The sequence below is a fragment of the Paenibacillus sp. MABNR03 genome, assembly GCF_050455445.1.
GTDB classification, from domain to species: Bacteria; Bacillota; Bacilli; order Paenibacillales; family Paenibacillaceae; genus Paenibacillus; species Paenibacillus xylanilyticus.
This window is the reverse complement of record NZ_JBCIYR010000001.1, coordinates 692,056-749,726: the sequence shown is the minus strand read 5'-3', so window position 1 is coordinate 749,726 and position 57,671 is coordinate 692,056. Positions and strand designations below refer to the sequence as shown.

Genomic DNA, 57,671 nt, shown 5'->3' with positions numbered 1-57,671 from the left:
TGCGTTGGCGTTTCGTTGCCGCGGATGTTTTGGCTAATATCCGTAAAAGTGACTTCTTTCCGTACCTTGGCGACTTCTTCCTTTTGACCAGCCTCATCGGTTTCATTTTTGCTGCTGCAAGCCGCAGTCCCCAGCACAAGCACAGACACCATGAAGATGCCAAAAAACCGTTTAGTGAATTTAGCCATGTTCATCCCCCCGCTTTTAAATTTGAGAAGCACTTTTCCCCTCTGTCTGATCCATTGACTGATTTGTTATTTTCTGTATTTCACTCAAAGTATAGTTTCATAATTATTGTATGTCAACGCTTACAATTCAATTTATTGTAATAAAATACACTCAATGCTTTATCCACTCAGTTATTCATAATATAGATGTTAATCGATAAATATTTGTATAACTACCCTATATATAAGGGTTTATCTTAACTGAATGGTTTGTTCCGAAGCTACACTTCACACATCCCCTGTTTTCTCTGTCCAATTTAATTACGGAATTATTGTAACTAAAAGCCTATCTATACATTAGCTCTGTCTCCTTCGACGTTACTCTCCGGATGGTCTCTGAAGGCCAAGGTAATCACTGACCGGCACCCCAAAATCAGGTGTGCCATTCGTGTTCCATTGAAATCGCTGGATGCGTGTTGACCTTAAACTGGTGTCAGCCCCCGGAGCGGGAAGCCCATGGTAGACAATCCAGTCCTCCAAGCCGTCCGGGGACATTGTAAAACTGTTGTGCCCTGTGGCATATACGCCGTTTTCCGGGCATTTGCGGAATACCGGCTGCGGGGACTTATTCCATGATGAAGCTTGCATCGGATCGCTCTGTTCATTCATGGTCAACATACCCAAAGCGTAGTCTTCGGACCAGGTTGTGCTTGCAGAATATATCAAAAAGATTCGTCCATTTCGGTGGAGCGTCACGGGTCCCTCGTTGATCGCCATACCGCCTTTCTTTTCCCAGGCTAGGGTTGGTGCAGAGAGAAGCACATGATCTCCGGCCACGATGGATGGGTCAGACATTCGCATAATATATATGGCCGATCCATAATCGGGAAAATGTCCATAGCCTGCATATAGAAAATAAAGCTGGTCGTTAAGCTTCATCACGGTACCATCCAAACCGGGCACTGGTGTATCCAGTGCTCCCTTCCAGACCCATTCCCCTGCAAAGGGATCCGCGCTTTCATTTTCCAGTACACAGATTCGCCGGGTATCATCTCCACCTCCATCATTGGCCGTGTAGTATACGTACCATCTTTCATTCAGGAAATGAATCTCAGGTGCCCACAAATGATGGCTGTAAGGACCGCCAGGCTCGGGTGACCAGATGATTTTACGGTCTCCTTCCCCGATTTCCGTTAGTCGGACCGATCGAACGAGTTCAACCTGGTCTGAACGTGTTCGCATGAAGTAATAATAGCCATCCGTATGTCTGTAAACCCAAGGGTCGGCGGATTGAGCTGCCACAGGATTGTGAAAGGTTCTTTTGTCGGACATTGCTTCTACTCCTCTCAAGTCGTTCTGTCTTCTATTATCTGGCAGGGTTGGTTCACACACAATTATGAAACCGCTTCAAAGTGATCTCAAAAAAAGACAACCTTCAATCGATTTCGTCGGTCGAAAAAAAACCGCCCATCGGCGGTTATGTGATGGATTATTCAATTCGTGTTATGCATCCGCCATTCCAGCGGCGTTACACCGGTAATTTTGACAAAATAATCATAAAATCTGCTGGAGGACGTAAATCCCACTTGTGATGAAATCATCTCGATCGCTTTATTGGTTTGCTGCAGCAATCGTTTTGCTTCCATTAAGCGAAGGTTAATGATGTATTGTTTCGGAGAAACACCTACAGCTTCCGTAAATTTTTTGCGCAGATTACTTTCAGACAAAAAGTGGCGGGATGCGAGCTCGCTGACCGTGATCGGGGTATGGTAAGAGGAATGAATGTCTTTCAGCACTTCCTGAATGAAAACTTGACCGGTCGCATTAGCCGGGTAAGGCGATTCCAATGCATGACTTCGCTGAAACAATAGCAGTGTTGTCTCCATTGCGAGACACATGAGTTGATGTGAAACAGAATCATGCCCGGCAGATCCCCACTCCTTTTCCAACTGGGATAAACTGATGTTTGCCCAAGCCAATTGGTCATCGGAAAGATGAGTGCTATAGATTCGATCCAGCCCGCGTCCAGGCCCATGGAAGAGATAACGGCAATGCACAGGCAGCTGATCATGATAAAAATGGACCGAAATTCCCTGCCATGACTCTGTGCACACATAACCGTGATGAAGCTCTGGAGGAATGAGTACCAGGTCACCTGCTGACACTTTAATGTTTTGTTCAGGAGAACTATAGTACCCTTCTCCTTCCAGGATCAACGTCAATTCGTCATATGCATGTGAATGTGACATGAAGTAGCCTTCACCATGCTCCAGTTTAAGCGCATGGGGCTTGAAGCGCTCAATGCTGACGATAAACGGCATGTCCTTATTTTCCATCTTTACCAACCTCGACGTCCGGATTCAGCGAGTACTTCACACGCATCACGATATGCTGCCCATGATCACCGAACTGACTTCCGAATAGATTCATCCCCCCATGGTGTTGGGCATCCGGGTCAACGCCAATACGCAAGCGTACTTTGGGTTTGTCGCCCAAATCCAGATCGTACAATGAAATATCCGAGATTTTCTCCATATCCAATGTAGTCCTGGCTTGATCTACAAGCCAAGTCTTGAGGATTCCATACTGCGTGGAACCGTCATACCACCAATCCGGGTTCAATTTGCCACGCCTGTCGCCGAGATCTCCTGGGCTTGTCCACATTCCGATCTTGATGCCGTTCACCCAAACGGAAATATCCGAAGGCCAATCATTGTTATAGGTAGGCACTTCAGAGCACATTTCCATCGATAATTCCAAAGATTCAATCGTTGCGCCAAACGGAATATCCATGGGCAGCAAATATTCCAGGTACCCTTCTCTCAACCAGATAATTTGAGCCTCTACGTGCGCGGGATGAAAAAAGCTTGCCGGATCATCCTCTTTCAGAATCATGCTCTCTGCGCTGGCCATCCCACACGTTGGCGTCACCTCACAGTCACTGTAATGACCAATAGGCATCTGGACCTCATATATATTCGTGGCACGCTTGGAAGCTGGCCTCATCTGATCCAAAACAATATGTATATCATCATAATTGCGACTGCACAATTTCATGGCTCCCCGGGATGCGGGAAGCATCTCTGTGTGTATTAAATTGGCGGCTTCAAGCACTTTGATATGATTGGCCACTGTTGAAATGGGGAGATTCAGCGCCTCAGCAATTTCAATAATATTCAACTTGCTCACTTGTAACAGCTGGAGAATGTCAATCCGGGAACGGGTTGACAGGGCATGGGTAACACTTACCAGTTTTTCCGGGTCATTGAAACTGAGTTCCAGCACGTATCCGCTCTCCTTTGGGAACATATAAATTAAAATTATTTTACTGAATAACAGGAGCAAACACAATCAAATCTCCTGCTCTATCCCATAACGGAATGGTTGCCCTATTCAGTGACCAAGACAGCTTTGCGATCATATGTGCTGTCATTCCCCTGCTTAAGCAAAAAATCTGCCAGATTGGCACGTGACAGCTTCAGCTTGCGGGATGGGTCCTGGTGTATCTCTGCTTCATGCACATACTTTCCATTATAATCACCCATGGTGAGCACAGGCGGTTGAACCAAAATCCAATTGAGCTTGCTTTGGGTGACAAGCGCATCTTTGTCCCGGTGATCGCGAAGCAAATTGGTCATGATGTTGGGAATCACGTATTTATATAAGAAACCGAGTTTACCGGCGTCTCGATGAGCACCAATAAACGACACATGGATCAGCTTACCTACGTCGCTTTCCTCCATCGCCTGAATGATGTTCTTCAAGGCATCGATTAGAAACATATCCCTTTTGAACATGCTCTTCGCACCAAGAACAGAATAGACTGCATCAACTTTTTCTTTTTTTAAGACAGTATCGATATCGATATAGCGGGTAACTTCTCCTTGCTCAACTTTTAAGTTTGGATGAGAAATGCCAAGTTTGGTTGGGTTCCTGACGAATGCGGTTACAGTATGCCCCTCACTTAGCGCACGCCGCAGCAGTTCACTCCCTGTTCTTCCGGTCGCTCCAAATATAATGATATTCATGGGTTCCACTCACACTCTCTATTTGTTTTTTACTACATTAATCCCTTATACGAATACGAGCGAATCAAAGAAAACTGTTTGGCCAGAAAATGTGGTGCATAAGGCATATCATTGCGAAGCCAGGCCACAATGGTACCGATGAGGGCTGAGGAGCTGTACCAAATCGCAATCTCCTTGTGGATGCCTGCCTGGGCAAAGACGCTCTCGATCTCCAATCGCTCGATTTTTTCGGTCACAAGTCTGGTTAACAATTTCATAAGCCGTTCTGTGAAAATGGGGGTTCGCTTGGAAGCGAGAACGACACGATAGAATTTGGGATGCTCGGCAAAATGCTCAAGCACTTTCACGAGAACCGGCCAAGCCTCCTCTGTTTCAGGGTTGTCGAACCGGTGATATTCATCAACAATCCGTTCAATATGTTCATTCATCTCATCCGCCATCTTCTCCATCATATCTGTAATATCACGATAATGAAGATAGAAGGTCACGCGGTTGATGGTGGCACGTTCAGCAATCCGGTTCACCGTTAATTTCTCGATATCCACTTCCTGCAGCAAATCTACAAAAGCTTCACGTATTAATTGCCTGGTACGGAGTATTCGCGGATCGATAGCGGACTTGTTATCGTTTTTCATGCTCATGCACTCCTTCAATTTTAGAAAATTACAATTTTAAATAATGAGTCGTTTATTTTCGTAATAAACTACATATTTTATATTTTTGTAAAATAAGCAACAGATATTCCCCAAAGTGTAAATTGTATTTTGCGGGAATATGTATATAATTCAATAGATACAATGTAAACTATACAACACGTTGTAAATTTAGTCACGTGTAGATTGAAAGGATGGAATGGATTGAGTCAGGCTAGATTATATGATGAGAAAAACATCAAAAAGGGTCCCATACTGTTTGTCATGATTTTGGGTGCGTTTCTTGCCACATTGAATCAAACCCTAATGAGTGTTGCCACGCCGGAGTTGATGATCGATTTTAATATCACCGCTGCAACGGCACAATGGTTTACGACCGGCTACATGCTGGTGAATGGAGTACTTATTCCCATTACAGCGTATTTCATGCAGCGCTTTTCAACAAGGCAGCTCTTTCAGGCTTCCATGCTCATTTTCCTGATTGGTACGATTGTATCAGCACTTGCCACCAACTTCGGTACACTGCTCACAGGTCGTATGATTCAGGCTGCAGGGGCTGGTATTATTATGCCGCTGTTGATGCATGTCATTTTGACATTGTTCTCCCCTGAAAAACGAGGAGCCGCCATGGGTATGGTCGGTTTCGCGGTCATTTTCGCCCCGGCGATCGGACCTACCCTTGCTGGATATGTTCTGGAGAACTATTCGTGGCAAACGATGTTTTACGGAATGATCCCATTGACAGTCATTGTTATCGGATGTGCGTTTGTATATCTGAAAAATGTATCGGAGCGCATAGATACGAAGTTCGATACGCTTAGTGTAGCATTATCAACAATTGGATTTGGCGCATTATTGTATGGCTTCAGCCGTGCGGGAAGTCTGGGATGGTCCAGTGCTGAAGTACTCATTTGCCTCGCGGCAGGCATTATCGCTCTGGCCTTGTTCACATGGCGCCAGCTGGTTTCTGCAAGTCCACTGCTCGACCTTCGTGCGTTCAAGTACAATATGTTCTCCTTGACCACGATCATTAATATTGCGATTACGATGATCATGTATGCAGATATGATGCTGCTGCCTCTGTACCTTCAAAATGCACGTGGTTACACTGCACTGGAGTCCGGTCTATTGCTGCTCCCAGGTGCTCTTGTCATGGGATTCCTGATGCCGGTAACTGGACGTTTGTTTGACCGCTTTGGAGCAAAGTGGCTCGCCATTATTGGTATGGTTATTACGATCGTAACGACGATTGGCTTTATCGATCTCACGGATTCGACCAGCTACACTTATCTGGTTCTGATGTCCACGGGCCGCCGAATCGGGATGGCTCTGCTCATGATGCCGATTCAAACGGCAGGCCTGAATCAGCTGCCACCAAGACTCGGTCCGCATGGTACAGCAATCTCCAATACAGTAAGACAAGTCGCTGGTGCTGTTGGTACTTCATTGCTCGTAAGTGTAATGACCAGTCGTACAACAACGCATGTGCAGGATATGATTGCGAGCGGAGCAGCAAGCGGCTTATCTCAGAAGCAATTGGCGATGGAGTCCATGATCCAGGGAATCAACGATGCTTACGTGGTTATTATCGGTATTGCAGTCGTTGGTCTCGCACTCTCCTTCTTCATTAAACGTACCAAGCAGGCAGCTGAGGAAGAAGTCAAAATGCCTGTCAGACAGAACGTTTCCATGAATTCGAATTAATTCGTTAGTTATATAAAAAGCGGCAGACAGGACATGAAGATCGTCCTGATCTGCCGCTTTTCTATATGTTTTATTGCTGTGGCTTTCCCTATTCGATGATCGTGAGAGGTAAGTGTGTCAAGGACTGTCCTGGCGCAGAAGTCGAAAGATTATGCTCCAGCTCAAAGGAATCAACCGCTTCAACCCGGGCAACCCTTTCCACAAAAGCCGTTAGTACTAGTGTGAGTTCCATCCTGGCCAGCGGTGCCCCCAGACAAAAGTGCGGACCGTTACCAAAGGTAAGGTGTTTCTTATTGTTGAGACGGTGAATATCGATTTTAAACGGGTTTTCAAACATCCGCTCGTCCATATTTGCTGCACTCATCCAGGAGATGACCACATCCCCTTTTTTCAAATCGACACCAAGCAATTGGTTGTCCTTCTTGACGGTTCGATGCCTTTTCGCATTATGGAATCGGTACCGAAGCATTTCTTCTACGGCAAGCGGAACCAGTTCTGGATTCTCTCTTAGCTGACCATATAAATCTCCTTCATCATACAAAAAAGAATAAAACGTGCTCGAAACCATATGGCTCGTAGTTTCAATGCCGGCACCGAGCAGAAGCATCGTTGTTCGTACAACTTCATCTTCCGTGAATTTCTCTCCCTCAACGTCGACATTCAACAAATCGGTAATGATATCATCCCCGGGATTTGTCCGTTTGTTAACTACGAGTGGATATAGAAATTGATAGTACTCCTGGGCTGCTGCCTGTTTTTTCAATTCGATTTCTTCTGCGTTCTCCAGAGTGGCAGGTTGGAACAGGATATCTACCCAGCTTTTAAACCGATGGCTGTCCGTGAGCGGGATCCCCAGCAAATCCGCCATGACCATGGCAGGCAGTGGAGCAGCAAGCTTTTCAACGATATCAATCGTTGTATTGAATTCCAGGTCTGCCACCAGCTGCTTCGCAATGTTGCGAATTCGGGGTTCCCAATTTTTTAGACTACGAGGGGTAAAAGCAGCGGATAACAATGAACGGCTTTTTTGATGTCTTGGCGGGTCTATGCTTGAAATGTTTAATTTGTCCGGAGGTGTGCCTTCCTTGTTCTTCGCCCCTACAGCTATGGTGGTTCGGGTTCCCTCAGCTGAAAAATATTCATGATTGCTTAGGACCTGTTTGACATCATCATACCTGAACACGTTCCAGGTGTCGGTATCTTCATGATAATGCACAGGATTTTCGGACAACATTTTCTGATACCACTCCATGGGGAAAAACTCTTCGGACTTGGACTGGAATCTGGTTATATCCTCAACTCGAATCACTTCTTTGTACATGTGGATGCTACCTCCCAGAATAGTTTCATGTTTGGTTGCTGTAGATTAAAGGGTTTTGGTACATGAATTGACAGTTCAGCACCTTATTAAATTTTATACGAATCGTATAATTTTAGATATAAACCTTTTGAACCAAATTAAAAACCCTCTTTTTATAAGAGGGTTCTAAGTATACGATTCGTACAATTTACATTTCCATTTGCTGTTCACCATTTTCGATCGGTCCATTCAGCTCAATAAACCACCAGCATGCCTGGGCGATCTTATTTGCCTGCAACTGTGCGTGTCCGGATACAAAAGCAGCCTGAAAAGCGGATAACGTAATCTTCAGCATCGACATATTGAGCGTATCTTCCCGGAACAAGGACCATAGTCCCTGGCTTAATTCTTTCGCCTGAATGGACCCTTGCGAGTTCTGAACAGAGTGGTTGAACTTTTCCAGCTCGGCCAGCAGGTAGGTTTTATCCGGTACAGTCCGCTTTATACCAGGATCGATGACAGCCAGACTCGCGGCATCAATGATATGTTCTTGTTTATTCACCATGGCTCGCAGCAAAACTTCAATATAGTTCAGAACTTTTGGTACAAGAGACTTCCAGTTAGGTTGATTCAAGTGAAAGTTCCTCCACGTATTCGATATCTGGTGAACCATGCCAAAACAAAAAATGGCTCCTTCACACGCATATGGTTTAACCTCTTCACCAAATAACTGAACAAGCCGTCCAGAAAGCCAGTTTAACTGAATTCGTGTAAGATGTTCGACATCAAATTCTCCGGAATAGAAGCCTGTCCAGAACAACTCGACAACTCGCTGTTTGTCTGGCGATATCATCGGAACCACGATCTGGTCCACCAGCAAATCAAACTCAGAAGCATAACCCTGCATTTCCAAATCTTGGCGAATCATCATATCTTCCTGAATCCGCTGCTCGAGAATGGCCAGAATACAATCATCCTTGGAACTGAAAAATTTATAAAATGTACCTTTCGATACGCCTGAATGATCGAGGATCATTTGAATCGTTGTATTGGCCACACCATTTTTGTCGAAAAGCATAAGTGCTGTGTCCAGAAGCTGTTGTTTGCGTTTATTCATAAGGACCTCTCAATCTGCCAGCTTTTCCAATTCATCCTGCAGTTGAACAAGCCGGGTGCGGATCGTTACCATTCGAGTCTGTACTTCGGCTAATTGATGCACCAGATTTTGCTCCTTCGCAGCGTCCCTGAACGAATTCGCATGATCCATTAAGGATGATCTTAGCTGAGTCAGTTCGGATTCGTAACTTATACGATCCCCATCCGCTTGTTTCAATTCTTCCTCTACAGCACCGATCTGGTACTCCAGATAAGCTATATCTGATGCGCTCGCTTGCGTTAGTCGCTGTGAATACGTCATGCTTCACCTCATATTCGATTCATTATCATTCGTCCATTGCTTTGGCAACATTATAAGGAAGGATATCGATATCCAGCTCCTGATTGAGAGCGAGCTTCGCCAACTGACTGCCAATAAAAGGGCCCATGGTTAATCCCGAAGCACCAAGCCCATTGGCTGTGATCAGTCCCGTCCATCCCGGAACAGCCCCCATTACCGGAAGAAAGCCTGGCGTAAACGGCCGGAAGCCAACCCTTACTTCCTGAAAAGTGCTATCCGCCAAATCCGGTGCCAACTCCAACCCTTTATTCAGGATCTCCTGCATTCCACCCGGCGTTATTCGAGTATCATAACCTTCGATCTCATTTTCATGAGTTGCGCCTATAACGATCTTGTGTTGGTCAAAAGCCAATAGATATTGGTCAGAAGGAGGCATAACGACTGGCCAGCTGCCCGTATCGTTCTGCTCCGGGACCTGTAAATGCATAATTTGTGCTTTTTGGAAATGAACCTTAAAATGAATGCCCAATGGTTTCAGAATTGAGTTGGCCCACGCGCCGGCACATACAATAACTTCGTCAGCCAGGAAGCTTTCTGTTGCGACAGTCACTCCTGTTACACGGCAGGAATCAAATTGAAGCTTGGCATCGCCATGTACCAGGACAGCTCCATTTCGCCGGGCCGATCGTATCAAGGCATCACGCAGGGCACGGCCATCTATGCGGGCTGCGCCGCTAATGTAAACGGAATGATAACGCTCGTCCAACAATGGAAACCGCTCATGCGTTTCCTCTACGTTAAGCCGTATTATATCCCCAACTTCCGGTGCATCCGCTCTACGGTGATGAGCGCGCTCCTCCATCTTTCCGATTTTCTCTATATCCGGATGAATACTCAGGGCCCCCACTCGGGCATATCCGGTTTCCGTTTCTCCCTCACGTTTGAGTTCTTCAATCAATTCAGGGTAGAAGCGAGCACCCGCCTTCGCAAGCTGGTACCAATCCTGATTACGCCGCTGCGACAACCATGGGCAGATAATACCCGCCGCAGCATCCGTAGCCTGTCCTATATCGTTGCGGTCCACAATGATAACCTTAGCACCCCGTTTTGCTAACTGATAGGCTGTCGATGCCCCCAGTATTCCTGATCCTACTACGATGACTTTCTTCATGCTTGCATCCCTTTCCTCCATCACGATATCCATTATAGCGTATACTGTTTCGCATCATATTAGCAAGGCAAACGTCCCTTGCGATTTCTCTTGCTAAAAGGTTTTCGCATTTGGCATCACCGTTTCCGACAGCACTATTTAAAATAATGTCATTTATGTAATATAATTCAAATTAGGTTTCTTTTAACGCTGTATCCGCGCCACTTACGTACACGATCCTTTAACGAAAAGAGGAATAACACGACGATGCCGAAACCTAGCATGGAGAATCCGCTGGATGCCGATATGCCACTCATGATTACAGGGCAGATCCAGATGAATGCAGATGAATTCATGCATTGGAGCGACCATTCACGGGATTACACCATTGTGCAATGCATCGGAGGAACTGGGCGAATCGCAGCCAAAAATCATGAATTCTCAATCCGTGAAGGAACCGCTCTTATTATGTTTCCTGAAGTTACCTATCGTTATCACAATCTCAGTGATTCATTATTGTTCGATTGTCTGACGTTCAATGGCTATTTATTGCCCCGCTTCCTCCATACCTTGCAGATCGGGGAGCTGCGCGCCTTCAAGCCGGATGGAATGCTTCATATCCTGCTGCATGAAATAACACTGGCGCTGCAGTCCCGGCACAAGGATCAGATCTGGCACGTATCCGCATTACTCTACATGCTTCTGGTCAGATTGACGATTGAAGGAGAACGTTATGGTGCTTACGAACGCACCGATGCCCGATTAAAGCTGGCCGGACTCGTTACTTTTATCAAACAAAATTATCATGAGGATATCTCGCTCTCCATGTTGGCTCAGCAGATGGACGTTACCGAACAGCACTTGAACCGGATATTCAAAAAAGAATTCCAAATGACACCGCTCGAATATCTGACACGTTATCGGCTGCTGAAAGCGAAGGAAATGCTCATCCAGGATGAAGCCACCACTGCCCATGACATCGCCAAAGCTGTCGGGTTCAATAGTGCCAGTTACTTTGGTTCCGTCTTCAAGAAATACGAAGGAGTCTCTCCCATCGAGTTACGCAAGCAATATCTAAGTTAGAGGATCTCCATATTTATCTCGGCCAGCGAGGATAACCGCAGATCATGCATCTTGAACTCCAGATCGCGTGTTACCTCGTTCGGCACAATAACACAGCGAATCCCCGCTGCCTTGGCTGCCTTCAGTCCGTTTGGCGAATCTTCGAAAACAACAGCCTCAGATGCTTCAACTCCGAGACTGTTCAGAGCCAAAAGGTACAGCTCGGGATCCGGTTTAACCCGCTTCACGTCCTCTGCCGTATGAATGACAGCAAATTGTTCGAATATGCCCAGCTTGTGCAGGTAACCATGAACCCAATCGCGCGTGGAGCTGGAAGCAACAGCAAGCTGAATCCCCTTTTCCCTGGCCGACTGGAGCAATTCACGCACTCCTGGAAGTATGGCGGCCTGCCCCAGGTATGATGTATATTTCTGTTCGGATAACAACTTGATATGTTCATGGTCAATCGGTTTTTGCAGGGCTTGTTCCAGATACATAAAAGGATGAAATTCTTCAAAATCAGTCCCTACATTTTTGGACCACAGCTCCAGCCCCAGTTCAAGCCCGTGTTCCTTGTAAATATCGCGAAAGGCATAGTACCACGGAGTCTCCGTGTCCAAAATTAATCCATCAAAATCCAAAATAAAGGCTTTTACCATGAAGTTATTCTCCCTCCAATGATCGGCAGGGGGACGGCTCAGAAACGGGCAGTCAAGTCCGGTCTCGTAACCTCCAAGGACAGGAAACGACAGGTACATCCTGTTCCGGTTGGTGACTGTGCAACGACTCCAGCCTGGATATCCCCCTGAATCGGCATGCCGAAGTACCGAATTAGCTTCCACTCACCCCCATCGGGTGAATAAAAAAATGAAATGCAGTCGTCTACTTTGCGGATACGGAGATATGGATCAGGTACGGGGACTTCAACCGAGTTGCAATCGTCAGATGAGCCGTCCCGCGTGACCACAGACACAATGATAGCTGCCTTTCCATCATATTCAAAACAAAGCTTGCACCAGTTGCGTTCATCTGCCATAACCATCAGACATCCGGAATCATACTGATTTTTCATGTCCACCGTTAATTGGGTTGTCAGTTCGAAATCACTCGGCACAGGCATGGACAGAAAGGGTGCGGATGCACGGATGTTTTTGCCCGCAGGGTCCTGGAAAAAGTCTGTATCTGCCTGAGCCTCCACAGTAAGAACCCCCTGTTCTGAGTAAGACCAGATTTCCGGTTCATTCATCCAGTTCATTTGGCTCCGTGTTTCTGTTGAAAATACGTTCGTCATCTCTTAACCTCCCAAGTTCGTTTTCTGTATTACATATTCTTCCTATATACAGAAAACCCCTTCTCCTACATATTTTTGTAAGATTCGATCACTTGGGAGTGTTTCTGCGGGTCAGGCAGGAATAACATAATGACCATCAGAACGATGTACAGTGCAAGAATGACGCTGAACAAAAGCACCGGATGATGATGGTACAGCAGACCTGTAAGGTAACCCGAAGGAATCGCCGTCAGTGTCATGACTGTCTGTACCGCTGAAAACATATCGGCTTTTTCATGTGTACCCAGCCTGTTCATCAGAAGGGTATCCCGGTACGTTTGCAGGATGAAATTGCCGGCTGCAAGCACAATCAGTGTCAGAAACAGCATCGCTATATTTCCGGCAGGAATCAACAGAAACAGCACTGCACCGACTGTACTCAGGACGATGGAAAATCCAACATACTTCTCCTCTGATCGCTGCTTCAGTCGGGGAATAATGACCAGATACAGCAGCATGACCGTTAATGCAGTCACAACCGGGATAAACGAGATCACACGATCATCGAACTTTAACTGCTCCTTGAAAAATATCACCTGAAAGAAATTCAGCTGCAGGATCAGATTCGAAAGTACTGTAATCAATATAATCGGGAACAGTCTTCGCTTGTAGAATGATCTCCCGAACAGCCGCAAACTGGAGGCAAGGCTCTGGATTACCCTCGTTTGGCTGTGCATCCCCATCAGCTCTTTCCCAACCTCGGTTTCATCGGTGTATCGGTTACGAATGAAAAACATGGCCGTCATGAGAATTCCGCCGATAAAATAAATACTGGCCAGTGTAGGCACAATGCCGAAATCAGCAATCACGACTCCGGCAATCGGTGTCAGTACACCCGCCGCTGTGATGATCATATTCAGAATTCCGAATACCTTGGACCGTTTGTGTTCCTCCACATCCTCAATGATTAGACAATTGAAGGAGACCGTTACAAATTTGGACGTGGCATTCAGCAAGTAGGCGATCAGGAACAGCCAGAAATTCTGTGAAAACGCCCAGATGAACATCGGAATACTCCAGGCAATCAGATCAAAAATGAGTGTGGTTCGCTTGCGACCCAGTTTGTTCGTAATTGAACCGGCAAATAACTGAAATATAAAGGCAAAATAAAGATTTACCGAATTGATTAAACCGATTTCGATGTCCGAAAGTCCGGCTTCCTTCATATATAAAGGAGCATAAAACAGGACAATCGTGCCCGGGATGGCCCACACCGGTTCGAGTAAAATGGAATACCGCGGATTTCTCGGCAAATCCTGAAGCAGCTTCAATCCATATCCCCCTCTTTCTGCGGATCTTGCCGCTGCGAATGGTTACCTGTCGCAGCGGCGATACCACAAGCGCCTATACGCCTATAAGATTAAAGCTGTTTTAACCGAATTCATGGGCAGTGGTTCTCCAGTCCGCAGATGATATCCAACTGTACCGTTGAACGCTTCTTCATAATCACTCAGGAATTCCTTGGCTGTAACCATTTGTTCGAGTTCCGGGATGCTTTGTGCAAACTTCAGTGCTGTGCTGATCATCGAGTGATTAGCCACCGCACCTATGATACTAATTCCGTCATTAATTACGTGTGTCGACTTGAACGTCACTTCATAGCTGTCGTCATAGCCCATAGGAATGATTCTGCCGCCTTTGGCAATCAGCTCAAATCCCACATGAAGCTGGTTTCCGACAGCATCCACCACGATATCAAATTTTTTATTGTTATTGATCTCGTATACTTTATCCAGCGTCAGTTCCTGAGGATAGAAAACATGGTCGGCAATGCCTACAGCAAACTCTTTGCGGTATGGATCGACTTCTGTTCCTACCGTAAGCCGTGCTAATCGTTTACTCACAAGCTGACATAGCGAACCAATGGCACCGGAACCCAGGACGAGGACAGAATCACTTGGCTTGACTCCTGCTTTCATAAACGTCTGTAGAACACAACCGAGCGGTTCAATCATCATGGCTGTCTCCCAGCTCATGGAATCCGGAATGGGATAGACATACTTCTCATCTCCGACATAATATTCTGCAAATGTGCCATGGGTGGTCATGCCTACTTGGTAGTCATCGAAGTTTTCGCAATAGATGAATAACCCTTCACGGCAATACGAGCAGGTTCCACAGGATTGGGTTGGGTCAATCAAAACCCGGTCCCCTACCTTGAATCCACGGACCTCAGAACCTACCTCCACGACAGTACCTACGCCTTCATGACCGATAATCGTCCCTTTGTTCGCCGGAACTTTACCTTTGACAATATTCAGATCCGTACCGCAGATGCCTGAGCCATAAATTTTGATTTTGACCTGGTTTGGCTTTTGAATGTCCGGCTGTTCAACATCCAGCAGCGCCACCTGTTTGTGATCCTGATATACGAGTGCTTTCATAGAATACTCCTCCTTGTCATTTCCCTGATAGGGACTAGGCTTTAAACGTTTTCGAAATTTTTATTGCGAAAGGTGCTCCTGTTTACGCAGCTCTTTCCAGTCCGATAGTGTCTGCAGGAGTGCTTCTTCCACCCACAGCAATTCCTCCCTGGTATGTGCATCCGAGAAAATGAAGTATCCCTTGGTGAAAATGCCGAAGTGCGCCATTTTTTTCACGATAAACTCACGGAATGGGTCGGTCTGGAAGTTTTCCTCCGTAATCGAGTGAATGTAGAAGCTCGCATACGTCCCTTTCAACGCCAATTGGTCGGTTAGTCCAAGAAGTATGAGTTCTGCCTCAATCAGATCCATGATCCGGATGGTAGCATCCCGCCAGCTTGGCCATACCTTCGCACTTTTCATCAATCGCTCACATGCGATCGCTGCAGCAAGCGCAGTAGTCTCGCTGGAATGAGCATTGCTGAACCTGACCTGTCCCGATAAAGACATCAAATGCTGCGGTCCCATCACAGCTGCAAGGGGCAATCCGTTCGCCATGCCTTTGGAAATACAGAGCAGATCAGGCCAGATGTCATACTCTCCTGCTGTAGCCTGCTTGCCCATTCGAATGCCTGAAGTAACTTCATCAAATATCACGATGATATCGAGTGATCGGCACAAGGAGACGACCTGCGCCAGCGGCTCGCGCTTCCATTCATTCGGACACAGGACAATGCAGGCGATATCCTCGGGAGAAGCGGTAATCTGTGCCTCGATTCGTTCCGGTGTTGGCTTGTCCACCCAGATCGTTGTACGCTCAATATCGACCGGAATGCCTCGCTCTTTTGTTTCACGACCATAGTAACCATAGGCAGACCAGTCATGCCACCCATGATAGGCAGTCGATATCACCTTGCTTTTGCCGCTGCCCGCACGAGCAAGACGTACTGCTCCACTGACTGCATCGGCGCCACTTTTCGTGAATCGCAGTGAAGGGTAACGTCCACCAAACCGCTGCAGGATCAGGTCAGCACATTCCAGTTCGATGTCAGCAGGAATGGAATAACTTGTCCCTTTTTTCAGCTGATGGATAATGGTTAGTTGAATTTCATGCCTTGCGTGTCCCCATGGTGCCGTACCCATGGCCATCTCGCAATCGAGCCATTCATTTCCATCGATATCGATAAAACGGGAATTGCGTGCTTCGGCACAGCATACGGGCGTGTGACCCGGAAATAATCGTTCAGGTGCCTTGGCTAATGTACTGCATCCGCTCGGAATTACCTTTTCGACATGTTCCAACCATTCCAGATTCCGGGTAAATCTAACGGCACGGTCCAGCGTGCTCTCTTTTGATTTCACTTATAGTTCCTCCCCGTATGCTTGGTTTTTATCTTTAGCGAACTTTGGTTCCAGGCCAGCAGCCATCATATATGCGATCCATCGTAATCACATTGCCATACAAATCGATGATCAGATCCTTAGCCCGATGTGCATGTCTCATCTCGATCCAATAGCGGTTTTCCAGCAAACGGGCGAAATTATCCACCAAAAACAATAATCGGTTCTCACTATGGATCAATTCCTTACCCAGTACCTGCGGCAGCCAGATGGCTCCGTTCGAATTAAAACGGTTGGAATAATCTCGTACCTCTGCAACAGGTGCTATATCAGCTTCCTCAAGCTTGGTCCAGAACGTATCTGCATCACTTCGTACCTCAGCAAGATCAATACCGACGATCGGCAGATGTTGATCATTATCCTGGCTCTCCAGCTGTGACTTCAGATGACTGAAAACGAACGGCCAAACATCAGCCTCGATTTCACTGCCCCACTTTTTCCAGAAACGTGCCAGATTGTTTTTGCGATTGAAGTTTCGATGAATGCCGCTGCTTCGTTCCCAGTGATACGCACGAATATTCGGATTAATGACCGTATCGTAACCAGCAGCCCGTGCCCGCATCTGATAATCAAAATCCTCGTATCCATTAAAGAACTTCTCATCGAGGGTACCAATCGTCTCGTAAACCTCCCTCTTCATGCCGAACATCGCGAATACAACCAGTTGAACCGAGAAGGTCTCTTTGGGAATGTCTTCTGGAGATGCATTCAGGAAGAGATGACGTCCGATCGTGTCCGCAAAAGCAATGCCGCAGTGCTGCACGCCTCCCGTTTGCGGATAGAGCAGCACACCACCAATCATGCCGATGGTAATATCGCTGTCCAGCGTCTCTCTCATCATCGATTGCCAATCCGGCTGCAGAATGGTGTCGGAATCCAGGAAGAAAATATAATCTCCCTCAGCTCGCCGTAGTGCACTGTTAATGGACACCGCGCAGCCGAGCGGAAAATCATGCTGCAGAATCTCGATGGTTACCCCTTCTCTGACTTCCTGCTTCAGTTTCTCCAGATGCTGATAGACTGCTGAGCCGGAACCATCGTTGATAAAAATAATCTGTGTTGATGGACTCACCGTCCGAAGCAGTGAATCGGTGAACAGGTTCAAAATGTTATAGTCCTGGTTGACTGGCACAATAATGGTGTAAAGCATGGAATCCCTCCCGTTGGATATGATGAAATGCGATTTAATCCTTTTGGATCTGTGAAAAATGTCCGGATATCCACCTCCTTGTCCCGAATTTACTGTCTTAATTTGGTAATGTTTTGGATCTACTAGAAATTTATATCATTTTTTGCAATTGTGAAATCTCAAATTCTGAACTCTATTAATATTTGAATATGATCAAAAAAACACCCTCGGGAGCAAATCCGCATCTGTTGACACGGTTAACTCACCAAGGGTGTTGGTTGATCAGTTATTATATAAGCGGTTTAATTTCTGCCGTAATACAGCTTGCGATTGGTGATATCCACCAGATACAAGATGTCTATACCATTAGCATTACGGTCTACACTGAGCCTCTCAATTGGTTTCCCGGAAGCAATTGATGTTTGGGTCCAACCGCCATTACCATTCGGAACCGCCATATATGCACGGTCTGTTCCGCTATATTTTGTATAGTAGACTCGAACGTTCGACCCGGTCCATGTAATATCAATTCCTGCTCGGGTCGCCGTTGTATTATAGACCGTCTGCTGATTCCATCCTCCCACCTCGTATGAAGCATATTTCACAGAGAAGTTGCTGCTTCCTTCCTCACGATATCGGTAGACAATCTTCGGATTGCCTGCAGAATCAACAGCCAGCTTGGCGCTCTGGATGCCCGGTCCTCCTGGATCTCCTCCATCCTTAACATAGGCCTCGGATAGTGCCATCGATTGCACAATATCCACATTGCTCAATGATACGGGTGAGGAAATTACACTGCCGTCCGCTTTATAAAAGGTGCCTGTAGAAGGTCTGTATTTTACATATGACAAATCATGACGAAGTGCGCTGGATACAAAGGCCGACCATTCAAACAAGATGTGCAAGTCGCCTTGTGCATCGAAAACCAGATCATTGGGATAGAATGACCGACCAGCATTGGCACCGACTACCGCGACTTGACTCCAGCTGGACTGAGCATTATTCCAACGGAATAACAAGCCAGGTCGATAACCGGTTGAATCATCACTTGATCGGATCAGAAGATAGACATCGCCATTGGGTGCCGTTGTCAGTACGGGATAGGTTCCTTTGAACGTCGTGAAGGAGGGCATATCGGAGGAATGATTTTGCGGGGCGCCTCCAACGGTATCCGACCTGAAATAACGCCAGCTGTCATTGTGCATCGAAGCAAATACATGAAAGCGACCGCTGCCATCGCGGGCAATGGAGGGTTGATTATGTCCAATGTCATCGTTATATTCGGCAATGACACTGCCATTCATAACCGGAATGTTGGACCACGTACCTGATCCATCCCGCCTTGCTATATTGACCGTATGTGTATTCTCTGTGCTGCCCGGAGCGTTGTAAGCCAAGTACGCATACTCAGATCCAGTACCATACGTCTCAAGTGGTGACCACCATCCAGCCTGATTGCTCGAATCAATTACATAAGGCACCTCAGTCAGTGTGGCTGCTGCCATACCTGTGCTCGCTGGCAGTACAGAGATGAGCAGCGCTGCAGCGGCGCCTATCTTCCAAAACCTGCTTCTTCCCAAGATCATCCGCCTCCTTCATGAATGGTGTAACATGAATTTGTAGAGAATAGGATCCCCGGCCGGGATAAATAAAGCGCTTACACTTTGCTGACTGGCTTGTTGGCGCCATAATCATCGTAACATGTGATTTCGCTTGACCGTCATACACAAAATCATGTTTTGATAGAACAAAATTTTGATATTTAAGCATTAAGACAAAGCGAATAGAACATTTCACCTTTTTGCTTATTTGGCTTCAAATTTCGATGAATGGGATCGCAGGTTGCTATAGAAAATCAGAAAAAAACTCTGCCAACAGACATGCCAGCAGAGTTGTAAGAACCGATCCGTTTTAAGGAAAAAGGGGGATCTCCCTCCGACTTTCGCCAGATTCGCCCGAATTGATCACCATTCGGTTTCCTTGGCTCCCAAGTTCGCGATAAATTGGCGTAATGCATGAGATACCCATTTCCGGGTATGAATGACCAGCTGGATTTCCAATCTGAATTCGCCGTGATCCAATGGCAAAACAGCGAGTTCCTCCCGGCGTATTTCATCCATCGCAGTCATTTGCGGCAGAAGTGAAATGCCTGACCCTGCCATAATGCTTCTTTTGATAGCTTCTGGACTTCCGAGTTCGAGACCTACTTTATAGGGTATTCCGTTTGTTCTCAGCACCCTCTCCAGCAGCTGCCTGTAATTGCAGGTATCCTCAGGCATAATCCATTCCTCGTCAGCCAGATCACTCAGCTCGATTTTCTGCTTATGGGCAAGGGAATGATCTGTGTTAACAATGAGAACAAGCGGCTCTTCCCTGATCGTTATCCACTGCAAGCCTGTTTCGGACGAAGCATTGGCAAGAATAAGCCCTACATCTGCTTCTCCCTCTCTCACTTTCTGCAAAATCATGTCTTCCCGATCCGTCTGCAGCCGAATGCCAAGTTCAGGATACTGCTTACGAGTGGTCTGAATTGGGGCAGGCAGAAAATAAGAGGCAAGAGAATCCATGGTTGCAATCGTAAGCGAACCTCCACCCTGTTTCGTCAGCTTTTCCTGGGAATGTTCAAAAATCTCAAGAAGTTGTCCGGAGAGTAAAAATAGTTCTTCCCCCGCTGAAGTAAGCCGAATTTTATTGTTGTTGTAACGTTCGAATAATTTTACTTGGTATATTTTTTCCAGCTTTTGAATCTGGGTTGTTACACTAGACTGTGCATACCCCAGCTCTTCTGCAGCCTTCGTAAAACTTTGCCTTACAGCCACTTCACGAAAGGTTTGAAAATAGTTCAGATCCATATTCCTGGTACCTACCTCATCAAAATAATTGATAACACTCATCATCTATTATAGTTAACTATGATGCCAATTCCCATGGTAAAGTGAATTTAATATCATTTCAACATAAATGGAGGCCATATCATGTTAACGGAACAACAGATTCATGGTATTTATGTACCTGTAATCACCCCTTTTACACAAGATAATCAACTCGATTTAACCTCCTTTCAGACCTATATCACTCATATGGCAAATAGCGGAATTCAGGGTTTGGTTATTAACGGTACTACGGGAGAATCTCCCACAGTATCCTGGGATGAAGTGGAGCAGCTGGTTCGAATCACGAAGGACACCTTGAGCAGCATGAATAAAACGATTCCGATTGTCGTGGGGACCGGAACCAACGATACAGCCTCAACAATAACGCGAACACAAAAGGCTAAAGAATTAGGAGCAGATGCTGTTCTTGTAGTAACTCCCTATTACAACAGACCGACAGAGGCAGGCATATTCGAGCATTTTCGAGCAACTGCTGAAGTGGGCGTGCCCATTATTGTATATGAAATTCCAGCGCGAACGGGTGTCCGGGTCTCTATAGACACGATGAAAAAAATAATGAACTTAAACGGTGTTATTGGTCTTAAGGACAGTACCAACGGAATTGAGTTGATGTCAGAACTGGTGCGTAGTGGATCAAAACCGATCCTGTGCGGGGATGATTCGTTTTTCTATGACATGTTAAATGAAGGTGCCGCTGGCGGTATGCTGGCTTCTGCCAACATCAACACGAAACAGTTCATTGAAGTGTACGACCGTTTTAAAGCAGATGACAAAGATGGATCACGTGACTTGTTCAATGAATTAGTTCCTTTTATTCTTCACCTTTTTGAAGAACCTGCTCCTGCGCTGCTCAAATGGCTGCTCGTCAAACAAGGAATCATCGCTTCCGATCATTTGCGCCTGCCGCTGATGCCAGCATCTGAGCAATTAAAAGCAAAGATGGACCAATACACGGTGAGCAGTAACGCAGTAGTCTAGATAACATCATGAACTACAATGCATAGACATGACAAAAGCCGCAGATCTGCGGCTTTTTGAATATGCGTTATGGGCATCTGATACAAGAGCTACGGAATTACGTCATTTTTTCGCACATCCTCACTTCGCAACAAAGCCATGATAAAAATGTATCCACCACAAGTGTGGCTGCCCTAACGTTTCTGTCGTTACCATTAGACCAAAATGGAAATCAGAATTGGCAGTGAAATCAGTGACAGGACCGAGCTCATGACAAAGGATGACGCCGTCTCAACCTCAAGCGTATCGAATCTCGACGCAATTATCGCAGCTACGGCTGATCCAGGGAAGGATACGAGCAGGATAACCATGGTCACGTCTGTAGAAGATAGCCCCATCAATACAGCAAACATGTAGGTAAACAAAGGCAGTGCAATGACTTTCAACAGGGAAATGCTGATAGCATTCAGGCTGAATTTAATCCGATTGATACCCACTGTTACCCCAATGGCAAAGAGCGCTGCGCCGGATGTAATACTACCGATCTGATCAAATGAGCTTTGCAGCAGATGAGGTGACTGGAAGCCAAAGAGTGTCAGGATAACACCCAGAAGCGGTACACAGGCAAGCGGTTCTTTTAGACCATGAATGATGGAATGGATCGTAAGTTTAAACAGGCTTTCGGCATGATCGCCGTTCTTGCCCGCTTCCGTTTTCTTCCCTACGGAACTGACGATGGTCGCGATGGGATCAAGCAGCGCATTGACCACTACGCCTGTAATCGCAATAGGAATGGTTACTTCTGCAGCACCAAACAGGTTGCCCAGGACAGGAATCCCCATAAACGCGAATGAAGGTTGCGTTGCATTTAATGAAAAGATGGATGACTGGCTTAGGTTTACTTTGAAAATGAAACGCATCACAAGCAATAAAACCACATAGAACCCGATGATACCAAGGAAAATGGTCATGAAAAATGGCCACTTGTCGATCAGGGTTTCTTTTTTGGTTGTAGTAATACCGATAAACAAATGTGCCGGCAATGCGAATTTGGTCACCAGTGTATTTAAACCTTTGGAGGATGCCGAGTTAAATACCTTAAAGTAGCCTCCGAAAAAACCAAGTAAAATTACGAAAAAAATAGGAATTAATATGATGAAAATGTCACTGACTGACATGTTGTTCAAACCTCCATTTATGATCTGAGCATTTGCAACAATTCAACAAATGACAATAGATTTTGATGATATGATATATTTTTTTCAATTTTAGACACAGCCAAGGAATACCTGCACGAATGGACAGGTATTCTCTCGGTGCGGCGTATTGTCATATTTAAACCATTGCGTGTTCACGTTCATTAACTGCTGCAAGGACGGGTCTGTAAACAGGGTGCCACATGGCTTCCTTAATGGCCTCTTCCACATTCTCAAGTTCACGGCGGGCTACGCCATCCTCAATCGCCGCTTTCGCTACAGCAACTGCAACTTGGTATGAAACATCCTGCAGTTCTTTGACTCTTGGCAGCAACGGAGCACCAGGTTCTGAAGAGTCTACGGCTCCAGCTACCGCGATCGCCGCTGCAGTAAACATATTTTTGGTAAATTTAGAGGCTTTGGATACGATCGCTCCAAGTCCAAGACCCGGGAACACGAAGGCATTGTTGGATTGGCCTATCTCGAACTGAATGTCATTATACATTACAGGTTCAAATGGGCTTCCTGTTGCGATCAATGCTTGGCCATCCGTCCATTCAATCAGACTTTTCGGAGCAGCTTCGGCAAGTGATGTCGGATTGGACATCGGCATGATGATTGGGCGTTCCACATGCTTGGCCATTTCCTTAACAACCTGTTCGTTGAAGGCACCCGTAACACCGGATGTACCAATAAGAATGGTTGGTTTAATGCGACTCACAGCTTCCAGCAGACTAACCTGACCTTGTTCATCTAGACTCCAGTCTTTGATTTCCTCCGCTTTACGCACATACGGCTTCTGGTATTCAAACAACCCTTCGATCTCATCGGTCAAAATACCGCGATAATCGAATGCCCAGAAACGATCCTCGGCTTCTTCCTGCGTAAGCCCCTCTTCCATCATGGCGTCCCGAATCTGATCCGCATTACCAATGCCGGCAGCCCCTGGTCCGAAGACGAGTACACGATGCTCCCGAAGAGGTACACCCGTTACTTGAACGCCTGACATAACGGCAGCTAGGGTAACCGCACCGGTTCCTTGAATATCATCATTAAATGTAAGGAGTTCTTCTCCATATTTTTGAATAATATTTCTGGCATTCACGCTGCCCATGTCTTCCCAGTGAAGAAGAACGTCGGGAAACCATTTGGTCGTTTCCTTCACAAATGCTTCAATAAATTGATCATACTTTTCACCGCGAATACGTTCATGACGATTCCCCACGTACAATGGATCATTCAGCAATGTTGGATTGTTGGTTCCAACGTCCAGTACCACCGGAAGTACACGGCTTGGATCGACACCTACTGCAGCTGTGTACACGGCCAGTTTGCCGATGGCAATGTTGATGCCACCAACCCCCCAGTCTCCAATGCCAAGAATGCTCTCAGAATCTGTCACCACAATAAGGTCGACGTCTCCAGCCTGCAGGCCACTGTTCCGGAATGCTTCCTCAAGTCCGTCCATATCATTGATGGAGAGATACACGCCGCCAGGTCTGTGATATTGATGACTATATTCCTGAATCGCTTGTCCAACCGTAGGTGTATATACGATCGGCAGCAGTTCACTAAGATGTTCTTTTAGCAAACGATAGAATAGGACGATATTTCGGTTGAACAAGTCATTCAGCATGATGCTTTTACGCAAATTATCATATTCATTTTGCAGCTGCTGATATACCCGGCTCACCTGTTCTTCAATATTTAAAACCATTGGCGGCAAAATGCCGTTCAGGTTAAGTTCTCTTCTCTCTTCTTCGGTAAAGGCAATACCCTTGTTCAGGATGGGATTGGAAAGAATGTCTTTACCTCTTAATTGGGTTTTCAGATTTCCATTGGAATCAACAAAAAATGTGTTCATTACGGATAGCCTTCTTTCGTGATATCTCTTTAATTTCTTTTCTACACTAGATAACTTTAGGTTAGTTGTTAACCTTCCGATGACAATTATATGACTTTTTTTATATTATGTAAACGAAGCTATGAAACTTTCATGAAAAGAATTTGGTTGCCATTCGATAAGTAAAATTTATCACTTTAATATTTTCCAAGAAAATCATTTTATAACTCTCTTTAGGCTTCAACATGGGTATGTGAACCAATTCAGGCATAAAAAAAGCCGCATATATGCGGCTTATGAGAGACTTATATATACCTTCAAACAATTGTTATATGACGTAAGCGTCTTCTACTTCTACCTTTCTAACATTCCCTTCCCTCATGTATTTTACGTCAATCTCACATCCTTTCTGGAATTTCGGAATATGGATCACCGGAATAAACGTAGTCACAACCGATTGGAAGGTCTGACCATCTTCTTGGGTAACGAACAAATCGAGACGTACGCCAGGCCGTCCATGCATGCTTGACGACGTCTCGGCAATATCCTGAATGATCGCTTTTGCAGGAGATCCGTACTTCAATATCTCCTTCCTGATCTGCATCGTCTCTTTACCGGTTCGCAGCTTTTTGGTGACGTTCAATATGAGAATCAATCCTGTGGTTAGCCCAGAAACAACAATTACAGCTGCAATGATTAAGGTTATCAACGTTGAAGTCATCTCATCCTCCTTAAAAAGTTGGTATACAGATTACTTCTGGCATGCTGCACCTAAATCCTGCCAATTTCTCAGCACATATGTAGGAGAGTTGAACAGGTGTAGACTAATAGATAGAAAAGAACTATAAATTCGCCTTGGCGGGCCTGCCAAGGCTCTTTAAACATGCTTACGTACTAAAATAAACGTCCAGTTTGCCTGTAGGTGGTGTGGTTGCCATCCAGACAGCAGCCAGATTATCTGGGGCCGATGTTGTAGCGGTAATGTAATCACCAATAAGTACTGTAGGTACAGGAGAAATTCCGTTCGGATCAAAAGAAGTTGTTGTCAGACGCCGGTTTGTGAAAGAAGCGCCTCCATTAAACGATTCGGCGACAAATACATCCAGAAGGAATCCGTCTATTCGGTTTGTCATATAAATGACCCTGATCGTTCCGGCAAATGGGGACACGGTTATGGAAGGGAAAAAGTTCTGTGTGCCTGGAGGTGCACCTGTAATACTAACAGGATCTGACCAAAGAAGACCATCGGGAGACCGACTGAGGAACACATCCGTGTAACCACTTCGCGCATCATTCCATACCCCATACACCGTTCCACTGTTTGGCCCGATGGAGATATCCGCCGCCAGATTTAAGTTGGTTTGTACACGAAAAGCATAATTCGGCACAGGCAAAGGCGAAGGGGCAGGGACAACCGATGAAATAAATGTAGACTGTCTTTCAATAGGCGGTTGATAATTAATTCCGCCGTCATAAGATATTCTTAACAGTGCCGATGGGCTTGCAGGGCCTGTAAGGATGTAACCCGCATATACTTCGCCGGAGAACCCTACAGCCAAGGCTGCACGGTCATGTATCCCCCGGGGACTGGATTGGCGATCCGGTGGTTCCCAGGTTATACCTTGCGAAACTGATCTTTGTGTGAAAATGGCTGAAGAAGTTGTAGCGAGCGGCGTGTAGCCAACATATGCATTGCCTCTATAGGGACTGCCCGGAGACCGATCCACGGCAATATAGGGCTCATCGTTATGGACAACGGTACCAAAACCCGCTTGAACGATGACCGGTGGTTGCCAGCTTAAACCATCATCAAAGGACGTATAGCTGACAATCGTTCCATCATTGATTCCATTAAACACGTGAACCGTCACGATAAAGGTACTTGGAAATGTATAGTCAATGGTAGGTGCTTCTGCCCCTGAATATCCTGCTGGCTGTAGAAGCACAGTAGTGGACCAGGTATTACCGCCATCAATGGAACGATAGAATCCGGTCAGTGTCGGTCCAGTGCTGGTATCCACAGCAACGACACACATAATATTGGGATTCAACGTATTCACCGCAATGGAAGGTTCAAACTGATTGCCTCCCAGAGCTCCGGTAATATTTACAACTGCCAATGGTCTCACCTCTTTTCCTTTAAGGGATATTTGTGAATCGGTCTATCACGGTCATCTCGGACTGGAGGACCCGTTGGATGATCTGGCCTGTAGAGCTAACACTATAAACATGGATAATCGTACTTGTAGCACTGAAAAAATCACTTTGGACCTCAAAAAAGGCTGCATTGATGAGAGGGTATATTAACGTCCTTGTACCTTGAGGCAAAATTTCGATCAGATCATGACCAATGGGTATCCGAGCAGTTTGTGTAGTGTCCCATCTAAACACCTCCAGCTCGACATTGACGGAGGCGTCAAGGGAGTCATTAATGCAAGTCACAATAAGCTGCGTGGACTGAGTTTCCCCCGCTGTCGGGTTGTAAATGAACCCCGTACTGTTAGGCAAAAGAATCACTCCCTTTTCATACAATACACGCTATCTTTCTGGTATTTTATACTACGTAAACCGTATAGACATTGACACGGCTAATACAAATATCCTATAAAATCAAGCTCCCCCTCGTCCCATGGAACTGTTCCTGCTTGTTTCATCATTAACCCATCCATAACCTGATCTCCAATACCGACCGTGGTTAGAGTGTTATCAACCCCCAATACCCGGATGGCCGTTCCGTTCAGATTCATGGTCCTGTAATCCAATCCAACATGCCCGATCAGTAGATGTTCCGCATCCATAACGAGCAATCTCGAATGTGGAACCTGCTTGAAATACATTCGTTCTTCTGGGTAGATCTCCGGAAAGCTCGCAACCAGTAATTGTTGCAGCTGCACCGAGAGTTCATTGTTCAGTTCCATATCGTTCGTTTGAATTACCTTCAAAAAATCTCCTCCTTATCTACAGCAAAAAGACCTGTCCTACAACAGGCCTTTATAACTTGCTATTTCTTATTGGTATTTCAGTTTGATATCAACAGGAATTAATCCTTCTTTTTGCCTCTCATCTTCAATAACAGACCATTGTCTGCCTACTAGAGAATGAAGCAATTGAATCTGTTCGCGGTTGAGCTTCAGATGCCGCAGCGTCAGATCTTCCTGCACATAATCACGATCCAGTTTAAGATCGAAACGGAAGTCCAGCACCCTTTTTAAAGCATTAATATGCAAAAACTTGAACTCGTATCCACTACGAATGGCCTCTGCCCAATCCTCGCCCACTTCTTCAGCGGTCTTCAGTCTTTCTTCCAAATCCATCGTTGGTTCCTTGATTGTGGCCCGCAATGAAGCAAGATCCCTCCGATGCAAACAATCAATAATCACCTCACTCGCTTCACCACTCGTCAGAACATTTTCCACCAGCATCCCCACGGGAATCGAAAGCCGTACCAGACTCATACTTCCCCCGCCTCATTTCGAAGATACTGATTAAACCAGGCATTGACCTGTTCGAAGCTGTCCACTCGCAAGGAAGGTTTACCGCTTTTGAGCAGTGAGTGATTGGACCCGGGATAACGAATCAGTTTGGTCTTTTTACCGTAACGCTTGAGTGTGGTGTAGAGTTCCTCTGCCTGTGCAATCGGGGTTCGATAGTCTTGCTCTCCATGCATGATCAGAAGCGGTGTTTCAATCTTATGTGCATGAGCCAGAGGTGAACGGGACCACAGCAGCTCAGCATGCTCTGCCGGATTGCCTCCAATGACACCCTCTACATAAGAGATGCCTATATCACTGGTACCGTACATGGACAGCCAATTGGAAATACAACGCTGAGTTACAGCAGCTTTGAACCGGTTGCTGTGGGCAACAATCCAGTTCGTCATAACCCCTCCGTAACTGCCGCCTCCGACACCCAGACGTGATTCATCCAGGTGTTCGTATGTATCAAGGGCATAATCGACCGCCTCCATCAGATCCCGGAAGTCTCCGCCAGCAAAATCACCACGGCAAGCTCTGGCAAATTCCTGCCCGTATCCCATACTTCCACGTGGATTCACCCATAGAACGGCGTAGCCCTGTGCTGCAAGAGACTGCATCTCGAAGCTGAACGTACCCGTATACATCGCATGTGGTCCCCCATGAATCTGCAAAATCAGCGGGGTTTTGACATTTGGGTCACGTTTCGCAGGCTGCAGCAACCATCCCTGAATACGCCATCCGTCTGTGGATGTAAACTCCATTCGTTCAGGCACATTCACTTCCAGCCCGGTGACCCATTCTTCGTTTCGCCTGGTAAGCCGGAACGTTTCTCCGCTGCTTATATCCACACGATACAGTTCCGCAGGATGATCCGGTGTCAGAGCAGCAATGACCAGGGTCGTTCCATCAGGTGATAACGTGTATTGATACACATCCTTCTCACCACTTCCGGTGATGGATTGAAAGTCTCCATTCTCATGAATGCGGTATACATCCACACTTCCATTATCGGTACCCAGTACATACATGCCGCGTTCCGGATGTCTGTCATCCCAGATCGGTGATGGAGACGGACCAGCGGATTTCATATCTCCAAGAGCAGCGTTACCAAGCTGTATATCCATTTTCGTATTGATCAGCTTGGGCATCCCTCCTTGAACAGGAACAGCGTATAATCTGTTATGACTGCCGCTCCCAAACTCACGGTCGCTGGCGATCAGGTAGAGTACCTGACCATCAGGTGAATAGGAGAACTGGCTAACCAGCAAGCTGGAATCCGTTACTTTGGAAGGACGGCTTGCTTCCAGCCCTATGGTGTATACATCTGCAAAGTACAACAGATCCGCATCGGAGTCCTCATCCTCCACCTGCTTGGAAATAAAGGCAAGGCTCTGGCTATCTGGCGACCATGCAGGCCCGCTGACATTCCACTGTCCGGATGTGATTGAAGTGATCTCTCCACTCGCGATCTCATAAATGTACAGATGGCTATATAGCCCATCCCACCAGCCGGAACCTTCTGCTTTTGGGGTGGTACGCTCAAAACTTTTACCCCGCAGTACGGGTGCCTCCTCATTTTTCAGCTCGTCTTTGCCTTCCACATCATTCATCTGCACTTTACTGGTAAAGGCAATATACTGCCCGCTTGGCGACCATGCATAATCCAATATTTTACGTTCCGGAGGAATAAGCCTAACTGGTTCGGTTGAACCTGCTTCGAGGGTCCATAAACCTTTACCCCCATCTTCCAGACGCAAAAAAGTGAGCTGCGTTCCATCGGGTGACCAGGTCGGCGCCGTATCCTTGTTGCCATTCGTAAGCTCCACATCATTGCTGCCATCCAGGGAAATTCCCCGAATCAGGGTGTTATACTCGTTCTTTTGCCGGTCTATGGTCTGCTCCACGTAAGCCACCTGTCCATTCGGATGGACCACCGGCTGGCTAATGGAACGATAGTGATATAAGTCCTCTGGTATCATCGGTCGTTTGTTCATCTGAGGGTCCCCTTTCTCCAGTCCAGTTATTTTTTGTTCGTTTCTGTTCGCGGATCGAGCACATCACGCAGCCAATCACCGAGGAAAATAACCCCCAGCACCGTAAGTGTAATCGCCAGTCCAGGGAATGTGGCTACCCACCAGCTCGTGGCTACATATTGTCTTCCATCACTGAGCATGCCTCCCCAGGAAACGTCAGGCGGCTTGATACCCAGACCGAGGAAACTGAGTGAAGCTTCCATAATAATGGTGGTTCCGACATTCATGCCGCAGATGACAATAAACGAGGACAAGATATTCGGCAGAATATGTTTCAGGATCAACCGTCCATTCTTGGCCCCAATCGATCGGGCAGCATGAACAAAATCCCGCTCCTTGATACTGAGAACCTCGCTTCGAACGATACGGGTAAACGGAACCCAGTTGGTCACACCAATGACGAAAATCAATGTCGTGATTCCCGGGCCAACGATGGCCATCACCACAAGCATGAACAGAATGGTAGGAATGGCCATGAAGGCATCCCCTACACGCATGATGACTGCATCCAGCCATTTCCCGTAAAATCCGGACAGCAGACCCAGAATGGCTCCGATTATTCCCGAGACGATGACCGCTCCCATCCCTACTATCAATGAAACGCGTGCACCGTAGACAATTCGGCTCCACATGTCTCTACCCAGGTTATCCGTACCCAGCCAGTGTTCTGCAGTTCCTCCCTCTAACCAGGCAGGCGGCTTAAGTCGACCCAGCGGATCGACGGCTGCGGGATCATGACTCGTTAACAGAGGTGCACATATGGCGATCAAGACGACCAGTAAAACGAGCACAGAGCCAAGCATTCCGGTTTTGCTGAGGATCAGCTGTTTCCAAATATAGCGAAATCCTGTTGGTGTACGTAAACTCTCACTTTCCTGTTCTGCACCCGGAATGGGCATTTCATTGCTGCCTGTCATAGGTTGCACCTCCCTCTAGTCGAATTTAATGCGCGGATCAAGCAGCCGGTAAGCTACATCCGTCAAGATATTGGTTACAACAACAATTAAGGCAATGACAAACACGGCTGCCTGGACAATCGCCATGTCATGCGTATTGACGGCAACAACCAAGAGCTGACCCAGCCCCGGCCAGGAGAATACCGTTTCCGTAATCAGCGTTCCGCCGATCAGACTGGTAAACTGCAAACTCATAATCGTTACGACGGGTATCAAACCGTTGCGAAAAGCATGTTTGCCGATCACGACCATTCGTCCCAGCCCCTTGCTGCGAGCCGTACGAATATAGTCCTGACTTAGAATCTCCAGCATACTTGAACGGATCAGACGGGTCATTTGAGCTGCCAGTCCTATGCCAAGGGTAAAAGCCGGCAAGATCAAATGCGACAATCCACCGCGACCCGATACGGGCAAAACGCCCCACATGACGGAGAACAACAGGATCAGCATGATTCCCATCCAGAAGTTTGGCATGGCCTTGCCGATTACCGATATTCCCGAAATGATAAGATCGGTAAACGTATTACGTTTAACAGCTGAAGCTACTCCCAGTGGTACTGCCATAAGAACGGCAAAAAACATCGCGGCTACAGCCAGTTCGAAGCTGGCAGGCAATCTCTCCAGGACAAGCTGTAAGGCGGGCTGCCCATAGCGGAACGATTGCCCAAAATCCCCCTGTAAGGCACTGCCCAGGAACTTCACATACTGCGTGTATAGCGGTTGATCCAGACCGAGAGCTTGCGTTAACACCGCGCGGTCTCCCGCAGTAGCGGTCTCGGGAAGCATCAATGCAACGGGATCACCAGTAACCCTGACCAAAATAAACACAATCAGTGAAACAATGAACAATACCGGAATGACTTGCAGTAAAGATTTAAGTACGTATTTCCCCATCCTCATTCACCTCCATGCTATACAAAAGAACGGCAGGAACATGGTGTACCCAGTCCCTGCCGTTCACGGCCTATCCTTGCAATGACAGGTTGTTCTGCCGGGTATTACTGTGCAGCAGGTGTAATCTCGTCGGCATAAAACATTTCATCACTGCGCGGCGTGAAGTTCACGCGTGCATTCGTTCCATAGACACCTTCCATCTGGTACAGATACACGGCTGGACGTTCTTCTGCGAAGATTTGCTGTACTTGCTGGTACTCTTTTTCACGAGCCTCAGGGTCCATGTTCACCAATGCAGATTGAAGCAATTTCTCCACTTCCGGATTGTTGTAATCCGACTCACCTTTGGCTTCTTCGAACATGTAACGGTTGTAGTTATTCGAAGCGTCGAACAGGGAGTTACCGATACCGATCATGAAAATTTCCTTGAATGATTTGGAGCTGTAACGTTCACTGAAAGCACTTGGCTCAAGCACGTCCATGTTGATTTTGAAGCCAGCTTGCTCCAGCATCGCTGCAACAACTTCCACCTGCTCTTTGTATTGTGACGAAACGGAGATGGTCATCTCGGCTTCACCTTCAGCGTAACCGGCTTCCTTCAGAAGCTGTTTGGCTTTTTCCAAATCGTATAGTGATGTTTTGTACAGTGATGGGTCCGCACCAAAGTTTCCTGGCGTGACGGATGTGCGGGTAACAATACCTGCTCCACCGGCAATGCTGTCTACAATCCCTTGTTTGTCGATAGCCAGGTCAATCGCTTCACGCACTTTCGGATCAGCCGTAATGCTGCCTTCTGTCTGACGGAAGATCAATTGCAAGACGCGCTGGATTGGTGCTTTGACAATTTTCTTGTCTGCTTCGCCTTCAATGCGGGCAATGTCCGTGGACGGAATCGATGCAGCTACGTCAACTCCACCAGCGAGCAGTTCGGATACCCGTGTGGAAGCTTCAGGAATAACGCGGAATACGACTTCATTCCATTTCGGCTCACCATCGAAGTAGTTCTCATTTTTCACGAGTACCACACGATCGTCTTTTGTCCATTTGCTGAATTTGTAAGGTCCTGTTCCTACCGGTTGTTTAAGGAAAGCATCCATGCCGTTTTCCTCAATGTATTTGGCAGGCAGGATGCCCGCTCCCATTTTGGACAGGCGGTTAAGCAGAAGCGGATCCGGTCCATCTGTAATGATGTCTACGGTATGCTCATCAACCTCTTTGACCTCAACAATATTTTTGAAATAACTGTTTTGTTTAAGTGTTTCGTCTTTGGCTACCCGTTCAATCGTATATTTGACGTCTGCTGAAGTGAACGGATCGCCATTATGAAACGTAACCCCTTCACGCAGCTTGAAACGCCAGGTTGTGTCATTCACTTGTTCCCAGGATGTAGCAAGTCCAGGAACCTTGTTTTGTTCACTGTCATTTTTGACCAGATAATCAAATACGTTGACCAAAACGGCCTCACTGGACGTATTGTTGTTGTTATGCGGATCGAAACTCTCAATATCGGTAGCAGCTGCAATCGTAAGCGTTGTGCTGGCAGTTCCACCACTTTCTGTGCCGCTGGATGCCGAATTGCTGTCAGTACCTGTACTTGTTCCACCGCATGCGCTTAGCACCAATACTACAGCCAATAATGTGATCCACATGCTAGTCCATTGTCGTTTTTTCATTTGGTACGCTCCCCCTCAGAAGTTGTGTTTCTTGCCAAAAATTCAAGTGCCACGGATGAAAGTATGCCTACACCATAAGGCATTGCCGTTTCATCCAGATCAAACATCGGATGATGAAGCGGATAACGGGTACGTTCTTCTTCATTACCGGAACCAAGCCGGAAGAAAACGCCGGGAATCTGTTCACAGTAGAAGGCAAAGTCCTCGCCCCCGGTGGACGGCGAAATGCTGCTCCATCCTTTTGCCCAGTCCAGTCCGTCTACGGTTTCGGTAAGCAAGTCCACCATCCCGAGATCGTTCACCACAACCGGATATCCATCACCGTAAATAACCTCGTGCCCTGCGCCGAAGGAAGCGCACACCCCGCTCACCACCTGTTCAATCAGAGCAGGCATGCGTTCACGAAGAGCTGGTGAGAGTGTACGCACCGTCCCGATCATCTCCACCTCTGGCGCTATGGCTGTACCCATGTAGCCGCCAGTGATTTTACCGATGGTCACCACTACGGGCTCCAGCGGGTCTACCAACCGACTGGCGATATTTTGTAAAGCGGTGATGACCTGTGCGGATACCGCAATTGCATCAATTCCCTCATGTGGCCGGGCAGCATGTCCACCCTTGCCGAACACACGAATGACCAAGCGGTCTGCCGAAGCAAAAGCCACCCCTTTACTGACACCAACGGTACCTGTATCCTGTCCAGGTGTCATATGCAGACCTGCGATCGCATCCACCTTCGGATTCTCCAGTACACCGTCCTGAATCATGGCGCGTGCACCGGCAAGCCCCTCTTCTGCAGGCTGGAAAACAAACTTGATATTGCCCGACTTCGGCCTGCCAAGACCCGTAAGCAGCTCAGCCGCTCCCATCAGGATCGTTGTATGCGCATCATGACCGCACAAGTGAGCCTTGCCTTCGACCTGGGAGCTGTATTCGGCCGACTTCTGATCCTGGATCGGAAGTGCGTCCATATCTGCCCGCAGTGCAATGGTTGGGCCGTCCGTCTCGCCCCGGAGCAGACCTACAACACCGGTCTTCCCAACGTTACGGATCACTTCAAGTCCCAGGCTTTCCAGATGCTCGGCGACGATACCTGAAGTACGAACTTCTTCATATCCGATCTCCGGATTGCGATGGAAATCTCTCCGCCAGTTCGTGAGCTTTGGCTGTAACTGCTGTGCAAGTTGAAATAATTGTGCTCGTTCCATTAATGCTCATTCCCTTCTTGTTGTTCCGATGAGACCAGCCGTGAATAGATGGCGTCAGCGGAAAATGCAATATGACGTTTCATTGTATCCCTTGACTTGATCGGATCCCGGGATTTGAGGGCTTCAAGAATCTCGGTATGTACGCCCTGGTTAATAACCCGGATATTTTCATCGTATGGCATCAGATCCAGCGCAGGGTTGATCTTGGTACGAATCTGTCTGACTGCCGTCTCCAGGTACGGATTGCCCGAAGCCTTGGCAATCGTGAGATGGAACTTGACATCGAGCGCCCTGAACCATTCCCGCGTACACTCTGGCTCCATACTCTGCTTGATGTAACCTTCGAGCAGCGTCAGTTCGCCTGCGGTGATCCGCTCAGCAGCCAGAAAAGCGCCTTCCGGCTCTACAATCGTCCGATATTCAAACACATGTAACATTTGATCCCAACCACGCATGATCTCTTCCTTCGTTCGTTTATGCGCGTTGGCCGTGATGGGAAGTACGAAGGTACCTCCCTTAGCACCGACCCGCTTCTCGATTAATCCCTTACTCTCAAGGGCGGATAATGCTTCACGAACCGTAATTCGACTTGCATTAAAAATCTCGGCAAGCTCACGTTCAGAAGGAAGCTGATCTTCACTCATGATTTCCTTAAGAATGATTGCCTCTTCCAGTTGTTCCCTGATAAATTCACTGACCTTTATCGCAGAAACTTTCTCGAATTGGAAAGTCGATTGATTGAACATATCCACACTCCGATCGATATAATGTCTAAACCTTATACCATTAAACTCTTATTCATAATATAATTCCGAGTAAACAGATATGCAATAGTTTTTTTTGAGAAATCATCATTATTTTTTAATTCTCGCCGAACGCTCTTCTGGTTTGGGGATATTTCGGTTTTGGAATATTTCGCTCGATAATAATGATACAACCCTGCTTTCACTACGATAGGGACAGACATTATCGCTTGTTCGGCCAACGAAAAAGACGTTGTCGTGATGTACGACAACGTCTTTTCAAAGTGTATCTGTGTTTTAAATAATTTCCCTTTACTCGTTCAAGTAAACGGCTTTCCCTGTCCGGGCGGATTCATAGAGAGCTTCCAGGATTTGCGACACCACCAAAGCCTGTTTAGGAGTAACTACAGGCTCCTCATCCTTCTCGATGGCTTCGATCCATTTTCTCATCTCCACATCCGGTGCGCTTTCCGACTTCCCGTCGTAGAAGGCAACTCCGTCTGCACTAAGTGAGATTTCATTCGTATAGAGACGGCTGAATTTCTCACCGTTAATGCGAAGTCCGTTCTTCATATCGGCTCCGGCTTCCGTTCCGCTGAGACTGCATTTGGCTTCATCCACATCCAGTGAATTCAGTGCCCAGCTGGATTCCAGCATAATAGTCGCACCATTTTCCATCACGATCATGCCGAAGGCAGAATCTTCCACCGAGAATTTCTTCGGATCCCATGGCCCCCATGCATTCGCTGCATTTTCCTTTTGGGAAAGCTCATGATACGTTGTGCCCAGAACGACCTTCGGTTTGTAGTTATCCATCATCCAGAGTGTCAGGTCCAGTGCGTGTGTGCCGATATCGATCAGCGGACCGCCGCCTTGTTTCTCCTCATCCAGGAAAACGCCCCAAGTCGGTACAGCTCTTCTTCGAATCGCATGTGCTTTGGCAAAATAAATGGATCCCAGCTCGCCTGCCTCGCACATCTTTTTCAGGTACAAGCTGTCTTCTCTGAAGCGGTTATTGTATCCAATCGTCAGCTTTTTGCCTGTTCGTTCAGCAGCTTCAAGCATGCTCTGTGCTTCGGCAGATGTTTTCGCCATCGGTTTTTCACACATCACATGTTTGCCAGCTTCGAGAGCGGCAATGGAAATTTCGGCATGTGAGATATTTGGAGTGAGTACATGAACGATATCCAGCGTTTCATCTTTCAGCAATTCCAGATAATCCGTATACACTTCCGCTTCGGCATTGCCATATTTCTCTTTGGCTTCTTCTGCACGTTCCGGGACAATATCACAGAATGCAACCAGTTCCACATTATCTAGCTTGCTGAGACTCGGCAGATGCTTGCCATTCGCAATCCCGCCACATCCTACAATTCCGATACGGTACACTTTACTCATATCCATTCACCCTCACTTTTGATTTGGTTTGTTTCATTTTCCGAAAAGCTGACGGAGTCATCCCCAGACGCTTGCGGAAAACGGCATGTAGATAATTGGCATTGGTAAAACCTGATACAAGCGCAATTTGCTCGATGGAGCCATTGCTTTCCTCCAGATTGCGGCAAACCGCACCCAGTCGAATATCTTCCAGCACACGACTGAACGGCATGCCCGGCTGCACCTGGTAAAATATTCTTTGCAGCTGTCTGGTGCTGATATGTAGCTTCTCTGCCACATTTTCCAGTGTCACAACATTGGAGTAGTTGGCCTCCATGTACTGGACGGCATATTCATACCTGTACATGGACATGTCACGTTCAGGTGCTTCCACCCGGATCTCTCCGTTATCGTGGGCACGAACGGTTCTCAGCAGGATGCTGATCACCAGCTGTTTAATGGATGTATAATATCCGATCAATTTACGATCACATGCTTCATACGCTTCCAAAAAACAGTTCATGGCCCGATGGTAATCCTGCACCGGAACAAGGGGCAACGCTCTGAGCTTGGCGATCGTTTCCTCGGATTCTGCAGCCTCCCAGGGATCTACATTCTCTCTGGGCTGCTCCACAATATCCACATGAAGACACAGTTCATCCATGTCCTCTTCGGAATCGGCCTCCTGGTAATGAACAACGCCTGGCCCTGTTAAATACAGCATGCCTTCGGACAAAGAATGCATCTGGTCACCCAGAATGACTTTCCCCTTGCCCCGCGGAATAAAATGAAATTCAAATTCCGCATGGTTATGAAAATCAACGATTCGACCTGCCGGAAAAGACGTCAGATGAAATCGTAAAACCCGTATCTCGTAATGTCCCCATGCAATGGAAATATCCAACCGCTCAAGGAGGTCCTGTCGTTCAAGCATTTTTTCAAAAGGATATCGGTTCAATATCGTACCTCCCCAACCAGCCTAACCTTGTAAATCACCCAGGGAGATTCTGCGCCCTTCCTTGGCAGAGGTGTTGGCAGCCTCCATCAGGCGTGTCAGTTCAGTGGCGATCTGCAGATTTTCAGCAGCCAAGGAATCGTTTTGAATATGAGAGACCCACTGAGTGAATGCGCTTTCTCTTTTATCCAGCAGCGGAAGCACCGTCCATTCCTTATAGGCCTCTGTGCCCGCATTGGTGCGGATGAGCAGCTTGTCGTCAGGTGTTCCGTACAACAAGGTTCCTTCCGTCCCATGAACTTCAATCGTAAATGGAGAATGACTATTCACAAAGCCAGCCTCGACCACACCAATCGCTCCTGAATCCGTAAACAAGGTGGCAACGGCATTATCTTCTACCTCTTTGCCGGTGATATAACCGAAATTGGCATTTACGCCGGTCACTTCTTGACCCAGGAAGAGTCTGGTCAGATACATAGGATGGCACCCCAGATCAATCATAGCACCTCCCTGGCATTCCTCCAAGCTGTAAAAGTGCTGCGGCAGCCAATCTGCAGTGGCTCCATTATGAGACAGGCGAACCCTGACATAGGTCACTTTTCCCAACAGGCCTTGCTGAAGCACATCCTGAATGGTTAACGTATACCCGTCATTCAAGCGAGGCAAAGACACCGTCATTTTGACTCCTTGCTCACGCACCTCAGCCATGATCGCATTCACATCTTTTACTGTTGAAGCGATGACTTTTTCCGTAAAAATATGTTTACCTGCTTTGGCAGCAGCGGTAATTACGTCCTTGTGGTCACGAGTAGGTGCGTCCACTATAACGGCGTCAATATCCTTCTGTGCCAGCATCTCTTCCAGAGACGCATAGAAGGGTACATTCAGACGGCTTGCAGCTTCCTGCCCGCGCTTGACATCTTCATCCCAAACTGCGGCTATTTCAGTGTCCTCATGCTCCTGGACTTGCTTGATATAATCCCATGCATGCACATGCCATAAGCTTATTTTGCCGATTCTGATGGTCACTATGTCTTACCTCCTAGTATATAATATCCTGACAACTAAATATAAATTATCACAGACTTCATTTCATTTTAATAGGAACAGGCGACAACAAATATATAAAATTACGACATCCAAATCCAAAACCAACATTCCAACTTAAACAGTTTTAGCCTCTACTCCCTACCTCGTAGTCCAGTAAGGTTCCATCCTTTGGGTAACTATTGATTATCCGGAAAATAAAAAAGAGACAAGGTGCTCACACATATACATATGCATGGCACCTTGCTTATTGAATCATTGGATTCATTATTTAGTTTAGAAATTTAAGGAAGCAAAGTCTCCTCAGCAGGTGGTTCCGGGCTCGGGTCCTCCGGGCTCGGGTCCTCCGGACTCGTCTCTTCCGGGTTCGGGTCTTCAGGACCCGGTTCTTCCCCGGCAGTCACGAACAGCCGGCCTGGTGCTTCGGTCTCGATTTTGTTCCCTGCTGCGTCTTGGACACGAATGACGATGACTCCTCCCTCAAGTACCAGTGTGGAAGGTGTAGTGTATGTGCCCGTATAGTGCCCAGGCTCCGTTTCCACCAATGGAATCTCGGATCCGCCTTCAGCATTCAGATTCAACGGCAGCTGAATTCGGAATGATGCCGTCAGACCTGGAGCACTGTCAAAGGATACGGTTACGGTTTCACCTGAGGCAATGCGTACATCTTCTGCAGGTGTAATATTCGTTAACTCAGGCAGCGTTGTCTCTACCAATACTTTGCGTGTTACCGTCGTTTTATTACCTGCCAAATCCGTCGCTGTTACAGTGATGGTGTTCTCCCCTTCATTGACGAGAATACGATGACTGAAGCTTCGATCCCTCTCCAACTTGACGGTTCCTCCGTTAACTGTCACCTTGTTGAGAAATGGGTCCACTGCGCTGCCTGTAACATGTACAACTTCTGCATTGGTCCGGCTTCCATCCTCTGGCGTAAGTAGTGTTAATTCTGGCGGCGTCTGATCCTGGATAATGACAACCGGAAGCGAGCGGTCCGTAACTTTTCCACCGATCACTGCCTCTGCTGTGAATGCATTGACCCCTGGACGAAGTTTGGCGTCCAACTTAAACTTCCCATTCTCAACCGTTGTGGTTCCTGCCACATCTTTGCCATTGTAGATTTTGATCTGAGCTCCATTCGCCGGAGAGGTTCCGGACACGGTGAAGGTTGATTTATTCGAATACGTGTTTGCCGGTGCCGTAATGACTGGTGCGTTTACCGGATATCTCACCACCGCACGGATCATATAGTTGCCCTCTTCTGCTGGTGCTGTGCTCCACACGCCGCTTACACGCTGCCAGCTCCGCCCCGCATTGGTACCATTCTCATCGGTTGCCAGTCCCGGTGCACTTGTTCCCGCCACAGACTGTACATAAACGATATAGAAATCGCCGTTTACGATAACTGGCTCCGGGAATTCAACGCTGGTCCACTGATCATTACGTAATGCTGTACCGTCAAACGGTCCTGCCAGCAAACGTCCAGGTGCGCCATCTGCGCCGGAAGCATCATAGACGGCATACTGGAACGCAGTTCCACCAGGTACAGGCCACTCGGTGTTCCAGAATCGAAGTGATGCGCCTGTTACTTGAGCCGTTGCCTGCTCAGGTGTCATTCGCACGGCCCAAGCATTATCAGCGGCAACAAAAGCTCTGGCATTCTCGGCTGTTCCATCGTCATATGCGATTTCCCCAGGGAAACCGATAAATGGCTTCAATGCCACACTCGCTTCCGCTGTACCATTTCCAGGCACCGTCACATTTACGGTTTTGCTGTAATAGTCGGCAGCTCTGACGGATAGGGTATAGCTTCCTTCCAGCACATCAAGAACGAAGCTGCCGTCTGCGCCGGTACGAACCTCACCTACCTGAGCATCTTCCAGCACGAGAACGGATGCGTCGACCAGCGGTTCGCCTGTCCGTTCGTCGGTAACTACACCTTCAATCTGTCCATGAGGGATGGCTTCCAGATTGAAATTGGCTTTTGCTCCATCACCATCGGTGATGGTTACTGTTTGAGTCCGCGGATAGTATCCGTAAGCCTCAGCTTTCAATGTATAATCACCCGCAACATGGGTGAAGCTGTATTTTCCTGTCGATGGGTCTGTTTTCACCGAACGTCCGGTTTCGAGAACGGTGACCGTTGCACTTGCAGGCAGGCTTTGCGGAGTAACGGAACCTGTATCAGGTTTCTCTGCTTCCGGCTGCTGCTGCTTGGTTTGATTAAATTCAGCCTTATCGGTTCGTGTAACCTTGTACCAGGAATTGTCATAAACCGGTTTAGGTTTGTCACTGCTAAGAACTGCCGCGCTATCTTGTGTTACCGTCTCAGGTGCGATACTCAAAATGCGGAAATCGTCAATGTACCAGCCCGTCTTAACCACACTGCTGTCTGAGGTCAGGCGGAATCGGAATTGAACTTCGTTTCCAGTGAGCGCACTCAGATCGTAATATACCGGCGTCCATTGTTTCCCGTTTGAACTATGAGAGAACTTGCCAAGTTCAGACCATGTGCTTCCTCCGTCTGTTGAAGCTTCCACATAGCCATAGTCATATCCGCTTTCAATCTCATACCAGTGGTTGAAGGTCAGTGTAGCATCATTTGTTTCCGTCAAATCCACAACTGGCGATACCAGAGAATAGTTCGATCCGTTCTCGTACGTATTATCCAGATCGGTTGCCCAGACATTTGGCGGAGAAACGGCACTTGCAGGTCCATTGACCGGAACACCGCGTTCCCATTCATCCTTGGTTCCCGAGTGGGTCCATCCATTATCATCACTGCCATCAAAATGGTCGACGTAAATATCTTCTGGCACCTCAACCGTGATGGATACCTCATTCGACTTCTCGCTTTCATTCCCACTATAATCCAGAGCAGCAACAGTATAATAGTAAGTTGCATCCGTCACTGTGGCCGTATCTGTAAATGTCGTCGCTCGTGTACTTCCAATCGCCTCGTAGTCGGCGCCGGAAGTCGTCGAACGATAGACAATGTAAGACTCCAGATCCTCATCGTCAGGTCCGCTCCAGGACAATGCCACATTACCCAAAATGTCAGCCGCTGCGCTTAATTCTGCAGGCGCCCCAGGAGCGATATCATCTGGTGATTGTACGGAGAAGTCATCAATATACCAGCCTGCCTTTTGGACAGAATTGTCACTGGTCAGGTTAAACTGGATGAACACCTGCTGCCCCGCATATTCTCGCAGATCCACATACTGTGTCTTCCAATCACCGCCTGTTCCCGTGAAGCTTAACAATTCCTCAAACACGTAATCATTGTCTTCGGTAGCGATATACACTTTGCCGAAGTCAATATTGCTCTCCAGATCAAACCAGTGTTTGAAGGAGACTAATGCCCCTTCCGGACTTTCGGTAAGATCAATAGGTGGTGCCAGCAGATATGCATTGCTGTTCCCTGCATACGTGCCTTCCAGGTTGGTTGCAATCACCTTGTCTCCGGAGGCTGCACTGCCAGGACCGCTGACCGGTGCTCCCCAAACCCAGGTGCTTCCTGTTCCGCCTGTTGAGAAGCCCAATTGATCTTCTTCAAAATCCTGAACATATCCTGGCTGTACACCATTGGACACAGCCACTTTATATACCTGGCTCTCAAATCCGTTATTGCCGTAATCGTTAACCCGGATATAATACTCCACCCCTTCCGGCTCAATCAGAAATGCCGGAATGGTAGCTGAATAGGTTCCGTCCTTGCTATCTCCCGCGATGCGGTTCATCGGCAGATAGACGTACTGACTCGTGCCTGTCGTTTTGGCGAATGCTTCTACCGAAACCACCCCAACGTTATCCGTAACATGAGCAGTCAGCGGAATATCAAGTCCTGTGAAAGCTGAGTTAACAGGTGTGTGTTCCAGGACTGGTTCTTCAAGATCATCTCCTGCGGTAACCACCCGTCCTGATACCGTTCCGATCCCTTCAAGTACCGAGCCGACAGCATCCAGCGCATTAATAATGCCATGTCCGTAGCCATTGTTTGGCGATGTTGGATATTGACTATCCGTTCTCGGAGTTGCTGTATCCATAATAATCTGTTCCAGCTGATCTACGGTCAGGGAATGATTGGCCTGAAGCAGGAGTGCTGCAAGTGCTGTCGTATGCGGGCCTGCCATGGATGTTCCGTCCCAGCCCCCCTCATATACCCCACCTGGAACAGAGGAGCGGATATTGACCCCTGGTGCCGAAACTTCTGGCTTAATCTCGTCATATGGAGATGGACCGAGGAGTGAGAAGGAAGCCAGATTACCGTTAATATCCGTAGCGCCTGTGGCGAAGCTTTCAGGATAATTGGCAGGATTCGCGACCGAACCCGGGCCTCCAGGATTCGTCAATCTCACATTACCGGCAGAAAACTCAGGGAAAATCTGTGCATCCCGCCAGGCTTGTACCATTGGCCGGAACCACTCGTCCAGTCCTGCACCGCCACCCCAGGAGTTGTTGACCACATCCGGAGCGAGTTCAGGGTGAAGGTTGCCTTCGGCATCCACGGGTGCAATCAGCCACTGTCCGCCGTCCAGGATAATGGCATCCGTGGTTTCCGGATTAAATATCCGTACACCGATCCATTTGGCACCTGGAGCAACCCCGATCTGATTGCTTCCATCTTCTTCTGAACCTACCATTGTCCCCATCGTATGTGTACCATGCCCATCCTCATCGGCAGGCAGGGAAGCGTTACTATGTGGATCATACCAGCTGAGCTCTGGATCGACGATATTGCCTGATGCATCAAGTCCTCTCCATTTGCTGCGAAGAGCTGGATGAGTATAATCAACTCCACTGTCCAGATTGGCAACAACGATGCCTGTTCCATCGATTCCTCTCTCCCACACTGCGGGCGCATTGATATAATCGATATTCCACTCAACATTTTCTGTTGCCAGGTTATCCTTTGATGCGACTGCTGAGTCCTTGGCACCTGCTGCATCTTCTTTGGCTGGCGTTTTGGCAGGATCTGCAGCTGGTGCTGCACTCGCCGTTTCTTTGCTTACCTCGGCTTTTTGCAAGTAACGTGTTTCGTTAGGAAGGACTTTTTCCACTTCTGGCAGCAGAGCAATCTGTTCCATGACTTCCTTTGTACTCGTTACAGCCAATGAATTGACGATAAAATAGCTTTTATATTCTTTGACCTTGCCCAGGTCAATTTCCTTCTCGAGATAGCTTTCGAGCGTGTACTGCGTCCGCGATGCCGTTTCCCGAAGAGAGCTGACAACAGAATTCCGGACGGACAGCTTGGTTGCTGAAGCCGTTTGTTTCTCTATTGTCGCCTTTTCCATGGCCTGTTTGGAGACAGCCGAGGTATCCACCTGTTCCTTCATTTTCACCAGATAGGTGACATAGTCACTATCTTCAAACTGCTTGGTCAACTTCGCGTTGACTTTGGATGTCGAAACCTTGGCCAGGCCAGATTTCATGTCGATTTTTTGTGATGTGGAGTTGTCAGCTGAAACCGGATGTACGATCGAAAATGCAAGGAGAAGCGAGAGCCCCATGGATATGGGCTTGCGTAACCGATTAATCTTTATCAAACTTTTCCACTCCTTTTACCCGGTTTTTGAGTTATTCTGGTGCATATGCCCTTCTCTGCAAAATCAAACGAAAAAAACGGCCTTTTTGCGGACCACAATAGACGCCCGACTCATTACATAGAGCCTCACCTCCTTTAAAGGTCTGGTTAAGGGACAATGTGAAACGATAGCTGCTGTTTGTTGATCCTAGAAGTGAATTAGAGGAAAGATTATGGTTCAGCCATGAGAGTGAATGTCTATTAGCATTCATATGGGAGGGTAATCACGAGCGTTAGCAAAGGACTTGCCAGGGAGTAAATGAATCAATCGATTGGAGTAGGTTGAGTGATGTTTGAATTTCTATGAATTTCACATAATATACAATTTGAATTTTAATTGGATTTTTATGGAATAGTATAGAGCCAGAAAACGATATATACAAGCATTTTTCTTGAAAAATATAGAAAATAAGCCTTTTTAATGCTTTTATATGTCTATTGTCTCTTACAGCCCGGAATCTCATTTCGCATTTGCGCAAAACCGGGATACTTGCAGGTCTAATTAGAGTCTTAATAACCAAGGCTTATCGCATTACTATCATGAAACAGAATAGAATGACAAAAAGAACCGGCATGGTTGCCGGCTCCTTCCGTCTTTTAGTCCATCTCCATTTTGAAAACCACAGGTGAATCGCTCTTAACGCTTCTGGTTGTAATCGTAAGGGCATCCGCTGTTCTTATCCACTGAGGTTGTTCCTCAAAACCCAATACCTCTATACTCTTAATTATACCGTGAAAATGATGAGAATTCTCCTTCAAGGATTGAATACGAACTTCTCCGTCATCCGGATAGACCAGTACCGTTGCGTACAGGCAGCTCTCTTTGACTGTAAAACGAATATCTTCACTCGTAAAAATCTTGGTATCTCCGTCTGTGAACTGGCCTTCCTTCACTTCTGTCGGGCCTTCACCGTATATACGCCAGAAGGTGGTATCATATATGGCTTCGCCATTCACCTCCAGCCACTCGCCGATCGCGAGCAGAATATCCCTGTCTTCATCGGGGATGCTGCCATCCGCTTTCGGTCCAACATTCAGGAGAAGATTGCCGTTTTTGCTCACAATGTCGACCAGGTCCCTGATGATTTCATTTGCTGTTTTGTAGTCATTATTTTCCGTGTAACACCAGGAGTTTTTGGCGACGGCAGTATCGGTTTGCCAGAAGTACGGTTTGAGATCGGCAAATTGCCCCCGTTCAACATCGGGAACGGCACATCCCAGCACAAATGCGTCATGTTTATAGTTAATGGCTACAGGAATACCCCACTCCTCGCCTTTGTTGTAGTAGTACGCGCTGAATTTTTTCAGGTAGGGTTTGAAAGCGGCGGTCTGAATCCACCAATCAAAATAAAAGACTCGAGGCTGATATTGGTCGACCAGTTCACAGCAGCGAATCAGCCAGTCTTCCAGAAACTCCGTGGATGGCGGCGAGCCATACAGGTCGTGATGGTCCGGTTCAGGCATGGCAGGCCAGTAAAAATCCCCACGTCTGAGCGGTTCCTTGATATCTGAATCGAATTCCTTCCCGTGTGACATGAAAAACCAGTGCTCGGCCCGGTGCGAGGAGACGCACAATGAAAGACCCTGCTTCTCATAAGCGGTCTTCATCTCCCCGAGAAGATCCCGTTTGGGTCCCATTTCAACTGTGTTATAGTGGGATATGGAGCTTTTATACATTTGAAAACCGTCATGGTGCTCAGCGACAGGCATCACGTATCTGGCTCCTGCCTTTTTAAATAGCGCAGCCCATTCGTCTGCATTGAACTTTTCTGCTCGGAACATCGGAATGAAATCCTTGTATCCAAAATCCTTCGGGTGGCCATAAACTGCCAGATGATGCTCATGGGCTTTGGAACCCTGGATATACATATTACGTGAGTACCACTCACTATCATAAGCCGGAATGGAATACAGTCCCCAGTGAATAAAAATTCCAAATTTTGCATTCTTGTACCAATCTGGCACCTCATAAGCACTAAGCGAGCTCCAGTTATCCTTGAATCGGCCTTCCGCAATGGTCGCTTCAATCTGTTGCAAATATTCGTTACTGTCCATGATCTGTTCTCATTCCTTTCATTATCCTGTTCCCTTGTATTGTAGTGGCTTAATGAACGGATAGACATGCAGAACACTAACTTTTGGATGGACAATAATAACCTTGTAAGGAGATGTGATCCGTGAATCATCAGACGTTGCTTACGAACTACCTGTCCAACCTGCACGTGGAATTGTTCATGGTCGACTACAATCGGTGCGGAGCCGACTGGCGTGATCTGGATTATACTCCAGACTACAGCAAATTTTATTGGATATGCGAAGGGGAAGGATGGTTGAAGATCGGGGATCAGGAATATTATCCGGCACCTGGACAGCTCTTTTTGATGCCTGAGGGGGTCACTCAATCCTATTCGGCCATTAGTGATCAACCTTTTCTCAAATACTGGTGTCATTTCAGCGTAAAGGTCGGGGGGATCAATCTCTTTCAAATTCTGGAGTTCCCTCACTTCTGTTCTATAAAGCGCCCTGAGCTGGTCAACGACATCTTTAATAACATTCTTTTGCATGCCAAATCGGGTGAGGTATATGGGCACATGATGGCCAAAAGCAAACTGACGGAGCTCATCTCCCACTATCTGATGAATCTGGATCTGCAGCAGATCACTTATTTGAATATGCCTGTTATTGAAAAAATGTCTGCCATACTGGCTTATATCGATGCCCACATTGAAGAGAATATAACGGTTCAGGATCTGGCTCGCATTGCCTATATGCATCCAAACTATTTTATCCGTTTCTTCAAACAGCAGATCGGCACCCCGCCCATACATTACATCACGGGCAAAAAAGTGGACAAAGCCAAGGAACTGCTCACCTGTACACCAAGCACCATTACGATGATTGCAGAACGTCTCGGCTTCCGCGATTTGTATTATTTTTCAAGACTGTTCAAGAAGCATACCGGTCTAACCCCTACGGAATTTCGTAAACAAACGACACGGCTGGCAACGTAAGGATGGATGATGAGGTCTGGCTATGCAGATTTGCTCGTAAAATGAAATGGAGTTCCCTATGAGGAACCCCATCAATTATAAGTATTTGCTATGGAGTCCTTCGCTGAGTTGGATGACTCTTTTGATCTCTTTCAAATAGGCGTAGCCATATTCTTCATCGGGTTCAAGATATGTGCCTTCTGCCCACTCGTTCCAGGCATTGATGAACATGAAGCCACTCTTGTACGAATTCCGGCTTCGCTCCATCTGCCTGGACAAATACACCCCAAATTTCTCGGGAGTGGAACCAAGTGTACTCTGTCCGTCCATGCCGCGTCGCGGCGTATTGTCCCAATTTACAAAAGCACCCGGGTATACCACTTCCCCGTTTCGATGAGGCGACCTTTCCAGCATGGCAGACCAGACTTTATCATAGTTCACGACAATATGCTTCTGACTCCCGATATTCATCTCGATCCAGATTTCGTTCGTGTGACCATGAGCAAACGTATAATGCGGCTCAAATTCCATGCTTGCGTCAAAAATCTGGTTATTATAGGTCGGGAAACCGCCTATCGTTTGCACAAAATGAATACCCTCCAGCCCATGTTTCATGGCCAGCTTGCGCCAGTAACGAATCATTTCCTCACAACGGGGAATGCTGGCAGGCCGGTATATAAGGAACATCGGTTTTCCATCCACCCGGATATAGCGTTTGTCCTTAAAAGCCGTGACCAGATAATCGAAATGTTCTTTCCAGTCGCTCTCATCTCCATAATCCTGTGAAATGAGAATATCCGATTCCTGACCATCCCATTTGCGAGTCCAGGTTTCATTGGCCCATGACAAACAAAATGGGAAATCGGGTTCCCCGGTTTTTATGATCTCGTCAACCGGCTTTTCAAGCAGTCGCTTGCCCTTGAACCAGTAGTGATAATAACAGAATCCATATATTCCATATAATTCTGCTGTCTCTGCCTGCCATTTGCGCACCGCAGGGTCCGTCAGATCATAATAGTTCTGCTGCAATGGCTTTCTGGGCTGAATATGGCCTGAATATAAGGGAACTGTTTTTCTCACATTCGTCCATTCGGTGAATCCTTCCCCCCACCACTTGTCATTCTCAGCAATCCGATGAAATTGAGGCAAATGCAACGCAATAAGTTTCAATCAGGATTCCTCCATTAGACAGCCGGATTTATCGGAATATACGATCCAGAAGCTGCAAGCTTTTCTGAAAATAGGAATGATTATATTTGACGTAAGCCATTGCCCGGGAAGCAGCCAGTCTTCGCTGATCCACCTGGTTCCAGTAATAGTCAAACTTCTCCACGAGCTGCTCAAGCGAATTGTAGCTTTGGAATACGTCCGTATCCGGATCAACAGTTGAAGAGATCGAGATCAATTGGAATGTTCCGCAAGCCGCCACCTCCAACATGCTTCTGATCGAAGAGTTGTCCTGAATAACAATTTTGGCACCGTTGTACAACCATTCCCGATCTTCATGAGCCTGTACAGGGATAAATGCTCCATATCGCTTCCATCCCTTCCCCTCAACTCGTACCTTTTTGCCGGACAAAAGGGCATGATTCGCAAATTCAAAAAGGCCACTGCCAGGCTGCGCATCTCCAATGATATACACATCAGATTCGTGATGCTTGCGAGCTGTCTGAGGATAGAATACGTTAGGATTCGGTGGAAAAGGAACTTCATAACATAACGCATTACCCATGCGCTGATAGGATGGAATATTTGCAGCATCCTGCGTGAATACATAATCGAATAAGGAGATCACGGATTCCAGATGCTTTACACCAGATGGATCGGATAACCAAATGGCCTTTTTGATCGGCGAGGCACGTAACGCTTCAATGTTCTCCTCCGGCAGTGCCTCTTCACCGCCCAAAAGGAGAATCAAATCCGTATTGGATGCGTCCAGGTATGTTTCAATAGGTTGAATCGTTTTGATTTCATAGATGTTTTTCACGAGATGCCTCAAACTCTGTTCCAGCAGAACGGACATGGACGAAATCTCTCGATCCATACACGGCGTAATGAGAAGCACATTTAATTGTTTGTACACGACCTTTGGCGGATCAACCTTAGGCGGACGATGGCCATCCTGTAAAATTTTCATCAGGTGCTGCTGCAGATCCCTCTGCTGGATGGTCAGATGATGCTGAATCGACTTCAATTTCCGATTTAATGTGGCATTCATCTGTCTTAGCAACCGTTGATTGGGATGCTGGACAGAGAGCTTGTTTTTTTGAGATTTGACTTGCATGCGTCTCTTTTTTTTGATGACCAAACCCTCCCGTCCCAAAACGGATTGACACTCACTGCCTACAATATGCATGGATGACTGGCTAGGTTTCTAGAATTGGATTTTTAGGTGTTCAACTATGTATAATGGCTGTTTCTATCCATAAATGTGCCAGAACCCGGTGTCCATCCGGTTCTTGTCCTCATAGAATATATCAAGACCAGATGGGAGTTGATATGTTTGCCAACATTTGATAGCATCCTCGTTACGGGAAACCAGACCATCAATCAGAACCTGCATGTGAATGGTAATGAAACGGTTGGGTTGGATCTGCAGGTGAACGGAAATCAGACAATTGCCGGCCATCTTCAGATTAACGGCAGCAGTTCCCTTACAAACAATCTCGGAGTCGGCGGAGTTATCGATGCAGGGGACAGTGTAAAAGCCTCCACCCGGATCATGGCGCTTAATCAGCCAACCCTTCCTGCAGCTTTGCCGGTAGTGCAGCAGTTGTTGTACTACAATCCGGGTGTCTTGAATCAACCGGGCCTTGTTCTGACGGGAACCAGCGGGAATCAATATGTGTTGTTTATCGACGATAGCGGAGGAACGCCCAATCTCGCTATTCAGATGATATGATGCAAGAAAAGCGTGCGAAAAAGCCGAACGGCAGAGATGTTTCACTCTGCGGTTCGGCTTTGTTTTTTTTGATTACGAAATTATCGGCTGGGAATTAGTATGGACAATGCACTTTTGGATTCCATTTTTATGCTTAACAGCTCTTCATCACGAAGCTTCACCTGAATATCACCAGACTCTTCCCCATCATTGAAGAGAACGACGGCAATGGAACCATCCCTGTTGTTGAAGGCAACGTTGTGAATGGAAGCATGACTTGACGTCGATTCGACGCGAACGGCCTTCGGGCGAATAATAGCACTAAAATGAGCCAGGGCATAGTAATCCAAAGTATACGTAAGCTCACCCGTTTGCTGGTTTACCTGCACGATGCCGCGACAAGTGCTGCGACCGAACCCCGGCACCGTTGGCCCGTTGTTCTCATCCAGTGCCATATTCCAGAGCACCAGAGACTTGCTATAATTTCGAAGAATCTGAATTCCTGTGCGCATGACATTGGAGAAAGCCTGCTCGAAGGGAGGAATCCACTCCCCTCCTGATCCTTCTGTGAAGTGTACTTCTTTACCTGCATATGCTTCATGTACCTTCGTTTGTGCCGATGCTTCGCCTCCGTACCAATGCCAGGCAACGCCATCGACTTCCTCTCCCGCCTGCTCCAGCACGGTAAGAGGATAAGCGGGCTCATCCCAGTTGTGGTCATAACAGAGAATTTTGGTCTGAATGCCCTGACGGACAAAGGCAGGTTTAAGATGATTTTTGATAAAATCCGCCTGCGCTTCCGCTGGCATCAACATGCCTGGATAATGTCCCGGTTCATATAGTGCCTCATTTTGTGGTGTCACCGCATAGACCTGCAGTCCATGTTCCGCAAAAGCCAGAATATATTTGGCAAAATACTCGGCGTACACCGAATAATATTCTCGCTTCAATTGACCCGTGATCATTGATCCACTGGTTTTCATCCACCCGGGTGCACTCCAAGGTGAAGTAAACAGCTTCAGTTCCGGGTTCAGTTCCAGCGCCTTTTGGGTTAAAGGAATTACATCTTCCTTATCATGCGCAATGCTGAAACGGGCGAGCTCCATATCCGTTTCCCCTTCAGGCAGATCATTATAGCTGTATACCGTTCTGGCATAATCCGATGCCCCCATCGGATTACGTACAACAGACAACCCGATGCCATCCCGAGGATGGAACAACCTGGTCATGACCTCTTCCCGCTGTTCATCACTTAATACCTGATGGATCAGATAGGCTGCTGAATCGGTAAAGGAAGCTCCGAAACCGTCCATTTCCTGAAACGTCTGCTGATCATCCAGATGGACTACGATTGTCTCCTGGTCCGCATGAAGCGGTTTCAATTGTTTCTCTGATATAGGCACAAACAACTCATGCTCTCCTGTAGATTGATAAATCTTGAATCGGCTCATCTGATCCCCTCCGGATTTCTTTTATTGGATACCCAGTTTCTCCTTGTTTTGTTTCATCTTCTCACTGCGGACCTTCACGATCTCCTCCCAGCGATTTTCATCCAAAAATGACTTATATGCCGCCAGCGCACTATCAAATGCAGCATCATCCTTGGCCCGAACCATACTTACCAGTGTCGAATTCCATTTGGTATTAATCGCAGACAGTGCACGTGCCTCCTGCGTTCCTTGATCTGGGTTAATATTCTCCAGGATGAAGTGTGGCTTGAGCTTGCCATTGCCCCATTCCTGCATTTGTTTAATCGACTCAGGAAAAGCATCCGCACTCAATGCCTTATGACGGTCATGACCGAAGAACATGAATTCGCCCATACGATAATCCTTTTTGAACTTATCCGCATTGTTGAGCTGCAAATCCTTCACAGCAGGCAGTAATTCTACCGTTCCGTCCGCTTTGGTTTGATAGGTTTCACCTTCGATGCCGTAATTCATCAGCGTCTGACCTTCTTCACTGAGCAGATACGTGAAGATCTGAATCGCTTTGGCCGGATCTTTGCTGTCCTTGGAAATGAAGTTAATCATCCAGCCGGTAATGCCGGATTGATTCAGTGTTGGAGCATTGCCTTTGGTACTTTGTGGACCATCTATCGCAATATACTCCCTGCCAGGATTGGCACTCATGTAAATTTGAAGATTACCGCCTTGTTGAGGTGTGCCGTCCAGCAGCATCGTTGCGTATTTTCCTGATTTCACTTTTTCCTCAAAGGCTGTACCATCATCCGCAAAACTGTCATCACTGATATTGCCATCTCTGTATACCGTGTTCAGCGTCTTCAGCCAGGCAAGATAGTCTTCATCGAGATTTCGATCATAGAATTCGCCATTCTCGCTCTCCAGCGGTACACCAATGAAATCCTGCAGGGTATCTCCGAGTGAACCCGTTCCTTCGCCGATAGAGTTAAATCCGAAAGGGATCAGCGTCGGAAACTTCTCTTTGATCTGCTTCATCACATTCTGGAATTCTTCCGGTGTACCCATTACGGGACTTCCCAGTGCCTCATACACATCCTTGCGGATGATAAATGCTGTTTTGGCTGGAATGTTACCGCTATCATAATCGGCTTGCGTATTGGAATAGTTCGGGTATCCGTAGGTCTTGCCATCAGCCAGCTGGAACCAGTTCAAGGTATCGGCTGCAGCCACTTTGTTGAAATACGGATCATATTTTTCAGCCAGATCATTCAGCGGCAGTGCCCAGGTTGCGGCCTTTTGCACGACAGGAGAGTTGGAGTCAAACACTGTCAGCAGGTCAGGCATATCTCCACCGGCAAAAAAGGTATTTAATTTGGTGTCATCTCCCGTAATGAATTTAATGTTGATGTTCAGGTCCTCTTTGATTTTCTTCGTAACAATGTCTTTGCCAAAATCGGTGTTCCACCAGTCCGCGTTGACGTACCAGGTCAGATCTGTCACTTCTTCTTTTTTGTCCAATTGCCAAGCCGGGGTCTCTGGATCAACCGTATAGCGGTCTTCAATGGAAACCCAGTTTCCCTCACTGGAGCCACCCGCTCCCCCGCTGCAGCCTGTAATCATCAGTACCGCTGTCAGCAAGGCAGCACTCAGTTTAACGCCCGTTTGGCCAATGGCCTTCTTCATTTTCAACATCGTGTTTCCTCCTCAAAATAGTCATTTGAACTAACTCGGAATTAACGTTACTCCTTGACCGCACCCAGCATCATTCCTGATATAAAATACCTTTGGAGGATGGGATAAATCAGCACGATTGGCAATGTGGTAATCACAATGGTGGCAAGCTGCACGCCTTTGGTCGTCGTTTCGATCACCGCCGAGCCTCCGATATTTTGCATGGATTGGGTCTGGGATTGAACAATAATTTCATAGAGCATCATCTGCAGCGGGTACAGGGATTGATCCGTAATGTACAACTTGGTGGTCATGAAGTCATTCCATTGTCCGACTCCATTGAACAGCGCGATCGTAGCCATCGCTGGCATGGAGAGCGGGATGAAAATTTTGAGGAAAATATGCCAGTCCCCTGCTCCATCAATCTTGGCCGATTCCTCCAGAGAATCCGGGACGTTCCGGAAGAAGTTCATCAGAATGACGACATCATAGAAACTGAACAACGCCGGAATGATGTATACCCAGAAGCTGTTAAGCAGACCGAGGGATTTGATCAAGAGGTACGTTGGAATCATTCCACCCGAGAAGAACATGGTGATGACACCCATGGCGACATATAATTTACGGCCCCGTATGTACTTTTTGCTCAAACCGTAACCGACCATGGCGCAGAAAAATACGTGAGTAACCACTCCGATTGTCGTTTTCGAAACCGAAATGAAAAAGGCTTGCCAGATACCTGGATCGTTAAATACAGCTCGATAGTTCTCCAGTGAGAACTCTGGTGACCAGAAGATAAAACCGCCTTCCGCCAGCGCCCTGCCTGAACTAAAGGAAGAGATAATAACATTCCAAAGCGGGACCACAATAATAACAGTACATATAAACAGTAAAATAATATTCAGGGTATCAAAGATCCGGCTATCGAGATCTTCTTTGGCCACCTTTCCATTCACGCGGTATGCCTCCTTCTAGAGCACAGATTGATTATCGTTGAGCTTGCTCGTGATTTTGTTCGCAGTAACCAGCAGAATGACTGACACAATCGAGACACCCAAACCAACCGCTGTCGCGTACGAAAAGTCTCCTTGAGACATCCCCATGCGATACACATAGGAGTTGATGACCTCTGCTTTTTCACGGTTTTGAGAGTTCATCAGAACCAGTGTCTGATCCAGGTTGGAGCCAAGTAAACCGCTTACAGTAAGAATCAGATTCAAGCTGATGATCGATCTCATGTTGGGTAGCGTGATATTCCAGATTTGTCTGAGCCTGCTTGCACCATCGATTTTGGCTGCTTCATAATACGTGGGATCGATCTTCGACATTATCGCCAGATACAAAATAGTCCCCCAGCCTGCCTCTTTCCATATATCCGATAACGTGGCAATCCACCAGTACTTCCCTGCATCCAGCAAGATGTTTGACGGCTGCGAGATGAGTCCCAGACTGAGCAGGATTTGGTTGAACAGACCCGTCGTTGAAAACCAGGTAATGAGCATTCCGCCCAGTACAATCCAGGACAAAAAGTGCGGCAAGTATGAAACCGTTTGCACAAATTTCTTGAATCGCCCGCTGTTAAGTTCGTAAATCATGATCGCCAGAATGATCGGGATGACAAATCCAATCCCCAATTTGAGAAAACTGATTCCCAGCGTATTCACAACCGCGTCCCAGAAATACTTATCGGACAGTATAATTCTGAAATTCTCCAAACCTACCCATGGCGCGGTAGCGAGCGTATCGATGACCGTGTAATTTTTGAAAGCAATCGTCAAACCGTAAATCGGGATGTAACAAAAAATAATCATAAAAATAATGCCTGGTATAATCATGGACTGAATTTCCCATTGTCTGCGATAGTCCACGACGAACTCTCTAACCCTCTGCCCCATGGGTTTCTTTTGTTTATGACCGGGTCTGATCGGCTTTTTGCCGCCTGTCGTCTCTACAGCTAATTTACTCACGTTCCATTGCTCCCCTCTGACTTGCCGCATTTATATAAAAACGTTTTTATTTTTGTGCATAAAAACCCCCTTCACTTGCATGAATCATTAAAAAAAGACCGGGAATGACCCCTTACAGCTATGCTTGAACATCATTCCGGTCGATCTTTAGGTGACTTGAACCTCTTACGATAAGTTCACCCGCTAATTTTTGGGCTGCGCCCTGCTCTTTCTTTTTGATCATGCCGACCAATTGGTTGATGGCCAGTATCCCTTGTCTTGCAATCTGGTTCCGTACCGTCGTAAGTGGCGGCGAAAAATAGGGAGCGATATCAATATCGTCAAAGCCAACAACACTTACATCCTGGGGAACTTCATACCCTTCCGATTTCAAAGCATGAATACAGCCGACCGCACTCAGGTCGTTACCCGCCAGAAATGCATCGGGACGCTTGCCTGGATGCAGGTGCAAAAAGGATTTTATCGCACTGTACGTGCCCTCTTCCTCAAAATAACCCTGAATGATATAGTCATCATCCACCGGAAGCTGGTATTCACGCAAAGCCGCCAAATACCCCTCCCTGCGCTGTACGCTGTCAAACATTGTGTCGACGCCGGATATGTAAGCAATTTTCCTGTGTCCAAGCGAGATCAGGTACTTGGTTGCTTCATACGCCGCCACATAGGAGTCGAAAATAACGCTCCCCATTGTGTCGCTCTGGTAAACCCGATCCAGAAACACAGCCTTGATCTTGTCTTTTTGCATGGACAGAATATCCTGCTCATCAATCCGAAGCTCTTCGTATATGATGACACCATCGACGCGGCGCCCCAGGATATTGCTCATGATGACCTGTTTATCCTTGGTGACAAATACATTCAGCCCATAGCCCAGACGATCACACTCGCGAGACATCGACTCAACCAGCTTATAGAAATACGGACCCGATACACTGGTCGTGAAGAAGCCCAGCATCTTGGTTTGCCCGGATTTTAACAGCTTGCCATTCAGATTGGGAACGTAGTTTAACCGCTCTGCCACCTTCAGCACGTGAGATTTGGTCTCCGGATTGAGGACGTCCACACCATTAAGGGCGTTGGAGACGGTGGATATGGATACACCAGCTTCCCTTGCAACATCTTTGATCGTAATCTTAGCCATTAGGTTTGGTCCTTTACTATAAAAACGTTTTTATATTGTTAAATTAGCATAAAACCGTTTTCAACACAACACTTTAATTTTTTTCGTGTCGTAGGCTCATGCTTTTCTTAAGTATACATGTTGTAAATCTGCTCCAATTGCTCTGCCAAGCGATCCAGACGGACAAACCGATCAGCCCGGATAACTTCCCTTTTCTCCACCAGCATTAGCATGATCGGAACGGTCAAAATGAGAAACCTCGAGGCCACCTCTTCTACCTGATTTGCATCGATGTGTCCCAGATGAATTGACGGATAAGGCTTAAGCAGCTCCCTGATCTTGGGAAGCAAAGCATGGCATACACTGCATTCCTGGCGAGAGACGTATAGAAAACTCATTTCATGCTGCTCGATAAACTGTTCAACCATGTCTATGGACGTTAACTCATACATTTCTTTCATGTCCGCCTCCGTCTTACTCAAAAATGTTTAGCAAGTATCAGTGTACCATGATTACGAGCCCTGATAAAATTCGCATGTGAATGGACTGTCCAATGATTAGCCAGCTGGAATTCCATAAACATAAAAAATGCCCTTTCCAAAACACTCCAATCTGGATTAAACTGGATATGCACAACCATCTTAATTGAAATGAGGTTTGTCTATGAAAAGAAAAACCATGGTATTGCTGGCTACCCTCTGTCTGCTCGCTTCATTCGCCGCTTCTGCATCTGCCGCTTCCGTTGACAACGGATACAGCCTATTATCGGATCGACAAACCGGTACGGTAAAATAACCCTCGTTGCTAATACTACCCCATTACCTACTTCTTAGAGCTAACACATAGATCAATCTGCTTCATGATGACACGAAAATGGACACGAACCCGTAGATTCCTGCAGGCTTGTGTCCATTTACATTTTAGTTCAATCTACCTTCGCACCATACGAACGCATAAACAGAATCGCTTGTTCCCTGTCTATTCGTGCACCCTTGACGTCCAATGATTTCAAATCAATTCCTTCCAGATTGGCACCGCGGAGATCCGCTCCCAGAAGCTTGGCTCTGCTCAGTGTTGCTCTGGTCATGTCACAGTC

Annotated in this window: 51 protein-coding genes (2 of these 51 only partly in view); 6 read left to right on the top strand and 45 right to left on the bottom strand. The window is 47.0% G+C overall.

Annotated features, from left to right (window positions below; genetic code table 11):
- From AAIH57_RS03245 to AAIH57_RS03220, 6 genes are all read right to left on the bottom strand, one after another.
- Positions 1-188, bottom strand: partial view of an extracellular solute-binding protein gene (locus tag AAIH57_RS03245; RefSeq protein ID WP_430020520.1) — the beginning only. Its footprint begins 1,540 nt before the window's first position; only the first 188 of its 1,728 coding nucleotides appear in the window; it begins with the start codon at positions 186-188; its stop codon lies off the left edge, out of view.
- Between the two features lie 357 nt (positions 189-545).
- Positions 546-1,499 carry a glycoside hydrolase family 43 protein gene (locus tag AAIH57_RS03240; protein ID WP_430020519.1) on the bottom strand — a complete coding sequence of 318 codons (954 nt, stop codon included), beginning with the start codon at positions 1,497-1,499 and terminating at the stop codon, positions 546-548.
- Between the two features lie 161 nt (positions 1,500-1,660).
- The gene (locus AAIH57_RS03235) at positions 1,661-2,503 is read right to left on the bottom strand and encodes an AraC family transcriptional regulator (RefSeq protein ID WP_430020518.1); all 843 of its coding nucleotides are present in this window, start codon (positions 2,501-2,503) and stop codon (positions 1,661-1,663) included.
- The gene (locus AAIH57_RS03230; RefSeq protein WP_430020517.1) at positions 2,493-3,452 is read right to left on the bottom strand and encodes an ArsR/SmtB family transcription factor; all 960 of its coding nucleotides are present in this window, start codon (positions 3,450-3,452) and stop codon (positions 2,493-2,495) included. Before AAIH57_RS03230 ends, AAIH57_RS03235 begins: the two co-directional genes overlap by 11 nt.
- 104 nt (positions 3,453-3,556) lie before the next feature.
- A complete protein-coding gene (locus AAIH57_RS03225) occupies positions 3,557-4,195 on the bottom strand; it encodes an NAD(P)-dependent oxidoreductase (protein WP_430020516.1) in 639 nt (212 codons plus the stop codon).
- A 32-nt stretch (positions 4,196-4,227) separates the two neighbouring features.
- The gene (locus AAIH57_RS03220; RefSeq protein WP_430020515.1) at positions 4,228-4,830 is read right to left on the bottom strand and encodes a TetR/AcrR family transcriptional regulator C-terminal domain-containing protein; all 603 of its coding nucleotides are present in this window, start codon (positions 4,828-4,830) and stop codon (positions 4,228-4,230) included.
- A gap of 282 nt (positions 4,831-5,112) precedes the next feature.
- On the opposite strand from AAIH57_RS03220, the gene AAIH57_RS03215 reads away from it, so the two are divergent.
- Entirely contained in the window at positions 5,113-6,552 is a 1,440-nt protein-coding gene (locus AAIH57_RS03215; protein ID WP_175396594.1) for a DHA2 family efflux MFS transporter permease subunit, read from the top strand.
- An 88-nt stretch (positions 6,553-6,640) separates the two neighbouring features.
- Here AAIH57_RS03215 and AAIH57_RS03210 read toward each other — a convergent pair whose 3' ends face one another.
- From AAIH57_RS03210 to AAIH57_RS03195, 4 genes are all read right to left on the bottom strand, one after another.
- Complete coding sequence (locus AAIH57_RS03210; protein WP_430020514.1) at positions 6,641-7,873, bottom strand: cytochrome P450; 1,233 nt, start codon at positions 7,871-7,873, stop codon at positions 6,641-6,643.
- Positions 7,874-8,060: 187 nt separating this feature from the next.
- Positions 8,061-8,969, bottom strand: a complete 909-nt coding sequence (locus tag AAIH57_RS03205; protein ID WP_430020513.1) for a TetR/AcrR family transcriptional regulator — start codon at positions 8,967-8,969, stop codon at positions 8,061-8,063.
- A gap of 9 nt (positions 8,970-8,978) precedes the next feature.
- Entirely contained in the window at positions 8,979-9,269 is a 291-nt protein-coding gene (locus AAIH57_RS03200) for a hypothetical protein (RefSeq protein ID WP_175396486.1), read from the bottom strand.
- Positions 9,270-9,294: 25 nt separating this feature from the next.
- Positions 9,295-10,419 carry an NAD(P)/FAD-dependent oxidoreductase gene (locus AAIH57_RS03195; RefSeq protein ID WP_430020512.1) on the bottom strand — a complete coding sequence of 375 codons (1,125 nt, stop codon included), beginning with the start codon at positions 10,417-10,419 and terminating at the stop codon, positions 9,295-9,297.
- Between the two features lie 246 nt (positions 10,420-10,665).
- Here AAIH57_RS03195 and AAIH57_RS03190 point away from each other — a divergent pair, with 246 nt between their 5' ends.
- Positions 10,666-11,481, top strand: coding sequence for an AraC family transcriptional regulator (locus tag AAIH57_RS03190; protein ID WP_430020511.1), 816 nt, complete (start codon positions 10,666-10,668; stop codon positions 11,479-11,481).
- On the opposite strand, the gene AAIH57_RS03185 is transcribed toward AAIH57_RS03190, so the two are convergent.
- From AAIH57_RS03185 to AAIH57_RS03150, 8 genes are all read right to left on the bottom strand, one after another.
- On the bottom strand, positions 11,478-12,119 hold the full coding sequence (locus AAIH57_RS03185; protein ID WP_413033593.1) for an HAD family hydrolase: 642 nt from the start codon (positions 12,117-12,119) through the stop codon (positions 11,478-11,480). The two genes, AAIH57_RS03190 and AAIH57_RS03185, sit on opposite strands and share 4 nt — an antisense overlap.
- Before the next feature lie 38 nt (positions 12,120-12,157).
- Positions 12,158-12,751: a DUF1349 domain-containing protein gene (locus tag AAIH57_RS03180; protein WP_430020510.1), complete on the bottom strand. Its 594-nt coding sequence runs from the start codon at positions 12,749-12,751 to the stop codon at positions 12,158-12,160.
- Positions 12,752-12,816: 65 nt separating this feature from the next.
- Positions 12,817-14,061 (bottom strand): MFS transporter, encoded by a 1,245-nt coding sequence (locus tag AAIH57_RS03175; protein ID WP_175396481.1) that lies wholly within the window; start codon positions 14,059-14,061, stop codon positions 12,817-12,819.
- An 81-nt stretch (positions 14,062-14,142) separates the two neighbouring features.
- Positions 14,143-15,174, bottom strand: a complete 1,032-nt coding sequence (locus AAIH57_RS03170) for a zinc-dependent alcohol dehydrogenase (protein ID WP_175396480.1) — start codon at positions 15,172-15,174, stop codon at positions 14,143-14,145.
- Positions 15,175-15,234: 60 nt separating this feature from the next.
- Positions 15,235-16,515 carry an aminotransferase class III-fold pyridoxal phosphate-dependent enzyme gene (locus tag AAIH57_RS03165; protein ID WP_217506454.1) on the bottom strand — a complete coding sequence of 427 codons (1,281 nt, stop codon included), beginning with the start codon at positions 16,513-16,515 and terminating at the stop codon, positions 15,235-15,237.
- Positions 16,516-16,549: 34 nt separating this feature from the next.
- On the bottom strand, positions 16,550-17,704 hold the full coding sequence (locus AAIH57_RS03160; protein ID WP_175396479.1) for a glycosyltransferase family 2 protein: 1,155 nt from the start codon (positions 17,702-17,704) through the stop codon (positions 16,550-16,552).
- A gap of 281 nt (positions 17,705-17,985) precedes the next feature.
- The gene (locus AAIH57_RS03155) at positions 17,986-19,263 is read right to left on the bottom strand and encodes a BNR-4 repeat-containing protein (RefSeq protein WP_430020509.1); all 1,278 of its coding nucleotides are present in this window, start codon (positions 19,261-19,263) and stop codon (positions 17,986-17,988) included.
- A gap of 384 nt (positions 19,264-19,647) precedes the next feature.
- Complete coding sequence (locus AAIH57_RS03150; RefSeq protein WP_430020508.1) at positions 19,648-20,535, bottom strand: LysR family transcriptional regulator; 888 nt, start codon at positions 20,533-20,535, stop codon at positions 19,648-19,650.
- Positions 20,536-20,658: 123 nt separating this feature from the next.
- On the opposite strand from AAIH57_RS03150, the gene dapA reads away from it, so the two are divergent.
- Positions 20,659-21,555, top strand: coding sequence for a 4-hydroxy-tetrahydrodipicolinate synthase (dapA, locus tag AAIH57_RS03145; RefSeq protein WP_430020507.1), 897 nt, complete (start codon positions 20,659-20,661; stop codon positions 21,553-21,555).
- A gap of 194 nt (positions 21,556-21,749) precedes the next feature.
- Here dapA and AAIH57_RS03140 read toward each other — a convergent pair whose 3' ends face one another.
- The 18 genes from AAIH57_RS03140 to AAIH57_RS03055 form a co-directional block, all read right to left on the bottom strand.
- Positions 21,750-22,712 (bottom strand): AEC family transporter, encoded by a 963-nt coding sequence (locus AAIH57_RS03140; protein ID WP_430020506.1) that lies wholly within the window; start codon positions 22,710-22,712, stop codon positions 21,750-21,752.
- A gap of 157 nt (positions 22,713-22,869) precedes the next feature.
- The gene (locus tag AAIH57_RS03135; RefSeq protein WP_430020505.1) at positions 22,870-24,594 is read right to left on the bottom strand and encodes an NAD-dependent malic enzyme; all 1,725 of its coding nucleotides are present in this window, start codon (positions 24,592-24,594) and stop codon (positions 22,870-22,872) included.
- Between the two features lie 307 nt (positions 24,595-24,901).
- Positions 24,902-25,294 (bottom strand): hypothetical protein, encoded by a 393-nt coding sequence (locus tag AAIH57_RS03130; RefSeq protein ID WP_430020504.1) that lies wholly within the window; start codon positions 25,292-25,294, stop codon positions 24,902-24,904.
- A gap of 166 nt (positions 25,295-25,460) precedes the next feature.
- Positions 25,461-26,693, bottom strand: coding sequence for an exo-alpha-sialidase (locus tag AAIH57_RS03125; protein WP_430020503.1), 1,233 nt, complete (start codon positions 26,691-26,693; stop codon positions 25,461-25,463).
- 19 nt (positions 26,694-26,712) lie between these two features.
- Positions 26,713-27,081, bottom strand: a complete 369-nt coding sequence (locus tag AAIH57_RS03120) for a hypothetical protein (RefSeq protein ID WP_175396465.1) — start codon at positions 27,079-27,081, stop codon at positions 26,713-26,715.
- An 80-nt stretch (positions 27,082-27,161) separates the two neighbouring features.
- Complete coding sequence (locus AAIH57_RS03115; RefSeq protein ID WP_430020502.1) at positions 27,162-27,515, bottom strand: hypothetical protein; 354 nt, start codon at positions 27,513-27,515, stop codon at positions 27,162-27,164.
- A gap of 66 nt (positions 27,516-27,581) precedes the next feature.
- Positions 27,582-28,028, bottom strand: coding sequence for a hypothetical protein (locus AAIH57_RS03110; protein ID WP_430020501.1), 447 nt, complete (start codon positions 28,026-28,028; stop codon positions 27,582-27,584).
- The gene (locus tag AAIH57_RS03105) at positions 28,025-30,043 is read right to left on the bottom strand and encodes a prolyl oligopeptidase family serine peptidase (protein WP_430020500.1); all 2,019 of its coding nucleotides are present in this window, start codon (positions 30,041-30,043) and stop codon (positions 28,025-28,027) included. Before AAIH57_RS03105 ends, AAIH57_RS03110 begins: the two co-directional genes overlap by 4 nt.
- A gap of 26 nt (positions 30,044-30,069) precedes the next feature.
- A complete protein-coding gene (locus AAIH57_RS03100; protein ID WP_175396462.1) occupies positions 30,070-30,999 on the bottom strand; it encodes an ABC transporter permease in 930 nt (309 codons plus the stop codon).
- Positions 31,000-31,014: 15 nt separating this feature from the next.
- Positions 31,015-31,932, bottom strand: coding sequence for an ABC transporter permease (locus tag AAIH57_RS03095; protein WP_430020499.1), 918 nt, complete (start codon positions 31,930-31,932; stop codon positions 31,015-31,017).
- Between the two features lie 104 nt (positions 31,933-32,036).
- Positions 32,037-33,605, bottom strand: a complete 1,569-nt coding sequence (locus AAIH57_RS03090) for an ABC transporter substrate-binding protein (protein ID WP_430020498.1) — start codon at positions 33,603-33,605, stop codon at positions 32,037-32,039.
- Entirely contained in the window at positions 33,602-34,813 is a 1,212-nt protein-coding gene (locus tag AAIH57_RS03085; protein WP_430020497.1) for a M20 metallopeptidase family protein, read from the bottom strand. The genes AAIH57_RS03090 and AAIH57_RS03085 overlap by 4 nt, the downstream gene beginning before the upstream one ends.
- A complete protein-coding gene (locus AAIH57_RS03080) occupies positions 34,813-35,559 on the bottom strand; it encodes a FadR/GntR family transcriptional regulator (RefSeq protein ID WP_430020496.1) in 747 nt (248 codons plus the stop codon). Before AAIH57_RS03080 ends, AAIH57_RS03085 begins: the two co-directional genes overlap by 1 nt.
- Before the next feature lie 309 nt (positions 35,560-35,868).
- A complete protein-coding gene (locus AAIH57_RS03075; protein ID WP_175396457.1) occupies positions 35,869-36,954 on the bottom strand; it encodes a Gfo/Idh/MocA family protein in 1,086 nt (361 codons plus the stop codon).
- Entirely contained in the window at positions 36,947-37,891 is a 945-nt protein-coding gene (locus AAIH57_RS03070) for an AraC family transcriptional regulator (protein WP_246310917.1), read from the bottom strand. The genes AAIH57_RS03075 and AAIH57_RS03070 overlap by 8 nt, the downstream gene beginning before the upstream one ends.
- 21 nt (positions 37,892-37,912) lie before the next feature.
- A complete protein-coding gene (locus AAIH57_RS03065) occupies positions 37,913-38,917 on the bottom strand; it encodes a Gfo/Idh/MocA family protein (protein ID WP_430020495.1) in 1,005 nt (334 codons plus the stop codon).
- Positions 38,918-39,219: 302 nt separating this feature from the next.
- Entirely contained in the window at positions 39,220-44,484 is a 5,265-nt protein-coding gene (locus AAIH57_RS03060) for a S8 family serine peptidase (RefSeq protein WP_430020494.1), read from the bottom strand.
- Positions 44,485-45,119: 635 nt separating this feature from the next.
- Positions 45,120-46,577 carry an alpha-L-fucosidase gene (locus tag AAIH57_RS03055; RefSeq protein ID WP_175396454.1) on the bottom strand — a complete coding sequence of 486 codons (1,458 nt, stop codon included), beginning with the start codon at positions 46,575-46,577 and terminating at the stop codon, positions 45,120-45,122.
- A gap of 122 nt (positions 46,578-46,699) precedes the next feature.
- Between AAIH57_RS03055 and AAIH57_RS03050 the strand changes: the two genes are divergently transcribed.
- Complete coding sequence (locus AAIH57_RS03050) at positions 46,700-47,533, top strand: AraC family transcriptional regulator (protein WP_175396453.1); 834 nt, start codon at positions 46,700-46,702, stop codon at positions 47,531-47,533.
- A gap of 75 nt (positions 47,534-47,608) precedes the next feature.
- On the opposite strand, the gene AAIH57_RS03045 is transcribed toward AAIH57_RS03050, so the two are convergent.
- Positions 47,609-48,682, bottom strand: a complete 1,074-nt coding sequence (locus tag AAIH57_RS03045; protein ID WP_430020493.1) for a glycosyltransferase WbsX family protein — start codon at positions 48,680-48,682, stop codon at positions 47,609-47,611.
- 28 nt (positions 48,683-48,710) lie between these two features.
- A complete protein-coding gene (locus AAIH57_RS03040) occupies positions 48,711-49,820 on the bottom strand; it encodes a glycosyltransferase family protein (RefSeq protein WP_430020492.1) in 1,110 nt (369 codons plus the stop codon).
- 195 nt (positions 49,821-50,015) lie between these two features.
- Here AAIH57_RS03040 and AAIH57_RS03035 point away from each other — a divergent pair, with 195 nt between their 5' ends.
- The gene (locus AAIH57_RS03035) at positions 50,016-50,414 is read left to right on the top strand and encodes a hypothetical protein (protein WP_430020491.1); all 399 of its coding nucleotides are present in this window, start codon (positions 50,016-50,018) and stop codon (positions 50,412-50,414) included.
- Between the two features lie 80 nt (positions 50,415-50,494).
- Here the strand turns inward: AAIH57_RS03035 and AAIH57_RS03030 are convergent, their stop codons facing one another.
- From AAIH57_RS03030 to AAIH57_RS03005, 6 genes are all read right to left on the bottom strand, one after another.
- A complete protein-coding gene (locus tag AAIH57_RS03030; protein WP_430020490.1) occupies positions 50,495-51,844 on the bottom strand; it encodes a glycoside hydrolase family 30 protein in 1,350 nt (449 codons plus the stop codon).
- A gap of 21 nt (positions 51,845-51,865) precedes the next feature.
- Entirely contained in the window at positions 51,866-53,509 is a 1,644-nt protein-coding gene (locus AAIH57_RS03025; RefSeq protein WP_430020489.1) for a sugar ABC transporter substrate-binding protein, read from the bottom strand.
- Between the two features lie 47 nt (positions 53,510-53,556).
- Entirely contained in the window at positions 53,557-54,444 is an 888-nt protein-coding gene (locus tag AAIH57_RS03020) for a carbohydrate ABC transporter permease (protein WP_413033625.1), read from the bottom strand.
- Between the two features lie 15 nt (positions 54,445-54,459).
- Positions 54,460-55,383, bottom strand: a complete 924-nt coding sequence (locus AAIH57_RS03015) for an ABC transporter permease (RefSeq protein WP_413035193.1) — start codon at positions 55,381-55,383, stop codon at positions 54,460-54,462.
- A 190-nt stretch (positions 55,384-55,573) separates the two neighbouring features.
- On the bottom strand, positions 55,574-56,596 hold the full coding sequence (locus AAIH57_RS03010; protein WP_430020488.1) for a LacI family DNA-binding transcriptional regulator: 1,023 nt from the start codon (positions 56,594-56,596) through the stop codon (positions 55,574-55,576).
- Positions 56,597-56,703: 107 nt separating this feature from the next.
- Positions 56,704-57,036: a thioredoxin family protein gene (locus AAIH57_RS03005; protein ID WP_175396445.1), complete on the bottom strand. Its 333-nt coding sequence runs from the start codon at positions 57,034-57,036 to the stop codon at positions 56,704-56,706.
- A gap of 202 nt (positions 57,037-57,238) precedes the next feature.
- Here AAIH57_RS03005 and AAIH57_RS03000 point away from each other — a divergent pair, with 202 nt between their 5' ends.
- Positions 57,239-57,370, top strand: a complete 132-nt coding sequence (locus AAIH57_RS03000; protein ID WP_430020487.1) for a hypothetical protein — start codon at positions 57,239-57,241, stop codon at positions 57,368-57,370.
- A gap of 130 nt (positions 57,371-57,500) precedes the next feature.
- Here the strand turns inward: AAIH57_RS03000 and AAIH57_RS02995 are convergent, their stop codons facing one another.
- Positions 57,501-57,671, bottom strand: partial view of a pentapeptide repeat-containing protein gene (locus tag AAIH57_RS02995; RefSeq protein WP_175396444.1) — the 3' portion only. 435 nt of this gene lie beyond the right edge of the window; the window shows 171 of its 606 coding nt (coding positions 436-606); the start codon falls outside the window, past its right edge; its stop codon occupies positions 57,501-57,503.

Bases quoted from the DNA above. Each gene is read 5' to 3' on its own strand.
- AAIH57_RS03240 (WP_430020519.1), bottom strand. From the start codon at position 1,499: ATGTCCGACAAAAGAACCTTTCACAATCCTGTGGCAGCTCAATCCGCC.
- AAIH57_RS03235 (WP_430020518.1), bottom strand. From the start codon at position 2,503: ATGGAAAATAAGGACATGCCGTTTATCGTCAGCATTGAGCGCTTCAAG.
- AAIH57_RS03225 (WP_430020516.1), bottom strand. From the start codon at position 4,195: ATGAATATCATTATATTTGGAGCGACCGGAAGAACAGGGAGTGAACTG.
- AAIH57_RS03220 (WP_430020515.1), bottom strand. From the start codon at position 4,830: ATGAAAAACGATAACAAGTCCGCTATCGATCCGCGAATACTCCGTACC.
- AAIH57_RS03215 (WP_175396594.1), top strand. From the start codon at position 5,113: ATGATTTTGGGTGCGTTTCTTGCCACATTGAATCAAACCCTAATGAGT.
- AAIH57_RS03210 (WP_430020514.1), bottom strand. From the start codon at position 7,873: ATGTACAAAGAAGTGATTCGAGTTGAGGATATAACCAGATTCCAGTCC.
- AAIH57_RS03205 (WP_430020513.1), bottom strand. From the start codon at position 8,969: ATGAATAAACGCAAACAACAGCTTCTGGACACAGCACTTATGCTTTTC.
- AAIH57_RS03200 (WP_175396486.1), bottom strand. From the start codon at position 9,269: ATGACGTATTCACAGCGACTAACGCAAGCGAGCGCATCAGATATAGCT.
- AAIH57_RS03195 (WP_430020512.1), bottom strand. From the start codon at position 10,419: ATGAAGAAAGTCATCGTAGTAGGATCAGGAATACTGGGGGCATCGACA.
- AAIH57_RS03190 (WP_430020511.1), top strand. From the start codon at position 10,666: ATGCCGAAACCTAGCATGGAGAATCCGCTGGATGCCGATATGCCACTC.
- AAIH57_RS03185 (WP_413033593.1), bottom strand. From the start codon at position 12,119: ATGGTAAAAGCCTTTATTTTGGATTTTGATGGATTAATTTTGGACACG.
- AAIH57_RS03180 (WP_430020510.1), bottom strand. From the start codon at position 12,751: ATGACGAACGTATTTTCAACAGAAACACGGAGCCAAATGAACTGGATG.
- AAIH57_RS03170 (WP_175396480.1), bottom strand. From the start codon at position 15,174: ATGAAAGCACTCGTATATCAGGATCACAAACAGGTGGCGCTGCTGGAT.
- AAIH57_RS03160 (WP_175396479.1), bottom strand. From the start codon at position 17,704: ATGCTTTACACCATTATTGTGCCAGTCAACCAGGACTATAACATTTTG.
- AAIH57_RS03150 (WP_430020508.1), bottom strand. From the start codon at position 20,535: ATGGATCTGAACTATTTTCAAACCTTTCGTGAAGTGGCTGTAAGGCAA.
- dapA (WP_430020507.1), top strand. From the start codon at position 20,659: ATGTTAACGGAACAACAGATTCATGGTATTTATGTACCTGTAATCACC.
- AAIH57_RS03140 (WP_430020506.1), bottom strand. From the start codon at position 22,712: ATGTCAGTCAGTGACATTTTCATCATATTAATTCCTATTTTTTTCGTA.
- AAIH57_RS03135 (WP_430020505.1), bottom strand. From the start codon at position 24,594: ATGAACACATTTTTTGTTGATTCCAATGGAAATCTGAAAACCCAATTA.
- AAIH57_RS03130 (WP_430020504.1), bottom strand. From the start codon at position 25,294: ATGACTTCAACGTTGATAACCTTAATCATTGCAGCTGTAATTGTTGTT.
- AAIH57_RS03110 (WP_430020501.1), bottom strand. From the start codon at position 28,028: ATGAGTCTGGTACGGCTTTCGATTCCCGTGGGGATGCTGGTGGAAAAT.
- AAIH57_RS03105 (WP_430020500.1), bottom strand. From the start codon at position 30,043: ATGAACAAACGACCGATGATACCAGAGGACTTATATCACTATCGTTCC.
- AAIH57_RS03100 (WP_175396462.1), bottom strand. From the start codon at position 30,999: ATGACAGGCAGCAATGAAATGCCCATTCCGGGTGCAGAACAGGAAAGT.
- AAIH57_RS03095 (WP_430020499.1), bottom strand. From the start codon at position 31,932: ATGGGGAAATACGTACTTAAATCTTTACTGCAAGTCATTCCGGTATTG.
- AAIH57_RS03090 (WP_430020498.1), bottom strand. From the start codon at position 33,605: ATGAAAAAACGACAATGGACTAGCATGTGGATCACATTATTGGCTGTA.
- AAIH57_RS03085 (WP_430020497.1), bottom strand. From the start codon at position 34,813: ATGGAACGAGCACAATTATTTCAACTTGCACAGCAGTTACAGCCAAAG.
- AAIH57_RS03080 (WP_430020496.1), bottom strand. From the start codon at position 35,559: ATGTTCAATCAATCGACTTTCCAATTCGAGAAAGTTTCTGCGATAAAG.
- AAIH57_RS03075 (WP_175396457.1), bottom strand. From the start codon at position 36,954: ATGAGTAAAGTGTACCGTATCGGAATTGTAGGATGTGGCGGGATTGCG.
- AAIH57_RS03055 (WP_175396454.1), bottom strand. From the start codon at position 46,577: ATGGACAGTAACGAATATTTGCAACAGATTGAAGCGACCATTGCGGAA.
- AAIH57_RS03030 (WP_430020490.1), bottom strand. From the start codon at position 51,844: ATGAGCCGATTCAAGATTTATCAATCTACAGGAGAGCATGAGTTGTTT.
- AAIH57_RS03025 (WP_430020489.1), bottom strand. From the start codon at position 53,509: ATGTTGAAAATGAAGAAGGCCATTGGCCAAACGGGCGTTAAACTGAGT.
- AAIH57_RS03015 (WP_413035193.1), bottom strand. From the start codon at position 55,383: ATGGGGCAGAGGGTTAGAGAGTTCGTCGTGGACTATCGCAGACAATGG.
- AAIH57_RS03010 (WP_430020488.1), bottom strand. From the start codon at position 56,596: ATGGCTAAGATTACGATCAAAGATGTTGCAAGGGAAGCTGGTGTATCC.
- AAIH57_RS03005 (WP_175396445.1), bottom strand. From the start codon at position 57,036: ATGAAAGAAATGTATGAGTTAACGTCCATAGACATGGTTGAACAGTTT.
- AAIH57_RS03000 (WP_430020487.1), top strand. From the start codon at position 57,239: ATGAAAAGAAAAACCATGGTATTGCTGGCTACCCTCTGTCTGCTCGCT.